The 45,206-nt window shown below is 38.4% G+C and carries 30 protein-coding genes and 1 rRNA gene; 19 read left to right on the forward strand and 12 right to left on the reverse strand.

The genetic code is table 11. From position 1 onward, the window contains the following. Nucleotides 1–234: 234 nt before the first annotated feature. From IQ236_RS17930 to IQ236_RS17940, 3 genes are all read left to right on the forward strand, one after another. Nucleotides 235–783 (forward strand): hypothetical protein, encoded by a 549-nt coding sequence (locus IQ236_RS17930; protein ID WP_193870560.1) that lies wholly within the window; start codon nucleotides 235–237, stop codon nucleotides 781–783. A gap of 178 nt (nucleotides 784–961) precedes the next feature. Further along, complete coding sequence (locus IQ236_RS17935) at nucleotides 962–6,493, forward strand: PAS domain S-box protein (RefSeq protein WP_193870561.1); 5,532 nt, start codon at nucleotides 962–964, stop codon at nucleotides 6,491–6,493. Nucleotides 6,494–6,546: 53 nt separating this feature from the next. Next, nucleotides 6,547–6,918: a response regulator gene (locus tag IQ236_RS17940; protein WP_193870562.1), complete on the forward strand. Its 372-nt coding sequence runs from the start codon at nucleotides 6,547–6,549 to the stop codon at nucleotides 6,916–6,918. 286 nt (nucleotides 6,919–7,204) lie between these two features. Here the strand turns inward: IQ236_RS17940 and IQ236_RS17945 are convergent, their stop codons facing one another. Then, entirely contained in the window at nucleotides 7,205–10,378 is a 3,174-nt protein-coding gene (locus IQ236_RS17945; RefSeq protein WP_193870563.1) for a valine--tRNA ligase, read from the reverse strand. 240 nt (nucleotides 10,379–10,618) lie between these two features. Here IQ236_RS17945 and rrf point away from each other — a divergent pair. Beyond that, nucleotides 10,619–10,735: ribosomal RNA gene (rrf, locus tag IQ236_RS17950) — 5S ribosomal RNA — on the forward strand. Nucleotides 10,736–11,004: 269 nt separating this feature from the next. Here the strand turns inward: rrf and lepA are convergent. The 5 genes from lepA to IQ236_RS17975 form a co-directional block, all read right to left on the reverse strand. Continuing rightward, on the reverse strand, nucleotides 11,005–12,819 hold the full coding sequence (lepA, locus tag IQ236_RS17955; protein WP_193870564.1) for a translation elongation factor 4: 1,815 nt from the start codon (nucleotides 12,817–12,819) through the stop codon (nucleotides 11,005–11,007). A 118-nt stretch (nucleotides 12,820–12,937) separates the two neighbouring features. Further along, nucleotides 12,938–13,261 (reverse strand): DUF1825 family protein, encoded by a 324-nt coding sequence (locus tag IQ236_RS17960; RefSeq protein WP_072719847.1) that lies wholly within the window; start codon nucleotides 13,259–13,261, stop codon nucleotides 12,938–12,940. A 223-nt stretch (nucleotides 13,262–13,484) separates the two neighbouring features. After that, a complete protein-coding gene (locus IQ236_RS17965) occupies nucleotides 13,485–16,442 on the reverse strand; it encodes a PAS domain S-box protein (RefSeq protein WP_193870565.1) in 2,958 nt (985 codons plus the stop codon). A gap of 645 nt (nucleotides 16,443–17,087) precedes the next feature. Continuing rightward, nucleotides 17,088–17,645 carry a BON domain-containing protein gene (locus IQ236_RS17970; RefSeq protein WP_193870566.1) on the reverse strand — a complete coding sequence of 186 codons (558 nt, stop codon included), beginning with the start codon at nucleotides 17,643–17,645 and terminating at the stop codon, nucleotides 17,088–17,090. 119 nt (nucleotides 17,646–17,764) lie between these two features. Next, nucleotides 17,765–19,609, reverse strand: coding sequence for a DUF963 domain-containing protein (locus IQ236_RS17975; protein WP_193870567.1), 1,845 nt, complete (start codon nucleotides 19,607–19,609; stop codon nucleotides 17,765–17,767). 417 nt (nucleotides 19,610–20,026) lie between these two features. Between IQ236_RS17975 and IQ236_RS17980 the strand changes: the two genes are divergently transcribed. The 4 genes from IQ236_RS17980 to treS all read left to right on the forward strand — a co-directional run bounded on the left by IQ236_RS17980 (nucleotide 20,027) and on the right by treS (nucleotide 26,497). Then, nucleotides 20,027–20,488, forward strand: coding sequence for a DoxX family protein (locus IQ236_RS17980; RefSeq protein WP_193870568.1), 462 nt, complete (start codon nucleotides 20,027–20,029; stop codon nucleotides 20,486–20,488). A gap of 147 nt (nucleotides 20,489–20,635) precedes the next feature. After that, nucleotides 20,636–21,562 carry a UV DNA damage repair endonuclease UvsE gene (uvsE, locus tag IQ236_RS17985; protein ID WP_193870569.1) on the forward strand — a complete coding sequence of 309 codons (927 nt, stop codon included), beginning with the start codon at nucleotides 20,636–20,638 and terminating at the stop codon, nucleotides 21,560–21,562. A 215-nt stretch (nucleotides 21,563–21,777) separates the two neighbouring features. Then, nucleotides 21,778–22,623 carry a polyphosphate kinase 2 gene (gene ppk2 / locus IQ236_RS17990; RefSeq protein WP_193870570.1) on the forward strand — a complete coding sequence of 282 codons (846 nt, stop codon included), beginning with the start codon at nucleotides 21,778–21,780 and terminating at the stop codon, nucleotides 22,621–22,623. 553 nt (nucleotides 22,624–23,176) lie between these two features. Further along, nucleotides 23,177–26,497 (forward strand): maltose alpha-D-glucosyltransferase, encoded by a 3,321-nt coding sequence (treS, locus tag IQ236_RS17995; protein ID WP_193870571.1) that lies wholly within the window; start codon nucleotides 23,177–23,179, stop codon nucleotides 26,495–26,497. A gap of 61 nt (nucleotides 26,498–26,558) precedes the next feature. Here treS and IQ236_RS18000 read toward each other — a convergent pair whose 3' ends face one another. Genes IQ236_RS18000 through IQ236_RS18010 form a run of 3 tightly spaced genes read right to left on the reverse strand, consistent with a single transcriptional unit; the run spans nucleotide 26,559 to nucleotide 28,496 of the window. Further along, nucleotides 26,559–27,176: a VWA domain-containing protein gene (locus tag IQ236_RS18000; protein WP_322744242.1), complete on the reverse strand. Its 618-nt coding sequence runs from the start codon at nucleotides 27,174–27,176 to the stop codon at nucleotides 26,559–26,561. A gap of 21 nt (nucleotides 27,177–27,197) precedes the next feature. Next, nucleotides 27,198–27,434, reverse strand: coding sequence for a hypothetical protein (locus IQ236_RS18005; RefSeq protein ID WP_228041722.1), 237 nt, complete (start codon nucleotides 27,432–27,434; stop codon nucleotides 27,198–27,200). 30 nt (nucleotides 27,435–27,464) lie between these two features. Further along, a complete protein-coding gene (locus tag IQ236_RS18010; protein ID WP_193870573.1) occupies nucleotides 27,465–28,496 on the reverse strand; it encodes a GTPase family protein in 1,032 nt (343 codons plus the stop codon). Between the two features lie 233 nt (nucleotides 28,497–28,729). Between IQ236_RS18010 and IQ236_RS18015 the strand changes: the two genes are divergently transcribed. Then, the gene (locus tag IQ236_RS18015) at nucleotides 28,730–29,566 is read left to right on the forward strand and encodes a DUF4351 domain-containing protein (protein WP_193870574.1); all 837 of its coding nucleotides are present in this window, start codon (nucleotides 28,730–28,732) and stop codon (nucleotides 29,564–29,566) included. A 61-nt stretch (nucleotides 29,567–29,627) separates the two neighbouring features. Beyond that, on the forward strand, nucleotides 29,628–30,446 hold the full coding sequence (locus tag IQ236_RS18020; protein ID WP_193870575.1) for a hypothetical protein: 819 nt from the start codon (nucleotides 29,628–29,630) through the stop codon (nucleotides 30,444–30,446). 71 nt (nucleotides 30,447–30,517) lie between these two features. Here the strand turns inward: IQ236_RS18020 and treY are convergent, their stop codons facing one another. Then, complete coding sequence (gene treY / locus IQ236_RS18025) at nucleotides 30,518–33,310, reverse strand: malto-oligosyltrehalose synthase (protein WP_193870576.1); 2,793 nt, start codon at nucleotides 33,308–33,310, stop codon at nucleotides 30,518–30,520. Between the two features lie 294 nt (nucleotides 33,311–33,604). Between treY and IQ236_RS18030 the strand changes: the two genes are divergently transcribed. The 8 genes from IQ236_RS18030 to IQ236_RS18065 all read left to right on the forward strand — a co-directional run bounded on the left by IQ236_RS18030 (nucleotide 33,605) and on the right by IQ236_RS18065 (nucleotide 41,253). Beyond that, complete coding sequence (locus tag IQ236_RS18030; protein WP_193870577.1) at nucleotides 33,605–34,837, forward strand: nucleotidyltransferase domain-containing protein; 1,233 nt, start codon at nucleotides 33,605–33,607, stop codon at nucleotides 34,835–34,837. Between the two features lie 255 nt (nucleotides 34,838–35,092). Beyond that, nucleotides 35,093–35,554: a PqqD family protein gene (locus IQ236_RS18035; RefSeq protein WP_193870578.1), complete on the forward strand. Its 462-nt coding sequence runs from the start codon at nucleotides 35,093–35,095 to the stop codon at nucleotides 35,552–35,554. Between the two features lie 69 nt (nucleotides 35,555–35,623). Continuing rightward, the gene (locus tag IQ236_RS18040; protein ID WP_193870579.1) at nucleotides 35,624–36,712 is read left to right on the forward strand and encodes a serine kinase; all 1,089 of its coding nucleotides are present in this window, start codon (nucleotides 35,624–35,626) and stop codon (nucleotides 36,710–36,712) included. Between the two features lie 3 nt (nucleotides 36,713–36,715). Continuing rightward, nucleotides 36,716–37,489, forward strand: coding sequence for a glycosyltransferase family 2 protein (locus IQ236_RS18045; protein WP_193870580.1), 774 nt, complete (start codon nucleotides 36,716–36,718; stop codon nucleotides 37,487–37,489). Between the two features lie 55 nt (nucleotides 37,490–37,544). After that, entirely contained in the window at nucleotides 37,545–38,234 is a 690-nt protein-coding gene (locus IQ236_RS18050; protein WP_193870581.1) for a glycosyltransferase family A protein, read from the forward strand. A 29-nt stretch (nucleotides 38,235–38,263) separates the two neighbouring features. After that, the gene (locus IQ236_RS18055; RefSeq protein WP_193870582.1) at nucleotides 38,264–39,163 is read left to right on the forward strand and encodes an SDR family NAD(P)-dependent oxidoreductase; all 900 of its coding nucleotides are present in this window, start codon (nucleotides 38,264–38,266) and stop codon (nucleotides 39,161–39,163) included. A gap of 33 nt (nucleotides 39,164–39,196) precedes the next feature. Further along, nucleotides 39,197–40,147 (forward strand): SMP-30/gluconolactonase/LRE family protein, encoded by a 951-nt coding sequence (locus IQ236_RS18060; protein ID WP_193870583.1) that lies wholly within the window; start codon nucleotides 39,197–39,199, stop codon nucleotides 40,145–40,147. Nucleotides 40,148–40,164: 17 nt separating this feature from the next. After that, nucleotides 40,165–41,253: a nucleotidyltransferase family protein gene (locus tag IQ236_RS18065; protein ID WP_193870584.1), complete on the forward strand. Its 1,089-nt coding sequence runs from the start codon at nucleotides 40,165–40,167 to the stop codon at nucleotides 41,251–41,253. 101 nt (nucleotides 41,254–41,354) lie between these two features. Here IQ236_RS18065 and treZ read toward each other — a convergent pair whose 3' ends face one another. After that, nucleotides 41,355–43,175: a malto-oligosyltrehalose trehalohydrolase gene (gene treZ / locus IQ236_RS18070; RefSeq protein WP_193870585.1), complete on the reverse strand. Its 1,821-nt coding sequence runs from the start codon at nucleotides 43,173–43,175 to the stop codon at nucleotides 41,355–41,357. Nucleotides 43,176–43,221: 46 nt separating this feature from the next. Next, nucleotides 43,222–44,286 (reverse strand): DMT family transporter, encoded by a 1,065-nt coding sequence (locus IQ236_RS18075; protein WP_193870586.1) that lies wholly within the window; start codon nucleotides 44,284–44,286, stop codon nucleotides 43,222–43,224. A gap of 90 nt (nucleotides 44,287–44,376) precedes the next feature. Between IQ236_RS18075 and sppA the strand changes: the two genes are divergently transcribed. Continuing rightward, the gene (gene sppA, locus IQ236_RS18080; protein ID WP_193870587.1) at nucleotides 44,377–45,195 is read left to right on the forward strand and encodes a signal peptide peptidase SppA; all 819 of its coding nucleotides are present in this window, start codon (nucleotides 44,377–44,379) and stop codon (nucleotides 45,193–45,195) included. The last annotated feature ends 11 nt before the right edge of the window (nucleotides 45,196–45,206 follow it).

The following is a 45,206-nucleotide window of genomic DNA, read 5'->3' on the forward strand; positions in this document are numbered from 1 at the left end:
ATTAGTTATTTAACCTCACATCAGAAGTTATTTGGCTTGGTCAAATCCACCCGAAAACGACATCGAGTTCTCGATGCTCTTACACAGCAGGTTTGGGGCGATCGCTCCTTAAGTTGACACCAATGGGTTATCCCGCCCATCATCGGGTTATTCTACCCATCACCAGGTTATCCCGCCCATCATCAGTTATCAGTAGACAATAGAAAAAGATCAACCCTCAACTTTAATTAATCTATGACTAACAAAACAGCACCTAAAAAAACTCGGAAATCAGCCTTAATTGATGAGTTTATTAGTTTAGCAATTGTTAATTTGTATTTAGCGTTATCCTTTAGTGTTTTAATCACTTTGAATTCTCTGGCGTTATTAAAACATGGGATTGACGCTTTTAACTATGGGGTTGCGATTATTGGAGCTTTAATTATCGGAAAAGTGATTGTTTTATCTGAAAAACTGCCCCTGGTAGAACGCTATGGAGATAAACCTCTGATTATTTCAGTGGGTTATAAGTCAATTTTATTTACAATTATTGTTTTACTTTTTAATATTGCAGAACATTTTATTGTCGGTTTGTTTCAAAAAGAATCTATCGCTGAAAATTTAATAGGATTGAAAAATCATTTTTTTCAAATCGATATCATTTATCAAATTTTCTGCTTGTTTCTGGTTTTTATTCCTTTTTTTATAACACGAGAATTAGATGAAATTTTAGGGAAAGGTAAATTATTTAATTTATTTTTTAAAAGCCGAACTTTAAACCTAAATCAAAAAATAACTCCGTAAAAATACGGAGTTATACTGTATCTAAATTCAGTAAAAATACAATGGAAATCAAAAAAAAATCACGCCATTATAGAAGAGTCTTGTTTCTTTTGATCCTTCGATGTTAAGCGACATTTTTACAACGTCCCTTCCTAAAAGATACAATGAATTTATACCTCTAACTACATCTCAATGGTCTATGGCCCTAACACTTGCTTGGTTAGATAATTTAGAAGCTGCCATTATTCCAAATCCCCTACAAGCCGCACCCGATACTCCCTTAGACGAGGTAATCGGATTAATTATCAACTCCAGAGGAAGTTGTTATCTGCATTCATCAGAATCTAACCCCTTGGAAACGGCAAAACAAGAAGGCCGAGGGAGTTGTGTTATTATTGTAGAGAATAATCAACCCATTGGCATTGTAACAGAACGAAATATTATTCAATGGGTTGCCAAGGAAAAACATACAGAAAAGATTAAAGTCAAGCAGGTGATGAGTCAACCTGTTGTCACCCTTCAATATGAAGAAAAACAGGATATTTTTGCAGCTATCAATCTATTTAAAGAGCATTCGATTCGTCATTTACCCATCGTTAATCAAGGAAATCTGATTGGATTAATTACCTATGATACGATTCGGGGATGTTTACAACCAGAGGATTTATTGCGGTTCAGAACTATTTCTGAAGTGATGAATCATCAGGTAATTTTTGCAACGGCTCAAACGTCTTTATTAAAAATAGCACAACTGATGGCAAATCATCACATTAGTTGTGTGGTAATTGTGACTCAAGATGATCCAAAATATCCCATAGGAATTATTACAGAACGAGATTTAGTTCAATTTCAAAGGTTGGGGTTAGATTTAAATCATACCCTAGCCGTAGCGGCTATGAGTTCCCCTATTTTAACACTAAATCCTGATAATAATTTATCGGTTGCTCATCAAATGATGGAATTCTATCGGGTAGGTCGTTTAATCATTACGGGAAACCAGGGAGAATTATTAGGACTAATAACACGCACTAATATTTTACAGATATTAGAGCCTTTAGAAGTTTATAATGTTATTGAATTATTAGAAACACAGGTTAAACAGTTACAACATGAAAAAATACAACTGTTAGAAACTCAGAATTTAAACCTCCAACAAACAGTACAAGAACAGACGAAAAAACTCTATTATCGAGAACAGGAATTTCAACTCATAGTTGAAACGGCTCCCGATATTATTTTTAGAATTGATTTAGATTTAAAATATCTCTATTTTAATCATGCTGTTGAAAAATTGGTAGGAGTTACGGCTCAAGATTTAATCGGTAAATATCCAGAAGAAATTGGGATTGATCAAGACGTAATCAATATTTGGAAAAACTGTCTTCAAAAGGCAATTGAAACGAAACAAGAACAAACAGTTGACTATCCCTATCCGACTATCAACAGTTCTATTTGGTATCAAACTCGACTGGTTCCAGAATATTCCCCCGATGGTACTTTAATTTCTTTTTTAGGAATTGCTAGGGATATTACGCTGCAAAAACAGGCAGAAAAAAAACTGTATCAACAACTCGAACTCGAAAAAATATTATACAAAGTAACGATTAATATTCGTCAGTCTTTATCTTTAAAGGAAATTCTAAACACAACGGTGACGGAAATTAGACAACTCTTAGACTGTGATCGAGTTTTAGTGTATAAATTCGATGCTGAATTTAATGGTCAAATTGTTGCAGAATCTGTTACTGTTCAAGGAAATAGTATTCTGGGAATTTATTTAGAAGATACTTGTTTTAAAATGGGCGGTGCTGAACATTATTTGCAAGGAAAAAAAACTGCTATTAATAATGTTGAAACCGCAGATATTTTACCTTGTTATTACAAGTTACTATCTGATTTTAATGTAAAAGCTAATTTAGTCGTTCCCATTGTCATTAACGATCCTGCCTCTGCTCATCAGTTATGGGGATTATTAATTGCTCATCACTGTACTGCACCCCGTCAGTGGAGTTCGGATGAGTTACACTTATTAGATCAACTGGCTGTTTCTATTTCTATTGCCATTCAACAGTCTCAACTTTATCAACAAATTCAACATGAGTTAAAAGAACGCTGTAAAGCAGAAGATGCTTTAATCAAATTGAATAGCGAATTAGAGCGAAGAGTGCGAGAACGAACCATCGTCTTAAGCCAAACGAATCAACAACTTTTAACTGAAATTCAAGAACATCGTCGCACCGAAAAAAAATTACATCGTCAAAATATTAAGGTTGAATTATTTACGGATATTACTCTGAATATTCGTAAATCTTTACAACTCGAAAAAATATTGCAAACCACTGTAACCGAAATTCGTCATATTTTAGATTGTGATCGCGTTTTAATCTATCGAATTTTCCCGAAAGGAAAACAACAAATTATTACAGAATCAGTTATTAATCCAGAATTATCGCTTCTGAATCACATTTTCAATGAAAACATTTTTTCTAATTCTTGTATACAGTTTTATGAACCCAAAAAAGTTAAAGCGATTGATAATATCGAAGATGCTTATCCTTTAGATAAGCTAGAAACTTTATGTATGAGAGAGTTAATGCAGCAATTACAGGTTAAATCTAAATTAATTGTTCCGATTTTCCAAAACGGTATACTTTGGGGCTTAATGGTGGCGCATCAATGTTATCAACTCCATCAGTGGACAGAATTTGAAATTGAGATTATGCAGCAAATTTCCGAGCAAGTAGGAATTGCGATCGCCCAAGCTCAATTATTAATGGATTTAAGAGAAAGTCAAGAACAGTTAAAGGATTTATTTGAAAATGCCAATGATTTAATTCAACTCATTTCTCCTGAAGATGGACGTTTGATTTATGTAAACCGAGCTTGGAAAGAAACCTTAAAATATAGCGATGAAGAGATTAAAAAGTTATCCATTTTTGATGTACTTGATCACGATCATAGTGTTATCTGTGATCAAGTGTTTGAACAGTTGAGAACCGGACAGCTAATTAAATATGATTGTATTGAAACAAAATATATTAGCAAAACCGGAGAAACTGTAATTTTAGAAGGCAGTGCGAACTGTCGTTTTGAAGAGGGGAAACCAATAGTTATTCGAGCTTTCTTGCGGGATGTTACGGCTAAGAAACAAGCCGAGAACAAACTCAAAACTGTCCTGCAAGAATTAACCTATCATAAAATCGCCCTTGATGAAATGGCTATTGTAGCTATAGCAGATCGCAATGGGGTGATTAACTATTTTAATTATAAATTTTCTCAGACTTATCAATATTCATACGAAGAAGCAGTGGGGCAAACCTTTAGTTTAATTAATTCAGATTATCATCCTCGGAGCTTCTTTAAACAGCTTTGGTCTATCATTAGTCAAGGAAAAGTATGGCGAGGAGAAATTAGAAATCAAGCCAAAAATGGAGATTACTATTGGGTTGATACCACCATTGTTCCGTTTGTAGATGATCAAGGTAAACCCTTCCAATATTTATCGATTATGTTAGATATAACCGAACGGAAATTGGCAGAAAAAGCTTTACAAATCAGTGAGGAACGTTGGCAATTAGCTGTTCATGGAAGTAAAGATGGAATTTGGGATTGGAATGTCCCAACGAATGAAGTTTTCTTTTCCCCTCGGTGGAAAGAAATGCGCGGGTTTGATGAAGATGAAATTAGTCATGACTTAGAAGAATGGATATCTCGAATTCATCCCCATGATGCTGAGAGGGTTTGGCAAGGAATTCAGGATCACTTTCAAAGAAAAACGCCATTTTTTATGGCTGAATATCGGGTAAAATGTAAAGATAATTCCTATAAATGGATTTTAGATCGGGGTCAAGCACTCTGGGATGAAAACGGTCAAGTGATTCGCATGGCAGGTTCTGAAAGTGATATTAGCGATCGCAAATTAGCAGAAGCCAAACTCTTAGAATTAAATCAACTCCAACAAGCCATTTTAGATGGGACAAATTACGCGATTATTTCTACAGATAGGAATGGAATCATTCAAGTTTGGAACCAAGGATCAGAGAATTTATTGGGTTATCAAGCTGAAGAAATGATTGGTAAAACAACTCCTGCGATGATTCATGATCCTCAAGAAATATTAGAACGTTCCTATAGTTTATCTTTAGAATTAGGAACTCAACTTGAACCGGGTTTTGAAGTTCTTGTTGCGAAAGCCCGTCTGGGACAGATTGAAGAACGAGAATGGCTCATGGTTCATAAAAATGGCTCAAAATTTCCGGTTTTACTCTCGGTTTGTTCCTTGCGAGATCCGATGGGAAATATTACTGGATTCTTAGGAATTGCTCAAGATTTAACGGAACGAAAACGCAGTGCTGCCGAAATAAAAGTGGCGGAAGAACGGTTTCACTTAGCGATTCAAGCCGCACAAGATGGCTTTTGGGATTGGGATTTTATCACGAATGAGGTTTATTTTTCTCCCCGTTGGAAAGAGATGATTGGCTATAATAATGATGAATTCCCGAATACTCTGTCCTCCTGGGACAAAGTTATTTTTGAAGAGGATAGAATTGCTGCCATTAAATTAATTGAAGACTATAACAAAGGTCGAGTAGATCGATTTCAGATCATTCAACGTTTTTATCATAAAAATGGTTCCATCGTCTATATTTTATCGAGAGCCATTCATCTAAAAGATGACCAAGGAAATGTGATCCGCATGGTGGGTGCTCATACAGATATTACAGAACTTCAAAAAGCTCAAGAAGTTTTAAAACAACAGTTAGCCGCCATTGAAGCCGCCATTGATGGCATTGCCATTTTAAAAGATGGGCATTACATTTATGTGAATAAAGCTCATGTTGAAATGTTTGGGTATAGCCATCCAGAAGAATTACTAGGGAACAGTTGGGAAGGTTTGTATAAACCGGAACAAATTCGTTATTTTGAACAGCATACTTTCCCGGCTTTATTTCAACAACGTCATTGGCAAGGACAAACGACAGCTAAACGGAAAGATGGAAGTACCTTTGCTGAAGAAGTCTCACTGACTGTAACCGATGATGATTTATTAATTTGTGTCTGTCGAGATGTAACTGAACGCTTAAAAGTGGAAGAAAAAATTAAAGCTTCACTGTTAGAAAAAGAAGTGTTATTACGAGAAATTCATCATCGCGTTAAAAATAATCTCTATGTGATTTCTAATTTATTAGATTTACAAGCGGATACCTTAGAAGAGGAAGAACAACGAAATTTATTTGCAGATAGTCAAAATCGGATTCAAACCATGGCATTAATTCACGAACAACTTTATCAATCTGATAATTTATCCCAGGTGAATTTTGCGAATTATATTCAAAATTTAGTAGAAAAATTAAGTTCTTCTTATCAACCGAAAGACTGTAAAATCAATATTAGTCTGGATTTTGAACCCCTAACTCTAAATTTAGAAACGGCGATTCCCTGTGGATTATTAATTAATGAGTTAGTGACAAATGCCTTTAAATATGCTTTTCCTGACTCAACAACTGGAGAAATTGAAATTAAACTCAAGGTGGATTCTGAACAACAAATTTATCTAAAAATAAGTGATAATGGCATCGGTATTCCAGAAGATGTAGATTGGCAAGATAGCCCTTCTTTGGGATTAAGATTAGTTAATATTTTAGCCGATCAATTAGAGGCAACCCTTGAATTAGATTGTACCCAAGGTACAAGTTTTACGTTGATTTTTCAAGAACAAAGCTATAATTAAAAAATAATATTAGCTTAATGTTCAATTAACATTCAGAGGATTTTGATCAACAGATGACAGCCACGATTTTAATTGTTGAAGACGAGTTAATTGCCGCTGAAAGTATTGCCCGGAGTTTAAGAAAACAAGGGTATACAGTTATTGCCCGAATTAATTCAGGAGAAAAAGCGTTAGAACAGGTATCAAAAAATTGCCCGGATTTAATTTTAATGGATATCCACCTACGAGGAGAATTAGATGGGGTAGAAACTGCAAAACGCATTCGAGAACAACACCAAATTCCCATCGTTTATATTACTGCTTATTCTGATACCTCCACCATTGAACGCACAAAAGAAACCAATCCTTCGGGCTATTTAATTAAACCCTTTAAACCTCAAGATGTGATTAATGTTGTTGAACAAGTATTACAATCTAGTTGTTAGACTAGGAAAATAGTTTTACTTTTTCCAGGGAAGTTTGGTGCCCATTTCCGTTAAGGCTGAAAAAATTAAGTAGAGGGTTAGTACCGCAATTCCTAACAAAAACAATCCTAAATCTTGATTCATCATAATCCGTTTTTGTGATGGTGTAGAGACGTTGCATGCAACGTCTCTACACCGTATTATGTAACGTTTCTACACGGGGTTTAGGAAACATCTGTAGCAGAGATTTTAAAAGCTAAATCGCTGATTGTCTGTTCCCGGTTCCCGGTTCCCGGTTCCCTGTTCCCTACTCTTCAGAAAATTGACTTAACCGTTCTCGCAGAATTTCCGCTTGTTTTTCGGCTTCTGCTAAATTATTGCGAGTATTTTCAACTACTTCCGGTTCCGCACGGTTAACGAAATTCGGGTTATTCAAATTGCGTTGAAACCCTTGAATTTCCTTTTCAACTTTAGCCAATTTTTTCTGTAATTTGGTTTGAAAAGCGGCTACATCAACCACGCCAGCTAAAGGCATTAACACCTGCACGGTTCCCACAACTCCCGCAATAGTTTGACCTTCATTTCCGGTTAACTGTTCTGTAATGGTTAAGGTTTCAACTTTGCCTAATTCTTGAATATAGGTTTGCCCTTGTTTCAAGATATCCTGTTCTTTGTGGCTTTCCGTTTGTAGAATAGCATTAACTTTCACTTTCGGTTTAATATCCGCTTCCGCTCGTAAATTTCTAACAGTACGAATTGCCCCAATAATTAACTCAAAATCTGCTTCCAATTTCGGGTCAAGAATGGTAGTAATTTCCGAAGCAGAATCTTGAGAAACAGAGGAAAAACTGTTAGGAACTTGTAAGTTTAAATCAACAGGTTTGACAGGTTCTCCACTGCCGATAAATTCCGTTTTTAACTCTTGTAGAATTTTCCCCAGTTCTTCTCGTTGAGATGCCTTCAACAAATAACGATACACAAACCAACCAGAATATCCCATCCCAATCAATTCAAAAATATTGGGTAGTAACGGGATTTCATTAATAGCATTCAACGCCGCCACAAAACATTTAACTGTTAAAAAGGCAACGAAAAATAACCCTGTCAAAATTAACGGTTTTTGATATTGTTTAACGAAATCTCCTATTAGGTCAGGTAATTCTAATAGGGTACTCAAAACTTGACCGACAATTGAATCAGGATCTTTAACAAATTTGCCTAAGCGTTGCACTTCTAAAATATTTTCTTCTACAACAACCGGATAAGCTTGCAATGCTAAACAATCTTCTTCCCCAGTTTGCGTTAAACTATGCCAAATTTCCTCAGTAATATGGGGCATAAAGGGATGGAGAAGTTTTAAAATCCCTTCTAAGACATACGCTAAGGTTTGTTGAGCAACGTGACGAGATTCGGTATTTTCTCCTTGTAAACGAAGTTTGACTAATTCAATATACCAATCACAAAAATCTCCCCAAATAAACTCATAAATGCCTTTTGCTGCTTCACCAATGCCGTAATTTTCCATCTGGTTACGGGTTTGTTTAACGGTTTGGTTAAAACGAGACAAAATCCATTGATCACTCAGTTCTAACTGATTAATATTGGGTTCTCCTAACTGTTTCGGAGATTTCCCATCTAAGTTCATCATTACAAACCGAGACGCATTCCACAGTTTATTGGCAAAATTTCGAGACGCTTCAACGGAGGCTGATTCATCGGTTTCTCGATTATATTCTAAACGAATATCTTGCCCTGCACCAATCACTTCTTTCATTAACGTAAACCGCACAGCATCGGTTCCGTATTTATCAATCAATAATAACGGATCAATCCCGTTTCCGGCAGATTTTGACATTTTTTTGCCGTTTTCATCCCGAATTAACCCGTGAATATAAACGGTTTTAAAGGGCATTTTTCCGGTAAAATATCCCCCCATCATCGTCATCCGAGCAACCCAGAAAAAGATAATATCAAATCCCGTTGATAAGGTCGCGGTGGGATAATATTTGCTTAAATCTAAGGTTTGTTCCGGCCATCCTAACGTTGAAAACGGCCATAAACCGGACGAAAACCAAGTATCCAAAACATCAGGATCTTGTTCTAAAATTACGGTTTCTCCAAATTTTGCAATTGCTTTTTCTTGGGCTTCCGCTTCAGTTCTCGCTACAATAAACGGTGTTTCATCGGTAATTTTGCCATCGGTTTCACTAATGGCATACCAAGCTGGAATTTGATGACCCCACCACAATTGTCGAGAAATACACCAATCGTCTAATTTAACTAACCAATCTCGATAAACCTTCGTCCAGCGTTCAGGAACAAAAGCCGGAGAATCATGATCATCTAAACAATTTAAAGCTTTATCCGCCAAAGGTCTAATTTTAACAAACCATTGAGTTGATAATAGCGGTTCAACCGGAACTTTACCGCGATCGCTATAGGGAACCGTATGTTTATAATCTTCAACTTTAACTAAAAATCCCAAATCTTTGAGACGTTGAACCACATTTTTTCGCGCCACAAATCGATCCTGTCCCTGGAATGGCCCTGCATTTTCATTCAGAGATCCATCCTGATTCATAATATTAATCATCGGGAGTTTATGGCGATGACCCATTTGAAAATCATTCGGATCATGGGCGGGAGTCACTTTCACACAACCCGTACCAAAACTCGGATCAACAAATTCATCCGCAATAATCGGAATTTCCCGTTTCATAATCGGTAAAGTTAGGGTTTTTCCGATTAAAGCTTGATAACGAATATCATTGGGATTAACTGCAACCGCCGTATCCCCTAACATGGTTTCCGGTCGTGTTGTTGCTACTTCCACATAACCACTGCCATCGCTTAAAGGATAGCGAAAATGCCACAAATTGCCATTAATTTCTTTATTTTCTACTTCTAAATCCGATACGGCTGATTGACTCGCCGGACACCAATTGACTAAATATTTCCCTCGATAAATTAAGCCATCTTCATATAACTGAATAAACGCTTCTAAGACCGCTTTGGATAATCCTTCATCCAGGGTAAATCGTTCCCTTGTCCAATCACAAGAAACCCCCAACCGTCGCAACTGATTAACAATGGTTCCCCCCGATTTTTCCTTCCATTCCCAAGCTTGTTCTAAAAATTTTTCTCGTCCTAAATCATAGCGGGTTTTGCCTTCAGCTTTGAGTTGTCGTTCTAAAATTGTTTGGACTGCAATACTGGCATGATCCATCCCCGGCAAATACAAAGCGTTGTCACCCTTCATGCGATGATAGCGAATCAAGGCATCAATCAGGGAGTTATTAAAGGCATGACCCATGTGCAGACTTCCCGTCACGTTAGGCGGGGGAATCATAATGCAATAGGGTTCTCCCGGTTGGTTGGGGTCAGCTTTAAACACCTGATGAGCTTCCCAATACTGTTGCCATTTGGCTTCGGTACTGAAGGGTTCGTATTTTGTGGCTTGGCTTGGGGTCGTTGCAGTCATGGGTTTCGACAAGATGGACAATTTTAGACAATCCCTTTTATTTTGCCACATTTCGGCTAGAGGACTGCTCCCTGATGCTAGAAACGCTGCACCGCTTGGGTTTGAGGAATTTCAAGTTTTTTTTGAAAAAGGGGTTGACATTCCGAGAAAAAGCGAGTAGATTAGTAAATTGTGAGGAGCAAGCAAACAATACAAAAACGGCTGCAACTCCTCAAAATCAGTGAAAGTTTACAAAGCTTTCCTGGTGCCTATGGCTCAGTGGAACCACTCCGATCCATCTCGAACTCGGCTGTGAAACGCTGACACGGCGAAGATACTTGGCGGGTAGCCGCCTGGAAAAATAGCTCGGTGCCAGGTTAATACTCAAAAATCCCCTTCCAGTGGTAAATCGGAGGGGGGTTTTTGTATTCACAGATTTTTATTATTTTTTTATACTCGGTTAATAACAGGTAAGCTACAAAGGTAAATATGGATGTGTTCATCCATGTAAATTGCTAGACTCATAGTTTCTACTTTACAGAGAGTTCTAATTAATTTGTATGAATAGATTTTGATACCCTGAACTTTTGTAGAGCAGCACCTGGGAAACCCGATTATAGGTTCCACAAGCGCATCTCTACAACAATTTAGGATTCTTGATTCAACCGTAATACCGCCATAAATGCCTCTTGAGGAACATCCACAGACCCCAAAGATTTCATCCGTTTTTTACCTTTGGCTTGCTTTTGTAAAAGTTTTTTCTTCCGGCTAATATCCCCCCCATAACATTTAGCTAACACATCTTTTCTTAACGCCGGAATATGTTCACTAGCGATAACTTTAGATCCAATTGTGGCTTGAATGGGAACTTTAAATTGATGACGGGGAATCAATTCTTTGAGTTTTTCCACCATAGCCCGCCCAACATGATAAGCTTTATCTCGGTGAACAATCATGGCTAAAGAATCAATCGCATCTTTATTAATCATAATATCGAGTTTAACTAAAGCATTTTCTCGATATCCAATCAGATGATATTCCATACTCGCATAGCCACGAGAACGAGATTTCATCTGATCAAAAAAGTCCGTTACCACTTCCGCTAAGGGCACTTCATAAACTAACGTGGTGCGTCCCTGAGCTAAATAACGCATATCTTTAAATTCACCCCGACGACCCTGGGCTAATTCCATTAAACTCCCCACATAAGCTTCTGGGGTAATCATCTCCACCCGCACATAAGGTTCTTCTATTTTTTCTCGGTGGTTGGGTTCAGGTAAATGACTAGGGTTATCCACCATAATCACTTCCCCTTTTTGGGTGGTAACTTGATAAACCACCGAAGGAGACGTTACAATTAAGTCTAAATCATATTCTCGTTCTAACCGTTCCTGCACAATTTCCATGTGCAATAATCCTAAAAATCCACACCGGAAACCAAACCCCATCGCACTTGAAGTTTCCGGTTCATAGGATAACGCCGCATCGTTTAATTTCAGCTTTTCTAAGGCTTCTTTTAAGTTCGGATATTCATCGGAATCTGTAGGGAATAATCCACAAAACACCATTGGTTTTGCTTCGGTATAACCGGGAAGGGCTTCTTCAGCTTGGCTATTGGCTAAAGTAATGGTATCCCCAACCCGTGCATCTTCAACAGCTTTAATGGCGGCGGAAAAATAGCCCACTTCTCCAGCGTGGAGTTCATCAACGGGAATTTGGGTCGGAGATAATACGCCAATTTCATCGATTTCATATTCTTTCCCTGATGCCATTAAGCGAACACGATCGCCTTTTTTCACCCGTCCATCCATCACCCGGAAATAAACAATCACGCCTCTATAACTATCATAATAACTATCAAAAATTAACGCTCTTAATTTCTGATTAACAGTATCTTGCGGAGGTGGAACTAAATGAACAATTGATTCTAAAATTTCATGAATTCCCACTCCTTCTTTAGCCGAAGCTAACACCGCCCCCGAACAATCTAAGCCAATAATTTCTTCAATTTCACTTTTAATTCGATCGGGTTCGGCTCCGGGTAAATCAATTTTATTTAAAACCGGGATAATTTCTAAGTTATTTTCTAACGCCAGATAAACATTCGCTAAGGTTTGGGCTTCTACCCCTTGGGACGCATCAACGACTAATAACGCCCCTTCACAAGCGGCTAAAGACCGAGACACTTCATAAGAAAAGTCAACGTGTCCGGGAGTGTCGATTAAATTTAACACATACTCTTCGCCGTCATCAGCTTTGTAGTTCATCCGGGCGGCTTGCAATTTTATCGTAATTCCCCGTTCTCGCTCTAAGTCCATGGAGTCGAGAAATTGTTCCTTCATTTCCCGCTTTTGAACCGCACCCGTCGCCTCCAACAGTCGATCTGCTAGGGTAGACTTGCCATGATCAATATGAGCAATAATAGAAAAGTTACGAATTCGAGAAACTGGAACGTTTGTCATAAAGTGATATTCAAAAGCATAATAGGGAGACTCCCGTTAAAGTAACGAGGGTCTGCTTCAAGTATTTTAACAAAAGAAACCCAGGGACACACCGATTTTTTTAAGGAAACAGAGGGGATTAGGGCTGTTTTTCTAATTCCGACTTCATCCGTTCTAGGGTAAGGTGCATTTGTTCAAACATTTGGTCGGGGGTAATCCCAAACTGGCCAAGTTGGGTGCGTAACTGTTCAACGGTCATCTGGGCCATAAAATCTTCGGACAGTTCAAACCGCTTCATAAAAATGCGGTAACGATCCATAATCCCTTCCATCTGCTCAATATAGAGTTTTTTGCCTTCGCGATCAAACTTGCCATAGTCACTTCCAAGCTTGATCATGGATTGATAATCTTCAAATAGCTGTTTAGCTTCTTGTTGAACGATGTCTGAATCAAAGAATCCCATAGTTTCTCGAATTTTTTTAGGTATAGGGTTTGAGTTTAAGAGAATTAGATAGATTTTTTCATATTTTAACCCCTGGGGAGTGGGTTACTCACACTGTTACAAGTCGCAATTTCCGTACTTCGGATTAAATAGGGAACAGGGAACGGGGAACAGGGAACAGTGGGAGCGGGGGAAGAAAATAATGGGTTTGTTACTGGGTACTGTATGATGGACTGATAGCTCCTTATTTTTCCAGTTGATTGTGGATATGTTCTAAATATAATTTAGCGACTCGATCAATGGGATTTAGGGTTAAACAGGTTTCAAATGCCTTAATGGCTTCCTGATGCTTTTGGAGAGTATGCAGAGAAACCGCTTCTTCAAATATAACTTTAGTGGCTAATTTACCCTCCTTAATTATAGGTGAATCAGCATCAAACACTTCAAAAACAGACACCTTTTCCGATTTGCCTTTAACATTAATCCGACCCATTAACCGAATCGCATAAAGGCTGGGATTTTGTAAGGCTTTTAAGGTATGTTCAGAAATTAATAAAGGAACACCAAAATATTTAGTTACCCCTTCAATCCGAGAGGCTAAATTCACAGCATCACTAATCACCGTACTGTCCATCCGATTTTCTCCCCCCACCGTTCCTAACATCAGAATTCCAGTATTAATTCCAATCCCAATCGAAACTTTAGGGCGGTGAGGTTGTCCTCTTTTAGAATTATATTCATCTAGTGCCTTTAACATAGTAATTCCCGCTTGAATAGCATCATCTGCACCGCCATTAAATAAAGCCATAATCGCATCGCCAATATATTTATCAATAAACCCTTGATGTTGAGTAATCGCAGGTTCCATCCGCGAAAGATAGGAATTAATGAATTGAAAATTATCTTCCGGGGTCATCTTTTCACTGATGCTGGTAAAGTCCCGAATATCAGAAAACAAAATCGACATTTCATGTTGTACACCTTCCCCTAACTTCACTTCTGCAATACTGTTATAACCCAGGAGCGATAAAAATTCTTGAGGCACAAAACGAGTGGCTGCTTCTGTTAATTCTAATTGCGTTTGCATGGCAATTTCTAAATTACTATTAACTTCAAATAGTTCTTCAATAAACTGTTGACGTTCAACCTCAGCTTTTTTTCGTTGGGTAATATCAGCAATAAATCCTTGATAATAAAGTAAATTACCTTCACCATCAAAAACAGGTTTAGCACTGGCAGAAATCCAAATTTTATGCTGATCAGCCCGATAAATTTGGAATTCAAAATTAGAAATTGTTTCCTGTTGCTGCATTAAATGAATAAATTCTATATGACGTTCTGGTTGCACATATAACGGATAATTAGAATCCTTTAAAATTTCCATCAAAGATTGAGGAGAGTCATACCCATAAATCCGAGCCATTGAGGGATTAACATTAATATAGGAATGTTGAGGACTATATTGAAAAATCCCTTCTAACGCATTTTCATAAATACTTCGATAGTTTTCCTCTGCAATTCGCAAAGCTTCTTCGGCTTGACGACGTTCTGTAATATCAATTCCTACCGTAACAATAGCACCTCCCTGTTGATATTTTTGTACTACAATTAAATAATAATGTCGTTGCTCATTATAGATAATCGGTAAAATTTGAGACGCTGACTGTTCTGGACTAGCGAGAAACTGACGCAGGAATTTAACATAGTCTGAACTATTTTGAAAAAATCCAATTTCTCGACCAATAATTTCTTCAGGTTGCAAGCTTAAACGATCCGCTAAATCTCGATTGACCCCCAAATAAATTCCTTCAGAACTCATCCAAGAAATTGAACCCGGTACAGCATTTAATACCGCTTCTAACTGTTCCTTAGCCGCCGATAAAGCTTCTTTTGCTTGTTGCAAATCGGCATTTTTAGCTTCTAATTTAGCAAAGGATTCTTGCAGTTGATAGGTCATCGTATTAAACGAACTCGCTAAAATTTCCAGTTCCGTGATTCCTTTGGCTTTAATATGTTGATCTAATTCCCCTTGAGCAATAGCTTTCGAGGCGCTACTTAATTTTAAAATCGGTTCTGAAATCCAACGAGAGGTGATCATTCCAGCTAAAATAGCGATCGCTAATGCCACGAAACATAACAAAATCGTCAAGCGATTATTGGCATTAATTTCATCCATAAAATCCCTTTCTGGAATCACAACCACAATTAACCAATCTAATCCCCGACCATCTTTAAAGGGTAAAACTTGAACAAATTGACGTTCCCCTTGAAGGGTAAATTCGGTTTGTAAAGATTGTTCTAGGGTGGCAAAACTCCCATATTGATGTAGCAGTTGTCGGGTTGCGCCTCGAATTAAAGGATTTTGACTGTCTATGGCGGGAAGGAGTTTCGCCTGTTTTCCTTCCCCGACGCTCAGGGGTTCATTGGTAGAACTCGATAATAACTGACCCGTACGATCGCTGACAAATGCAATTCCCGATTTTCCTATCGGTAAACTGGATAGGAATTTACGGAAATCATCAGGAAGTAGCACATCCGTCGCACAAACCCCTAGAAGATCTCCAGTCGTCGGATCATAAATCGGTTGACTGGCGGTAACCGTGGGTAATCCTGTTGAGAAGGCTAAATAGATATCAGTCCAGACGGGACTTCCTGTTTGTTGAGCTTTTTGATACCAAGGGCGTTGGCGGGGGTCATAAATCGTGCCACTATCGCGCTTTAAGGTCGTTGGTCGTCCTTCAGTATCAATATTGTAGAGGTATAAATGCTGTCCTGTCCAGGGGTTTGCTGTCCACAAACCAATAGAATTATCATCCAAAATTCGCACCGCCCCTAAAAATTCTCCTTGAGAAGTACCACAATAAATCCCATAGAGGAAGGGAGATATTTTTAATTGATCTAATAGGGGGAAGACAGTTTCGACGTTAGCAACATTCAATTCCCCTCGCAGAAACGCCCGACTATTCAGTTGATTTAATCGATAGGGGTTCTCAAAATAGCTTTTGAGTTCCTGTTGAATTCGGGCACTGAGTTCGCTCCGCAGTTGAGACGCTAGGGTATTGACTGCTTTTTGAGCATTTCTAAAAGAAAGATACCCAACTAATCCAACCGCCGCAACAATTTGAACGACAAAGGTAACGACTAGAGTTGTTCGCAAACGCACTTTAGGTAATTTTTGGGGAACAGTACGGGGTGCTGACACAGTAAATCTCATGATTCTGATCGGTTAGAGCAGTGGATGGAAGATGATGACTTTATTCTGAATCCTGGGTCTTTCCACAGGCATTTTTGGTATAGCACCCCCAAGCTGAAGGCATCATAACTCATAATAAACCGTCTGCAAGAGAGCAAGTGTTTATAAAATCACGCTTCCTCTCCCCATCTGTCCCAGAGGGAATTTTTCTATGGAGTTGTAGCAGTTCCTTCGGGACAATTCTGCGGTTGTTGGAGTAGTTCAGAAATAGTGGTGATCAACTATCAAGACGATTAATGGCGCCATCAGCTTGACGAAAATAATCAAAAATATAAGGAATTATGAATTACGAATTACGAATTACGAATTATGAATTATGAATTACGAATTATGAATTACGAATTACGAATTATGAATTATGAATTATGAATTATGAATTATGAATTATGAATGGGGAACAGAAGGGAAAAGAAAATAGGGAATCTTAGGGTAAGAAAAAGTGATTAGCAATCCGACAATTATTTGTAGCAAACATTAAAGGATGGAATATTAGAAGGTTTGTTTTTATAGCGAGTCAGGGGGGTGAGTAGAGGAGGATTCTTCCAGCTTTTCTTTTTCTTTCCCCTACACCCCCCAGCCTTGTCCTCGTAGTTATTACTGTTGAGTGTTAGGCTGCGTTTCAGGTTGTTCTGAATTGTTATTATTGATCACCGGTTGAGCATTGTTATCTTCAGTTTGAGATTGAGCTTCTTGTCCCTCTTGAGCGGGAACAACCGCCACATTAACCACCACTTGTCGCACCCCTTTAATTTCCTTGGCTAAGGGATCAATACGCTCATATTGGGGTTGGGTTGGCACTGTTCCTGCAACCGTGACCACTCCATCTTTAGCCGCAACCGTGAGTTGACTGGCGGGTAAATTCGCTTCCAATTTCGAGCGAACTTCACTTTCTAAATCACCATCGGCTCGAATAGCATCACCCCCGGTGACATTATTGCGTTGTTCACGAGCGCGAATATCTGCATTAAGCTGACGTCTTCGCAGTTCACTTTGGGCATCTTCCTTAATTTCTTGGGCTTTTTCTACAGTTGGGGCTTCTGCTGTTTGGTTCGGCCCATCGGGGGCGCCTGTGCTGGTTTTGGCAACATCATTACAGGCGACCGCACCGAGTAATAAGAAACTACCTATGAGTAAAGAAGTTAATTTTTTCATGATTGAAACTCCGAAGTAAATCTATAAAAATTGTGTTGAACTGAGAAACAAATGGGAGTTGAGGAATTAGGAACGAAGCCTTAAATTGTTGTCGTTCCTAATTCTTGAATTAAGGATTGTTACCAGGTGGAATTCGTGCGATCGCGTTCAACGGATTTAGAAGTCGGACGAGGAGTATACGGGTTAGGGTTGGTATAAGCACTAACATCGACATCAGCAGCATTATAAATTTCCCATTCATGAATGCCATGACGTTTGAAAATGGGTTCGGCTCGGCGCACTTCTTCTTCAAAGCCATCGACCATAATCACATAATCTCCTCGGTTGAGGCGATCGTTATAAACGTGAGCGCGATTTTCAGGGACACCCAAACCGACTAATCCTCCGGTCGCGCCTCCCGCAACTGCACCGATGGCTCCACCGGATAAGGCGGTTGCGAGGGCTGTGGCTGCGGCTCCGCCAGCAATCACAGGGCCAACACCAGGGATGGCTAAGGTTCCCAGACCGACGAGTAAACCACCTAAACCGCCGAGGGCGGCTCCCGTTGCTGCTCCGGCTTTTGCCCCTTCGTCGGCTTTATTCCCGTGAGTTCGAGGATCGAGATCAACGCCTAAATTTTGTTGACCTGCACTGGTGAGGGGATGATGACCGTCAATATCTTTAACAATGAGGGAAACACGTCCCATCGGAAAACCCGAATCTCTTAAATCAGTCAGAGCCATTTCGGCATCATGACGATGATGGAAGACGCCAATTGCTCGTTTATAGGGATGGTGGCTTTTCTTGGTGCTCGGTGTTGTTGTGGATGTTGTTACAGGTGTCGCCGGATAAGCCGATGGGCCAGAAACAGGTGCAACGTTAGCAATATCGTGGCCACTGTGTTCTAAAGGTTTTGAGCTTTCCAAGGGTGCGGACATTTCCACAGGTCGGCTGTGTTCAACGGGAGTTGTTGAGGAAATCACCGTTGGATCATAAATCTGCCACTGTTCAATTTTGTGACGGCGTAAAATTGGCTCCGCCTGATGCACTTCCTCTTCTGTGCCACTGACAATCACAATATAGTCACCCCGATCCAAGCGATCATTATAGACTCTGGCCCGCTCAACGGGGATACCATATCTCACCGCATCAAAGCGATCGCGAATGTCAACATCTGTAAAAGTGTTTCGTCTGGGGTGATTCAACACTAGAGTAATATGGCTTAAGGGAAAACCCCCATTTCTTAAGTCCGTAATGGCGTGTTCGGTATCACGAGGGTTAGAGAAAACACCGATGGCGTGTTTATTCCGGCTTACAGCAACGGAATGTTCATGATGATGATGATGGGGAGTAATATCTGGGTTGAGGTGAGCCGGGGTAGCGGAAGCCACACCGGGAGCATCATAAACCTTATATTCTTCAATGTGATGGCGATTTAAGATTTGATGAGCATGAGCAATATCAGCCTCATTACCATCGATAATTACCAGATATTCACCGCGACCGATGCGCTCGTTATAGATTTTGGCATCTTCTTCAGGAATTCCTAAGCCAATCAGTGCGCCTAATAAGCCCCCGGTCGCCACCCCAATCGCTGTTCCCGCTAAGGTTGTAGCGATCGCTGTTGCAGTGGCTCCCGCTAACATAACGGGGCCAATTCCAGGGATGGCGAGAGTACCTAAACCCACTAATAACCCGGTTAGTCCGCCTAAAACGCCCCCGGTGGTAATTCCAACCGCCGCGCCTTCTTCGGCTTTGTTATCGACGTGTTGGGCTGCGCGACTTTCAGAAACAGAATCCTGAACATCGGCGCCTGCAATTTCTGACTCCCGAATGTTATCTCTGGTAATCACAGAAACCCGATCCATGGGAAAACCGGAATCTCTGAGGGCATAAAGGGCTTGTTCGGCGGCGCGACGGTTAGGAAACACACCTACAGCACGTCGGTTGTGAGTTGTAACAGGATTAGAATGACTAATTGCCATAATGTTCTTCCTTGAAAATATTTTAATTATTTATGTTGGTTTGTTTTCCCAGATCGGTTTAAGTTTTTGAGTTTTATTGCTCAAATCAAACGACAAATTCTGTCGCACCGTTCCAGACTACCAACTGGCTTTTAAGTGTTCTCATCTCCTCAGAAAAGCATCTGAGTTTTACCGATTTTCACTCATGAGTTTTTAACTCCAATATCCTCTAGCTTAACGACATTAGGAATCTTCGTCCTCTGCCTTTTGAAGCAACTTTTGAGTGAGTCGGGAATGGGATTTTACACTTAGGGGAATTTAGGGATGAGTATAGGGAATAGAATTTTATCTCTCTGATCAATCTAATCTTTAGACTCTGGATAGAAGTCGATTCGGAGAAAGGGTTATAAACTTAGCTGAAGTTTAATCTTGTGGATTATGCCTGCTAAAACCGATTCGTTTTCTTCATCCCATCGACGCAAGGAAATTCTTCGAGTTGTTCTAGCAATTTCGCTAATTATTGTTGGGATCACTCATTTTATTCGTCCTGAACAATATGCTCGAATTGTTCCCCCTGAATTACCCTATCCGGTCGGGTTAGTTTATATCAGTGGTATCTTTGAAATTCTCGGCGGAATTGGATTATTAATTCCGGTCATTAGTGTAGCTGCGGCTTGGGGAATCATTGCCTTATTTATTGCTGTTTTTCCGGCTAATATTTATCAAGCCCTTCATAGTATTCCCATAGACGGAATCCCCCATCATCCTCTATTATATTGGGTGAGATTGCCGTTCCAAGCGGTTTTGATAGCTTGGGCTTGGTGGTATACCCGTCATCCCGAAGAACAACCGGGAACCCCTGATGTTATGGCTACTATTGAATCTCAATTGAATCATTAGAGGGAAGAGGGAATTACGAATTACGAATTACGAATAGAATGGGGAATAAGTAGAGACGCGCCTGGGCGGAGCCATGCCGTAAGGCTATTGGCGCGTCTCTACAGGGTACGTCTGTACACCTTTAATGCGTAGTGCTATAATGGCTGAATGAAGACTCAAAACTCAACTCAAGTTCCTGAATTAGGATTAGTTTGTATTACGGCTTCTCAAGAAGTAAGATTTCGAGCTTTAACCCGAAAACGATTATTACAATTAACTCTTCCAGAACAAGAGCAGACGTTGAGAACGCTTTATACCGAAAATCTGAAGCGTTTAAATCAAGCTGTTGAGTTTTGTACCCGTGAAAATATCCATTTATATCGATTAAGTTCCGCTTTATTTCCCTTTGCGGATGAACCCATTGGAATGGCTATTTTAAGGGAATTAGCCGAGGAAATGGAGTTAATTGGAAAACAAGCACACTTGTTAGGAATTCGTTTGGTTTTACATCCCGATCAGTTTGTGGTTTTAAGTTCAGATCGTCCAGAAGTGATTGAAAATAGTATTAAAATATTGAAAACCCATGCTCTGATTTTAGATTTATTAGGATTGCCGCGATCGCCTTGGTCACTGATGAATATTCATGGGGGAAAAGGCGATCGCAGTGAACGATTAATTCAAGTTATTCAAGATTTACCCGATGAAATTCGACTGCGTTTAACCTTAGAAAATGATGAATATGCTTATAGTTCTCAAGACATTTTAGAAGTGTGCCATGCTGCTCAAATTCCAATGGTGTTTGATGCTCATCATCATGTGATTCATGAACATTTGGAAAGTTATGATCATCCCAGTGTTGCCTTCATGTTAGCAGAAGCTCAAAAAACGTGGACAATTCCTGAATGGCAACTGGTTCATATTTCTAATGGAGATAAATCTTTTGCTGATCCCAAACATAGCGATTATATTAGTTTAATGCCCGATTGTTATCAAACCGTTCCTTGGATTGAAGTAGAAGCCAAACAAAAAGAATTAGCGATCGCGCAACTCCGCACAAATTGGCTGGATTCCAGAAGTAATAAGATGCTAAAATAGGTAACGGTCAGAGAGTTACTACTACCGCCTATAAAAGGGCTGTATTGCCCTTTGAATTTGGCATGGGCTGATGGGGTGGGGTAAAAAATAATAGGAAAGAAATTAATATCTTGAGTAAAATTAGAATGAATTGATCGTGGAACTTAGACAAAAATAACTTTAAACCCTTACAGGAAGAATATTTCAGCTAAATTTTAAAAAACCAGGAGAATCTAATGGGCAAGCACAAAGAGAAAAAACAGACCGAAATTTCTCAGGTTGAACCTCTTAATACCAATAAACCGAAGCTCTCTGGAAAAGAATATACTCAGGAATTACGCAAACTCCAAACCGAGCTTTGTTTGCTTCAGAATTGGATCAAATATACAGGGGAAAAAATCATTGTCGTTTTTGAAGGTCGCGATGCGGCGGGTAAAGGTGGAACAATTCGCGCCCTTACTGAACGGGTGAGTCCACGAGTCTTCCGTACTGTAGCTTTACCGGCTCCCACTGAACGAGAAAAAACTCAGATGTATATCCAACGCTACCTCACCCATTTTCCGGCTGCGGGGGAAGTCATTATTTTTGACCGGAGTTGGTATAACCGAACGGGTGTGGAATATGTCATGGGTTTTTGTACCAAAGAGCAACATCGGGATTTTCTCAAAGTTTGTCCAACATTTGAGCAATACATTGTCGATAGTGGGATTAAGCTGGTTAAATATTGGCTGGAAGTCAGCAACGAAGAACAAAAACGGCGATTTGAAGCTCGGATTAATGACCCCCTGCGTCAATGGAAGTTATCCGCGATGGATTTACCCTCCCGTGAACGCTGGTATGAATATTCCAAAGCCAGGGACATGATGCTAGATGCCACCGATACCCCCTGGGCTCCCTGGTATATTATTCATTCTGATGATAAGAAACGAGCGCGTCTTAACTGTCTGTCTCATTTTCTCAACTTGTTTCCCTACGAACCCGTTCCCCATGAAAAGGTTAAGCTTCCTGAGCGCTCTATGAAACACAGCTACGATGATGAGGCTTCGATGAGCAATCGACGCTGGATTACAGAGCAGTATTAAAGGTTTTGCTCTGTTTTTTAACTGATCTCCGAATTGGGATCAATGTTATCAGTTAGACAATACCAGATAATGACACAGTGGAAACACAACAAAAAAATTAGTGATCGCTCAATGGCAAAAAATTAGTTTTATTGAAATTAGTTGTCATACAAAAAACGTCTTTTTACGATTGGTGTCAGTTTAGAATAGATGAATTTGTTAATCATAATCCTAACTTTAGGAAGATGAAGCTTGAAATTGAAACCTTTAAAGTAATCAAAAATAAGACATTTAATGTTGTCAAAGTTGAATCCGATAGAATTTCAAGTTTTTTCAACCTAAAAATGGATCAAAAATATGAGTCTATTATCAGTTGATGAACTTAAAAGTTTAGTTGATCAATCAATATGATACTCATGAAGAGGAGGGGATAAATTTAAGCTGTGTAAATTTTGACAGGTTTGTTAAGTTCTCCCTAAAGGCTGATGACTTCCCTTATGATTAATTTTAAACTAAAATTATCCATATTGTCATTGTAGTCAAATCATCACTTAAAACATTCCTGAGTTGAAAAATGCCACACAATAAACTGTCTAACGATCCCTTATGGTTTAAAGATGCCATTATTTATGAAGTTCCAGTTCGGGCATTTGCCGATAGTAACGAAGATGGAATTGGAGACTTTATTGGATTAACCGAAAAATTAGATTATTTACAGGATTTAGGGGTGACAGCATTATGGATTCTTCCCTTTTTTCCCTCGCCCTTACGAGATGATGGTTATGATATTGCCGACTATATGAATATTAATTCAATATATGGGAATTTAGAAGATTTTAAAACGTTTTTAGATGCGGCTCATGAGCGGGGAATTCGAGTCATTGTTGAATTAGTGATTAATCATACTTCTGATCAACATCCTTGGTTTCAACGAGCCAGACGAGCCCCCAAAGGCAGTAAAGAACGGGATTTTTATGTCTGGAGTGATAGCCCGGATCAATATTCTGAAGTCAGAATTATTTTTAAAGATTTTGAAACTTCAAATTGGGCTTGGGATAGTGTAGCAAAATCTTATTATTGGCATCGGTTTTATTCCCATCAACCGGATTTGAATTATGATAATCCTGAAGTGATTAAAGCGGTTTTAGAAGTCTTAGATTTCTGGATGGGAATGGGAGTTGATGGAATGCGACTGGATGCCATTCCTTATATTTTTGAACGGGAAGGAACAAACTGTGAAAACTTACCCGAAACCCATCAATTATTAAAACAATTACGAACTTATTTAGACGCTAATTATAGTAACCGAATTTTCTTAGCTGAAGCTAATCAATGGCCAGAAGATGCTGCGGCTTATTATGGGGAAGGCAATGAATGTCACTTAAATTTTCATTTTCCTTTAATGCCTCGATTATTTATGGCATTACGGATGGAAGATAGTTTCCCAATTATTGATATTTTAAATCAAACTCCTGCCATTCCTGATAACTGTCAATGGGCATTATTTCTCAGAAATCACGATGAATTAACCTTAGAAATGGTGACAGATGAAGATCGAGATTATATGTATAAAGTTTATGCCCAAGATCCGCAAGCAAGAATTAATTTAGGAATTCGACGTCGCCTTGCACCTTTACTCGGAAATGATCGTCGCCAAATTGAATTAATGAATAGTTTATTACTGTCATTACCCGGAACTCCGGTGTTATATTATGGGGATGAAATTGGTATGGGAGATAATATTTATATCGGCGATCGCAACGGAGTTAGAACACCGATGCAATGGAGTCCTGATCGCAATGCTGGATTTAGTCGGGCGAATCCTCAAAAACTATATTTACCCTTAATTTTTGAGTCTGAATATAATTATGAAGCCCTTAATGTTGAAGCCCAAAGTCAGAATCCTAATTCCTTATTATCTTGGATGAAACGCATTATTACGATGCGAAAACGGTTTCAAGCTTTTGGACGAGGAACCTTTGAATTATTACATTTTGAAAACCGCAAAGTCTTAGCTTTTACCCGCACTTATCAAGGAGAACATCTGTTAATTGTTGCCAATTTATCTCGATTTGTGCAATCCGTTAATTTAGATTTATCTCCCTTTAAAGGCATGGTTCCCGTTGAAATTTTTGGTCGGACAGAATTTCCTAAAATTGGGGAAAATTCCTATTTTATGAGTTTATCTCCCTATGGATTTTACTGGTTTATGCTTCAGTTTGATCCAAAAGTCGCTTTACTTCCTCGACCTCAAACTCAACTCCCCATTTTTGTTGTTCAAAATAACTGGCAAGAAATCTTAACCCAACCGACTTTAAGAACCCGATTAGAATCAATTTTACCCGAATATCTCTATCGTTGTCGCTGGTTTATGGGAAAATCCCGAATTCTCCAATCTGTCAAGATTACAGAAGCAATTCCAATTCCGTATAAAGATAGCCAAGGGATTATGATTTTATTGCAAACGGAATATACAGAAGGATTTCCTGAAACCTATTTATTACCTTTAGTTTTTCTGAAGGAAGAACTTGCAGAAAAGGTTAAAAAAGAAACGCCACAATTCATTTTAGCAACCGTAGAAGTTTCAGGAGAAACCGGAATTTTATTAGAGGTCGGACAAGATATTGAATTCTTAAGTTTACCTTTAGAAATGATTATTAATTCTGATCGTTATTCCGGTCAATTTGGTAATTTAGTTGCTACCACAACCGCAGCGTTAAAACACCAGGATTTAAAACAACGATTAGACCCCCATTTATTAAAAGGAGAGTTTGATAATTCCTTTGTTGTGTATGGCGATCGCTTTTTATTTAAACTCTTCCGTCGAGTCGAAGATGGGATTAATCCAGAGTTAGAAGTTCGTTCCTTTTTAGAACAAAAACAACATTTAGAATATACAACTCCTTTAATCGGGGGATTGGAATATTATCGTCATCGAGGAGAATCGATCACATTTGGAGTGTTACAAGAGTATATTCCCGATGCAATTAATGCTTGGAATTATACCTTAGATAGTTTACGAGATTACTTTGATCGAGTGATCTTACAACCGAGTCAAGACTTAGAGATTTTATCTTCAAACCGTTCTTTATTTGATCTTTATCAAGACCCTCTTCCTGAAGACATTTTATTACTCATTGGTTCCTACTTCAGAAATGCAGAACTTTTAGGACAACGTACCGCAGAATTTCATATTATTTTATCCAGTGATCCTGATAATCCTGATTTTGCACCTGAACCTTTTTCTACCTTTTATCAACGTTCAATTTATCAATATTCTCGGAATTTAACGGGACAAGTGTTGATAAAATTAAAGAAACAAATGGAAACATTACCTCCAGAACTTAAACCCATAATTCAACATATTTTAGGGGATCAAAATTACATTTTAGGAAGATTCCAAAGCTTATTAAATCTGAAAATTACTGCTTTGAGAACTCGATGTCATGGAAACTATTCCTTAACGGATGTATTGTATACGGGGAAAGATTTTATTATTATTGATTTTGAAGGAGAATCCTATCGGTCATTAAGTGAACGACGCATGAAACGTTCTCCTTTGCGAGATGTCGCTGGAATGTTACAATCTTTTGATTTAGCGACCCGTTTTGCCCTTCGAGAAGAAATCAAAAATGGCATGATTCGCCCGGAAAATTTACCGTTAATGGAACAGTGGGGACAATTATGGTCAAATTGGGTCAGTGCCGCCTTCCTCAACCATTATTTAGAAACAGCATCTTCTGATCATTTTTTACCCCAAGGACGACAAGAACTTAACGTTTTATTGGATTGTTATTTATTAGAAAAAGCGATTCAGGAATTAGGCTATCATTTAGATTATCATCCTGAATTATTAGAACTTTCTCTTAAACGATTAGTGTCCGTCGTTCGTTAATTTCTGTATTCTTCCAACCCCGTAGAGACGTGCCAAGGCGCGTCTCTCTATAGGGCTGATATTAATCAGTAATCGCTCGAATTAAAACCTCTTTCAGAGAGATTCCTTCTTGTTCTATTTCATCAATTGTGATTGTATGTACAATATCAAAACGAGCTCCTGCACTTTGAAGATCATCATCTAAAGTTTTGAGAAATTGGGTGGCTTCAGTATCATGACCAATTTGGATAAATGAAATTGCTAATTCCTCATTTCTATCAATTTTTTGGGTAGCTTCAATAATGGTTTGGATAACCGCTTGAGGGTGGTCTGGCTGACCGTCTGTTACTACAATAATTGTTTCACCTCCTAATTTAGCTTGTCCCTGTTCCTTGAGTCTAAAATAGTTTTGTAGAGCATCTTGCAAAACTTTTGCCATTTCTGTTCTTCCGACAGGTTCATTCTCATTGAAAATTTGCTCAACTTTACTGGCTGTTACATGATCATACCGTTTAAATTGAGTAGAAAAAGTATAAACTGTAATACCATCTTGGTCAAATTGTTCACACTTACTAGCTAAAGCGAAAGTCGTTTCTTGCATCATATCCCAACGACTTCTACCGCCTTCACAATCTTTCCTTGCCATAGTGCCACTCTTATCAATGATTAGAGTATAGTCACGGTTTTCTAAATCACTCACAATAGATTCCACCTTTTTAATTTACAATGCAAACCAAGCCTTAGCTAAATGACCTATAATACTCACGCCAGACTTTATCAACTTAGCTGTCGGTCTGTCCATTTTACTTTTGTCCACCAGCCAGTTAATTGCCGCTATAACTAAAGAGATGGCTGCCGATTCAGTTAATATTGCTCTTGCTAGATTAAGACTTCTGTTATTATCATCCTGTAGGGCAAGCTGGCTGGAAATGTAATCAGGATCACAGTTGTTACTCATTATAATTACCATTTTTGAGTGTTCAATCAACTACCAAATCCCAAATTTTTGGGTATTTAACCACCGACGAAATTCAAACAGAGTCTTTTTAGTTTTTGGCTCATAGACTAATAAGTTACAAAGGTTTTCTGTTTGGTCAAAAGGAATTTGGTCTAGAGCATCACCAGCAATAAGCTTGTAGAACTGAATGGTAGCTTCCTGCCCAAGTTTATTGAGAATGACCAACATTAATTTATTTAAGTTATACCGAAAGACAGCCGAACAGGGGATAACCTGATAGTTATCATAAAGTCGAGCAAAAACTTTTTGGTATTCAGGATATTTCTGCTGATACTCTTTCAATTTTTCAGCATTCATATATCCTTTGTAATAAATTAACTTTAAATCTTGATCACATTTGAAGCCATCTTCAATCAGGGAAAAATTGCAATCATCGTAAGTTTTGGAAACAATTAAACCACCATAAGGCTCAATAAAAGTCTGTTGATAGTAGACAGCTTTTTGTTCCAAAGTGCTGCTTGTTTCTGGTGCTGGTAAAAACTTAACGATGTTTCCAATTTTTGCTGCTATCCAAGCCGGAGGATGTAGAACATCTGCTTTAGTTAGAATAAAAGTCAGTTTGCTCATTAAAACTGCTTTCTGTTCTTGTGTATATCCCTCCATAATTTTTTTAAGGGACTGCAAATCAAAAACAACTGAGCGATTATCAGCATGAATCGCCCATAAAATTACATCGGAAGATTGAAGATGTTCTCTGTATTTTTGCAAATACTTTTCGTCTGCTTCGTCTGATTCTCCGATCCCAGGAAGGTCATAAAAGTACAGATTTTCTTTAATAGGAATAGCAGGAATTTCTTCTCCTTCTAATTCTAATTTAGTACAAGGTTTGACCGGATCAGTTTTCAGATTAGTACCAAATAAAGCATTGATCAGAGAAGACTTACCAACACCCGTTTGACCGACAATAGAAACCCGAAATTGACGTTCATTGATTCTTTTTTTGAGAAGATCTTGAACGAGATTAAGCTGATCTGGGGTCAAATCAGCTTCTTTCATTTCCATATCGCACTCCTCACTAAGCAGCGTTTATCTTTGTCTTAATGATTCAACTTGAGTTGTCTCATCATCCCTAATTTACCAACTCAACTTCAAATTGACAGTGATAAAAAGTGATAAAAAGTGATAAAAAGTAGTAACTTTTGTCAGATTTTGCTAAAATATCCAGTTAGACAGATGCGTCTAAAGGTTACACTGCTCTCACAGACTATTCACACCTATTTTCTAACTGAACTTCCTTGGTTTACGATAACACTTGTAAATATCTGGCTGAAAAATTCCCAGATGCTTTTGTTCAATGGTTGCTCCCCTTGGAACAACCTACCACCATTCAGGTTCTCAAAACTGAACTCATTCAAGAACCAATTCGGGCTGATTCTCTCACTTTTTTGCAAGCCGATAACCAAATTCTGCATCTGGAATTTCAAACCCTGTCTTATTCTAACCCTCCCCTTCCATTCAGAATGCTTGACTACTACGTCAGGCTCAAGCGACAATACTCCTGTTCCATCAATCAAGTTGTACTCTTTTTACAGCAAACTACCTCAGAACAAGCTTTTGTATCTGAGTATACAGACACCAACACCCAACACTGCTATAGAGTGATTCGCCTGTGGGAGCAAGACCCCAATTTACTGCTATCTGTCCCCGCTTTACTCCCCTTTGCGACATTATCTCAAACCAACTCACCCCGAACTTTGTTAGAGCAAATAGCAAATCGGATTGCTACAATTGAAGAACCCAATCAACAAGCCGATCTCCTCGCTTGTACTCAAGTTCTCGCGGGTTTAAGGTTTGAAAAAAACTTAATCAGACAATTATTTAGGAGCGAAACAATGCGCGAGTCTGTCATTTACCAAGAAATTCGGGAAGACGGTCTCCTGGAAGGACGACAACGGGAGGCGATGTTATTTGTTACTCGCTTAATTACTCGACGACTTGGTGCGATCGCTCCTGAAATACAAGAACAAATTCAGACTTTATCTGTCGAAGAATTAGAGAATTTAGGGGAAGCGCTTCTGGATTTTTCAGAAGTAACAGATTTAGAAAATTGGTTGAATCAACGTCAGCCTTAAGGGGTACAATATAGTGTTATCTGTTTAAAACTTTAAGTGATACTTTAAGGAAATTGAACCCATGACCGTTGATGAAGCACTTGCGATCGCAGAAGTTGTCCTCGATGGCGAGTGCTTAAACGACGTACAAGAGCTAATATTTAGACAATGTTGGGAAGGTAGATGTTCATATCAAGACATTGCTCAACTTTCTAATTATGATGATGAATATATAAAATCTATTGCGGCTAAACTTTGGAAACAACTTTCAGACGCTTTTGATGAAAAGGTAAAAAAGAATAATTTACAGTCTGTTTTTAAGCGATATTTGCGACGAAATCAAGTTAATTTGCATCGCCATCAAGTAATTGAAGTCAATCTGACTGGAAAAACTTTGAGTAAAGCCAATTTAACAGGAGCAAGACTATTTACAAATTTAGGTGTTGATTCCTGTCAAAGAGATTCACATAACTTAATGGGATTTGATAATAATACTAACTTCCCAGAAGAAATCATAAAATCTGAAGACTCCGAAACCAACTCTAACTCAGAAGAAAAAATCTATCTATGGAATAATTTTAATTTCCACTGCGAAGAACAAATTAAAATAGCTGAAGCATTGGAGCGCGCTAATATCCTTTTTTTTCCTAATGCTAAAGTCCGTCTGACTACGCCAGAAGGTAGATCAAATCAAGAAGCTAATTTCTTAATTTTCTATCAAGGTAAATGGGGTATTCTGGAATTATTGCATCCTAATACAGCAAAACCTGAAGATCGCGATCGCCTTTTTGAAACTCAGGGTATCTGTATTATCCACTATTATGACTATAATAGGTGCAATCAAGAACCCGATGACGTTGTGCAGGAATTTATAGAGATTTTAAGTCAGGAATTAAGTTAGAGATTACCGAATTTTGAGAGGGTCTGACAACCGAGAGCGGATAAAATCAAGACCCTAAGTAAAAAGCAGATCTAACAACTCGTTAATAAAGCTACAGGAAACACCGTTAAAATATCACCAATTTTTAAGGAATGGCTACCTTTAATCGATTGATTTGTTAGGGTATTTTTCCAATCTGTTTCCCAATCTTCCGGTATTTCAATGGCTGTTTCTTTCCAAATATTCTCACCCAATGGAAATTGTTGAGGTTCAACTAAATTTGTTAAAAATCGAGGAACAACGGTAATGATAATTTGTTGACCATAGATTCGAGCAAAGGCTAAAATATATTCAGCATAGTCTCCAGTTGTTTCTAAGGGAATGTAAGCGCCCTGTTGATAAACTTCCAGATATTGTTTGCGAACTATTAACCCTTGATAGATTAAAAATAACTTCATCCGTCCATCTTCAGGAGTCGCTTTTAACTCGTCAATCAAAGACAAAATATCGTCCTGAGAACGGCGTTTAATCTCCTCCAAAAACTGCATCCGTTTTTCATAATCAACGGGACGACGATTATCAGGATCAACTAAACTTAAATCCCAAAGCTCTGTTCCTTGATAAAAATCGGGTAAACCGGGGCTAGTGATTTTAATTAAAGTTTGAGAAAGGGAATTAAATATCCCATAAAATGCTATTTTTTGTTGAAAATTTCTGAACTCTTGTAAAAACTGATTGTCCTCCGAAGGGTTGAGAATTTTATCAACAAAAGTGAAAAAGCCTTCTTCATAAACGGAGTCGGGACGTAACCAAGCGGTATGAACTTTGGCTTCTCGAACTGCTTTAATTGCAAACTGTTTAACTCGTTCTACAAATTCAGGATATTCTGCTTCATAAAAGGGATAGGAACCGATTAAATTTTGATACAAGAAATATTCATCATTCCCATCAGGAATAATTCGTCCATCGGTTTCTATTTTTTTGTCCCGATTTAACGCTATCCAAGTTCTGACTTGTGCTTCCCATTCATCAGGAATCTCGGAAATTACGTTTAATCGGGCGCGTAAATCTTCACTGCGTTTTGTATCGTGGGTTGAGGTTGTATTCATTTTGTGGGGCCAACTTTTAGCTTGTTTTTTATTAAACTGATGGAACGTATCAGAACTAATTCCAAATTGATAAGGTGCGCCCCCTACTTCATTTAAAGACACAAAACGGTTATACACATAAAACAGTGTATCTTCCACACCTTTTGCTGTTAATGGCCCTGAAAACTGTTGTAACTTCATCACAAAATGCAGCCACAATTCTTTATTTTCATCGCTTAAATAGTCATCATATTCTAGTAATAAAAACTTTTCAATTAAATTGAGTTCGTTAATCAGTTCAGGATGTTGTCCTTTTGCTTCTTGAATTGCAAACTGAACATAATAGCGATCTTCTTCACTGACTTGACCTTCATTAATATAAGTTCGATAAACGGGAAAGCGTACTAAGACTTCTAGAATGGCAGTTTGTAACCCATGTAACGTAAAGTCTCGTCCATAACGATATTGACCCGCAATCCGTTTCAGTAATCCTGCTAAATTATCTGCATCTCCCGCTAAGTTCCGATCAGCAATTAAGCGTTTTTTATCAATTAATAATTGTTTAAAGGAAACACTTAAACCTGTTACATCTCGATAAATTTGACTGAAGCGATCTTCATTTTTGCGTTGACAAAATAAATTATTCAAATAAATTAAAAATTCATATCCTGACGTTCCTTCCATGGGCCAACTACTGGGTAAATTTTCTTCAATATCTAAAATTTTCTCAACGGTTAGATAAACATTTCCGACTTTTTCGCGGATTCCTTGTAAATATTGCAGGGGATTATACAATCCATCAATATGATCAATTCTTAATCCTGTAAATTTACCCGATCTGACGAATTTAAAAATTAAATCATGGGTTTTATTAAAAACTTTTTCGTCCTCAACTTTGACGCTAATTAATTCATTAACTGTGAAAAACCGTCGATAGTTCAATTCTTCTGCACCGACTTTCCAATAGGATAATCGGAAAAATTGTTCAGATAGGAGTTTATCTAAGAAATTAAAACTTTCGGGATCGCCTGTTTTTCCATTCAAATATTCAATATTTTCATCAATAAATTTCTGAATATCGCTATTTTCTTGATACAGTTCCCACAGTAATCCTTTTGCAAATACGGCTTGCGATCGCCGATCTTGGCTGGATTCTTCATTGGGGATATTTTTCAACACATAAAGCACCCCTAACAGTTTAATCACGTTCGGATGTCTTCGTCCTAAGCGGTCTTCTAATTCTTTTAAACGAGGCGTGATTAAATAAGTATAGGATTCAATTTTTAAGGGAAACTTTAAACTATAATAATTAACGGATAACCCTGCTTCTCCATAAGAAATTTTTAATTGTCCATTCTCTAAACAATTGCCATAAAAATCTCCTAATAAGGGAGCTAAAACACGACCTTGAAAATCACTATAAGGATGTTTCCAATCAATATCGAAAAATTCTAAATAATCCGAATCAGAACCAAATTCAAAGATATCTGTTAAATATTGATTTTGACTATCATAAGCCATGTGATTGGGAACAATATCCTGTAACCATCCCATGCCATTATTTTTAACTTCTTCCATTAATTGATCAAAATCTTCCTGCGTTCCTAGTTCAGGATTTAATTGATTCGGATCAACAACATCATAGCCATGAGTGCTTCCGCTTCGAGCTTTAAAAATTGGAGACGCATACAAATCAGAAATCCCTAACTCCTGTAAGTAAGCAATAATCTCTTTAGTCTGATTAAAATTAAAATCGGGATTAAACTGAATCCGGTAGGTAGCTAGAGGAATTCGCATAATAATTATTGAAATGAAATTGGAAAAATCAAGCTTATTTTAACCTTTATTGGTGATATTAGCTATCTATCTCTAGGTTGAAAATAGTGTTTAGCGGATTAATCTCAAATCTTCTTTGATTTTTTCAGGTCAGCTATGTTGGAGATGATTTGTGTTTTTTTAATTTCTGCGCGAATGAAGGAAATGAGGTTATATTCTGAATCCAAGGGAACATCTCGACAGGTCTCACGGGTAACTTGCGTTAAGCCAAAACTTAAGTTACTAATGGAGTGATAGCCAGACAATTGGAGCCAAATGTTACTAAAATCACCACGTTGGTTTTCATCGGTGGGAATTCAGCATGAACTAGAAGTATTGCTAATTTGTGCTAACACTCAGGTAAACCCAGAAAACAGGCAGAGGTTGAAAACTCTACTGCAAGAGAATATAGATTGGGTCAAGTTGATAGAGATGGCAAATTACCATAAGGTGATGCCGCTTTTGTACTCAAACCTGAATGGGATTTGTCCAGAAGCCGTTCCCAAACCGATTTTGACAAAGTTACGACTAGAGTTTCAGTTTAATACTCGCAAAAGCCTGTTATTGAGTGGTGAACTGGTCAGATTGTTGAATTTGTTTGAAACGCAAGGAATCCCCCTTCTTCCGTTTAAAGGGCCTGTATTAGCCGCTGCTGCTTATGGTAATTTGCTACTCCGACAGTTCAGCGATTTAGATATTCTAATTCATACTCAAGATATTGAACGGTCAAAAGCACTGTTTTTATCTGAGGGATATCAAATGAAAATTGAGCGCGTCGAACTAACCCTCGAACAGGAAAAAGTGTTTTTGCGATCGCCTCAAATCTATCAATTTGTTCGCGAAGCTGCCTACCCCTTTCTTCACCCTAAAAAAGAAATATTGATAGAACTTCACTGGGGAATTATGCCACAATATTTTTCTTTTCCTATTGATGATTCGGGGTTATGGGAAAACTTAGATTCTGTTGTTATTGCGGGCAAAACAATACCCAATCTGTCGCCAGAAAATGCAGTTTTGGCAATTACAGGACACGGAACAAAAGAGTGTTGGACACAACTGGCTCGCATCTGCGATTTAGCTGAATATATTCGCTCTCATCCCCAATTAGAGTGGGAAAAATTAATCGAGAAAGCGACGGAAAAAGGCGGTCAACGAATGTTGTTTTTAGGTTTAACCCTTGCTGATCATCTTTTAGGAACAATTCTACCCCAGGATATCTTACAAAAAATAAAAGCCGATCCAGAAGTAGCATCCCTAGCTGATCAAGTATACAAACAGCTTGTTTATCAAGTTGATAGTTCGTTTAAAGATGGTTCAACGACTCGCTTTCATCTCAAGGTCAGAGAACGACTTCAAGATCGGGTGCGATACTTTTTTAAGGTTGCAATTACACCAACAACAACTGATTGGTTGGTACTCCCCTTAGCAAAATTTCCCGCTTTTATTTACTATCTACTACGACCCCTGCGGTTAATAATAGAGCAGATTGTCAAAAGAGTTAAGAAATAACTGAACATCGTTTCAATTTTCTAAAATTTTGGGGGTGTCATCTACTCAATCCTTAAAATAGAGATTTTGATCCTTTAAAGAGTTAAAGGATCGTAATATTATGGCTTTTTTATTGAGTCAAAATAAATAACATTTTTTTGCAGATCGAATCTCAAATTTACGGGAAATAAACTTGACATCTATCTAAGGTTATAGTAAAGTTAAGGATAGTTAAATACGACTAAGTTTATCCACCCCAAAAAACGATCATAAATCATGAATCCAGACGAAAAATTTAATGCAAATACGCCCAAAGTTGTTCATGAAAGCATTGATGGTGAAGTCGTTATTGTCAACTTGGAGCAGGGAGATTATTTTAGTTTAGTTAAAGTCGGTGCAGATATTTGGGACGGCTTAATTAGAGGTCTTTCCAGAGGCGATATTGTATCAGAAATCATTCAGCGCTATGAGGGTGAGAACACCATTATTGAAAATGCCGTCAATCATTTGATTGAACAATTACAGAAAGAAGAACTGATTGTTCTCCATACAGGAGATGAGGTAGACAGCCACAACAATCCTAACGATCCAACTCCAACCCTTCCCAACTTAGAAAAATTACAATTTGAACCTCCCAGCTTACAAAAATACACGGATATGGAAGAATTGCTGGCTTTAGATCCTATCCATGAAGTTGACGAGCAAATCGGTTGGCCGAGTGCTAAAGTTGAAGTTTAATTTCTTCAAAAAAGGGAGGGGTTTTTCCTCCCCATTTTTTAATAATTGTCGCTGAGTCCCAAAAATCAGATGGTTACAAATACATTTGAAAATCCTGATCATTCTGCTCAAACTGCTCAGAAAGACTCTTTAGATTTTTTCAATACTGTTTATGAATTATATGAAAAAGCTGAGGTTTCTGCTGGGGGTTGTATTGACCGTTTTTACTGCATAGGAGGGTTTAAAATTCGGTTGCGGTTTGCAGGGGAAGCATTAATTCCATACATGACCCCCGCTTTAGGACACTTAGAAACAGAACCCTTTTGCGATCAGGCACTTACAGTTTGTTTGTGGGATAGTACCTCGACAAATACGATAATGCCGCCTCCACCTTGGCAGAGAAATCAACATCATCCCAAGCGTGGAGAGATTTACGGTTTCAATAGCGATCGCATTCATACCAGTTTCCAATGGGGTGCTTATGCCTTAAGTTTGTTGGATAGCGATCGCAATCTAGGAATTTATTGGGTTGAAACAACCGAACAAATTCCCTATTGGGAAAAAGGTTCGCCGCTACGGACAATTTTAAACGTCTGGATGAGTAAGCGGGGCATTCAGCTAGTTCATGGTGGCGCTGTCGGACTTCCATCGGGTGGCGTGTTGCTAGTCGGAAAGGGGGGCTCTGGTAAATCAACTACTGCTTTAACTTGCTTAAATTCAGAGCTTTTTTATGCCAGCGACGATTACAGTCTCATCTCCCCCGAACCAACCCCGACGGTATTTAGCATCTACAACACGGGCAAAAAAAATGCCGACGATGTGGATAGATTACCATTTCTGGCGACGGCTATCAGTAATTGCGATCGCCTTTCCGACGAAAAAGCACTTTATTTCATCAACGAACATTTTCCCGAAAAAATATTGACAAAATCCCCCATTCGTGCAGTTTTAATACCGCGCATTACGGGAAAAACAGATACCTCCTTAACAGCTACCTCTGCTGCTGCTGCTTTAACTTCACTCGTGCCGAGTACCATGATTCAATTACCAGGTTCTGGTAAAGAAGCTTGCCAAATTATGATGCAAGTTTTGCAAAAAGTTCCTGCTTATTATCTCGAACTCGGCACTGATTTAGAACAAATTCCTCAAGTCATTTTCAACCTCATTACCAAGCAATAAGCAATGGAAAATCAGCCATTATTTGTTAGCGTTATCATTCCAGTTTATAACGGAGAGAAATATATAGCGGAAGCCATTCAAAATATCAAAAATCAGGATTATCAACCCTTAGAAATAATTGTGATTGATGATGGTTCGACAGATAAAACGGCGGAAATAGCTGCCCAATTCAAAGACTGTATCCGCTATATTTATCAGCAAAATAGTGGGCCAGCAGCGGCTCGCAATCACGGGATAAAAGTAGCCAATGGAGATGTAATTGCCTTCTTAGATGTTGACGATCTCTGGTCGGATGATAAACTGAAACTGCAAGCAAGTTACTTAACAAATAATCCTTCGGTAGAAATTGTACAAGGATTAATCCAAAACCTGAAAAATACTCACTTGACAAATGACAATATAGCGATATTTGAAAAAGAGCATTATCCTTATAATTACATTAACTTAGGGAGCGGATTGTATCGTAAATTAGTTTTTGATAAAATTGGCTTATTTGATGAATCTCTACGCTACGCAGAAGATGTTGATTGGTATATCAGAGCCTGGGAAAATAGTATATCTAAGGTTGTCTTGGAGCAGGTAACGCTGTTTTATCGAAAGCATCGGGAAAATATGACGGCGGGGAAAACTTTAACTGAGTTGGGGTTCGTTAGGATATTTAAAAAACATCTTGATAGGTGCAGAAAAAAAGGAACATCTCCCAGTAGTGTATTGCCAGGAATGCCAACTATTAATGAATACTTGGGTGCGCCTCCTAACACTCCAAAAATATCTTAAAAAAGGCTAAATTTCTCCGAAAAATTTTAACAATTAAGTGAAAGGATATCTGCGAATGGAAAATAATTTTTTAGTCAGTGTCATTATTCCAGTTTATAACTGTGAAAAGTATCTAGCAGAAGCGATTGAAAGCGTACTCGCTCAAACTTATCAGCCACTAGAAATTATTGTAATAGATGATGGTTCAACTGATGGCAGTGCAGAAATAGCAAAGCGCTTTGGTACTACAGTACAATACTGTTTTCAAGTCAACAGTGGTACGGCGGCGGCTCGTAATTTAGGAATAGAATTAGCCAAAGGCGATTTTTTTGCCTTTCTGGATGCAGATGACCTTTGGGTAGAGGATAAATTAACTAACCAAATGGCAGCATTTACTAATAACCCCAATCTTGATATCATATACGGACAGGTTCAACAGTTTATTAGTCCAGACTTGGCCGAGAATCTGAAAGCCAAACTACAAGTTTCTCCTAAATTAGTACCAGGACATATTCCTTCAGCATTGCTCATCAAACGTAAGTCTTTTTTTCAAGTTGGCTTATTTGAAACTCAGTGGAAATTAGCTGAATTTGCGAGTTGGCAGGTGCGTGCTACAGAGCTAGAACTCCAGACGATGATGTTACCTGAATTAGTAGCCAAGCGCCGACTGCACGAAACCAATAAGGGAATTAAACAACGCGAATACCAAACTGAATATCTTCAGATTTTGAAAGCATCACTAGACCGCCGCCGTGCTAAAGGTTAGGCTATTGAAATGAGCTATGATTGACGGATATGAATTTCAAAACTCGGCTAAACAATATTAAAACTCGTTTCAAAGCTGCATCCAAAGCCTTCCTTAATCCGATGCCTAATCTTATTCCAAAAGTTTTTGTCAAAACAGTAGATCCTTCTGTAGTTTTAGATAATCAGCTTTTAGCCGGAAAAAATGTCCTGATTACCGGAGCCGCAAAAAATATTGGCAGAAGTATTGCTATTGAAATGGCAAAACAAGGCGCAAATATTTTCTTCACCGATATTGTTGAGGAAGAATGTTTAAACTTAGAAAAAGAATTAAATACTTATCCAGTTAAGGTGAAAAGCTTTGTTTCAGACATATCAAAACCTGAAGATATTGATTATTTATATAGGATTTTAGAGGAAAATAAAATCATAATTGATATTCTTATCAATAATGTCGGCATTCAATTTGAAACAATGGGGATAAATAACTTGGATTTAGAAGAATGGCAAAAAACTTTTCAAACCAACATATTTGGGCCTATGTATCTTACCAAATTGATTTCCAAAATGATGGTGAGTAATTCTATTCAAGGTGCTATTATTTTTCTAACTTCTATACATGGAGAAATACTGATCCGGTGGCCTAGTTATAGTTCTTCAAAAGCAGCATTAGGCATGATTATCAAAGAATTAGCGGTAGAATTTGCTCCCTACGGAATAAGAGTAAATGGAATTGCTCCCGGTTGGGTTGCAGAAGACGATCAGGGGAACCTTTTACATCATAAATATAACCTATTACATCAGTGTTCGATCGCTCCTTGTTATATTGGTAGAGCGGCTGTTTATCTAGCCTCAGATTATTTTTCCAAATTCACGACGGGAACTGTTTTGAAAATTGATGGAGGAGCAACATTATATAGTTATCGTGTTGCCCAAAATCCGCCTGAATAGAAAAGTAGTATAAAATTAACGGAAGAAAGCCAAATGTTGCGTATTGCCAAATGGATAAAGAGACAGATTGAAACCAAATTAGCCACCCATCAAAAAGGGCAATTAGGTGTCAGTCGTCTGGAATCAAAATCTAAGAAGTTTCAAAGTCTCTTTCCTAAAAAAGTAAAGATCGATCGCGTAGCTACCGGATTTCAGTTTACTGAAGGGCCGATTTGGATAGCTGAAGAAAAGCATCTACTCTTTAGCGATATTCCTGCTAATCAAATTTTGCAGTTGACTCCTAATGGAGAGGTAAAAATATTTAGAAAACCTAGTAATAATTCTAATGGTTTAACCAGGGACAAACAAGGACGATTAATTGCGTGCGAACACGGGATGCGCCGAGTTACCCGCACGGAAAAAGACAGTTCAATTACGATTTTAGCCGATCAATTTCAAGGCAAAAAACTCAATAGTCCCAATGATGTTGTGGTTAAAAGTAACGGTGCAATTTATTTTACCGATCCTCCCTATGGAATTCAACCGGAAGAACAAGAACAACCCATCCAAGGGGTTTATTTAATTCCGCCAGATCATCAAGAGATCATTCTCCTCGCCGATGATTTTTATAAACCCAATGGTTTAGCATTTTCACCGGATGAAAAACAGCTTTATATTGACGATTCCCAATGTCGTCATATCCGAGTTTTCGATGTCAAAATTGATGGTACACTGGCTAATAGTCGTGTTTTTCATGATATGAACATCAAGGAACCCGGTTCACCGGATGGCATGAAAATCGATGCTCAGGCAAACATCTATTGTACTGGAGCAGGGGGGGTGTGGGTGTTTGATTGTCAAGGCAATCATTTAGGAACAATTGTCACTCCAGAACGCCCTGCTAATTGTGCTTGGGGAGATGAAGATTGGCAAACTCTTTATATCACCGCTCAAACTTCAGTATACAGCATTAGAGTTAATATTCCAGGGATTCAATTACCGTAATTAATTAATAAGATACCATGAATTTTAATCTAAATCAAGAGCTACAATTACTGTTACAAGCCACACTTTTACAAGGTGAAGCAGCCATTAATTCCTGGCAAAAATGGAGAACATTGGTCAATATTGATGATGTAGATCAAGACTCTTATCGGTTATTACCGTTACTCTATCGCAATTTATCGGCTCATAATGTCACAGATTCATACATTGGCAGACTGAAGGGGGTTTACCGACGGTTCTGGGTTGAAAACCAAGTTTGGTTTCAAAAAATTCGATCTATTTTAGGGTCTTTTCAAGAGGCAGATATTAAAATAATGCTGCTTAAAGATCCGGCTTTAAATTTGTATTATTATCAAGATTATGGTCTACGTTATATCGATCATTTCGATTTTTTAATTAACTCAAAAGATGTTTTAAATGCCGTAAATTTATTACAAGAATTGGGTTGGACAGCAAAACAAAAAAATCCTAATCCCACTGTTCCTTTTAGTCATTATATTGGGTTTGAAAATGAATCTAAGCAATATTTAAGTCTGCGTTGGCATCTTTTCGCCGATGGTTTTAATGAAAATGCGGAAACGGAGTTTTGGCAGAGGGCAATATTAACTCAAGTCAACGATTTTCCCGTTTATCTTTTATCGGCAACTGACCAGTTATTTTATACCTGTGTATTTGCAGCATTAACAAATCTAATTTCACCGATTAGTCGGTTAACAGATGCTGCGATTATTATTCAATCCTACCCTTCTGAAATTGATCAAGACCGACTGCTAACATTAGCTGAAAAATACCGTTTTATTGTACAATTAAAATCGAGAATCATGCAGTTACAAGAAATTCTCAATTTACCGCTCTCATACTTAATTTTACCCGAACTCGAAAAATTATCAATTTCTAAATTAGAACATCAGGAATATCAAATGATAACGGGTAAAACAAATACCGCCTTAAATCGTTTAAAAATGAGATATTTCCAATATTCCAGAATAGTCAATACGGATAATTTTAACCTCTTAAATTTTTTCAGTTATCTGCAATATATTTGGGGTTTAGAGAATTTATGGCAAGTCCCAATACAAGGTATGATCCGAGTAATTAACAGGTAGATAGCCGTTGCTCTAATGCTAATATTCCATCTTTTAATGTTGGCTGTAGAGACGTTGCATGCAACGTCTCTACAGGGGTTTAGGGTAATATAATCTAACGATTAAGTTTCATACAAGACAAAACTTTCGGGAACTAAGGTTAATTCTGAAGTACCCGTTAACGTTTCGGGTAAATTTGATCCTGAACCCATCCATTTTTTATCGGTAGAATCTAAAAGCTTATGCCAAGTTTTACCGATTAAATTAGGGCTGTAGGAAACTGGATTTTTACTAAAATTAATCAGACAAAAAACCTGATTATCCTCAAACCAACGTCGGAAGTATAATAATTTATTCTCTTCTATACAGTGGACTTCTTGATGATTGCGATCGCGTAATTTTAACGCTGGAATACTTTGGCGTAATCGAATCAAAGTTTGATATAACTCCCATAATATTTTATGCTTTCCTTCCTGTTTCAACTGCCAATTTAACTTACATTGATCAAAGATTTCTTGACTTTGAACATCAAGGGGATCACCGGCTAGATGAAAGGCCTCAAAATCAGCTTTTCGTCCTTTTCGTACCGCTTCAATTAAATCTTGATCCGAATGACTAATAAAATATTGAAAGGGTGCAGGTTCTCCATATTCTTCTCCCATAAATAATAAGGGAATATAAGGTGACAGTAATACCGTAGCCGCCGCTAATTTTAAGGCTTCATAAGAGACTAAAGTTGTTAATCTATCCCCCAGTAAACGGTTGCCAATTTGGTCATGATTTTGACTAAATACTAAGAATTGATAAGGAGGACAATCTGCCGCCGATGCTCCATGTAACCGTTGACGGTTTGGGGAATAATCCCAAGTGTAAATAAAGCTTTCTCGGTAAGATTTGGCTAACTGTTCACAACGACCATAATCTTTATAATACCCGATATCTTCACCCGTTAATACGGTATGAATTGCATGATGGAAATCATCACACCAATGCACATCTAAACCATACCCTCCGACCGCTTTAGGACGAATTAATCTGGCATCGTTTAAATCGGTTTCAGCCATTAAATAAAACTTTCGTCCTTGCTGTTCTGATAGGATGGCTACATGATCAGCTAATTCTTGTAAAATATGTTTAGCACCGAGATCAAAAATATTATCAGCCGCATCTAATCTCAACGCATCAATGTGAAAATCTCGTAACCAATACAGAGCATTTTCAATCACAAAATCTCTGACACCCTGACAATAAGCTTGATCATAATTAACCGCAAAACCCCAAGCCGTTCGATAACGTTCGGTAAAATAGGGGCCGAATTCTGCCATGTAATTTCCTTCAGGGCCAAAGTGATTATAAACTGCATCTAAAATCACCGCAATGCCTTGTTGATGGCAAGCATTTACTAAACGTTTTAACCCTTCCACTCCTCCATAGGAATTTTGCGCCGCATACAGATAAACACCATCATAACCCCAATTTCGAGTACCCGGAAACTGACCAATGGGCATGATTTCAATGGCATTAATTCCTAAGTCTAATAATTCAGGAAGACGGGGAATAATGGCTTCAAAGGTTCCCTCTGGGGTAAACGTACCGACGTGCAGTTCATAAACAATTAATTCATCTAAAGGAATTGTTTCCCAGTTCTGATCTTGCCAAACAAAGGTATTTTGATCAATCACTTCAGATGCTCCATGAACCCCTTCCGGTTGAGAATAGGAAGCAGGGTCAGGATGGGTGAATTGGTGATCTAATTGATAAAAATAACGGGTTCCTGGGGGAATATTTTCAACCGTTGCACTCCAATATCCCTGTTCATCTCGTTCTAAGGGAATTAATCGCTCTTCGGGAGACACAATTTTGAGAGAAACGGTTTCTCGTAAGGGCGACCAGACACGAAATTCACAGCGATTTTCGCCTAAATAATTAGCACCGATTTTCATGATAAAATTTGGGGATTAACTACATCTTGAGGTATAGAGATGCGCTTTAGCTTGTCTCTATTTCTTTAATTTCTATCGGTAACTCAACGGAATTTCCCTCTGCGGGTTGTAATAAATTGGTTTCTGGTTGAGATGGGGCTAAATCCTTGGAACGTTTGATTTTAAGCTTTTCTGCTAAGGTATCCCGTTGATTTACCAAATAGATACTGACTAACGTTAAGCCAACTCCCATTGATTGTAACGGACTGAGGACTTCTTGTAAAAAGAAATTGCCAAATAATAAAGCAAAAACGGGTGTCAGGAACGTTAGCGAACTCAAGCTCGTTAAGCTACCACTGGATGCAAAATAGAAAAATAAACCATAAGAGATCGCGCTTCCAAATATTGTAGAATAGCTCATTGCCACCCAACCCGACAGATCAATATTTTGCCATTGTTGAGTTTCTAAAAGTGCCGATAACCCAAATAAAGGCAACCCCCCAATAATCATGTGCCATCCGGTTCCCATCACCGGGTCAGCATATCGACAAACCCACCGCACTAATACCGTTCCCACAGCCATTGATAATGCTGCTAATAACATCAACCATTCCCCACTATTAAACAGTTGAGTGAAATCGGCAGAAGTCGTCAATAATTCAGGATTAAATAAGCCTAAAATCCAATCATCGGGTAAACCAATTAAACTAATTCCAATAATGCCAATAGTTAATCCTAACCATCCCCAAAATCCAATGGTTTCTTGAAATAACCACAGAGATAAAATTGCAACGGCTAAGGGTTGGGAGTCAATCATCACCGATCCTAACCCAGCGCTGGTTCTCACTAACCCTTGGGCTAAAAATCCTTGAAATAAGGTCGCATCCACAGCCCCAAAAATTGAGATCCATAACCAAGCTCGCCAGCCTTTCGGTTGTGGACGCCCAGCTAACAGCCCCGCTAACAGTACCAAAACCCCGGCGGGGACTAACCGCACTCCGGCCATAAAAAACGGCGTTGTATGGGGAATAACGCCTTTCATCGCTACCATCGCCGTCCCCCAAAAGAAGAATGGGGCAATTAACAATAAGGGCTGAAAGGGTAATTTGGCTTGGGTTTGCGGTTGCTGCATTCGCTTCTCCAGGTAGGGGGGACGAAAATTATGTACTTTTATTAAGAAGTTTATACAATATTATGGATTTAATACAGTTTTGTCATTCCCATGATTTGGCCATTTAAACCTCGATACCGCAAACAAATCGCCCGCATAGAAATTAATGGTGCGATCGGCGGAGATACGCGCAAACGGGTGTTAGAAGCCCTAAAAACCATTGAAGAAAAGAAATTTCCCGCCCTATTGTTGAGAATTGATAGTCCTGGGGGAACCGTTGGCGACTCCCAAGAAATTTATAGTGCCCTGAAACGGTTGCAGAAAAAAGTCAAAATTGTTGCCAGTTTTGGAAATATTTCGGCATCCGGTGGCGTTTATATTGGCATGGGAGCCGAACATATTATGGCGAACCCAGGAACAATTACCGGAAGTATTGGTGTAATTTTACGCGGTAATAACTTAGAACGGTTATTAGAAAAAGTGGGGGTTTCTTTCAAAGTCATTAAGTCCGGCCCTTATAAAGATATTTTGTCTTTTGATCGAGAACTCACTGAACCCGAACAACAAATTTTGCAAGAATTAATTGATACCAGTTATCAACAATTTGTCCAAACCGTTGCCGAATCTCGTAGCTTACCCGTAGAAACCGTTAGAACCTTTGCTGATGGTCGAATTTTTACCGGGCAACAAGCCGTTGAACTGGGAATTGTAGACCGTTTAGGAACAGAAGAAGAAGCACGACGTTGGGCAGCAGAATTAGTTAAACTTGATCCCGACAAAACCGAATGTTTTACCTTAGAAAAACCTAAATCTTTTGCTAATAAAGTATTAGGTAATAATTTAACGCCTAATAGTTTAATTGCTGCTAACCAATGGTTGGAATTCGAGCTATCTACAAACGGTTTACCCTTGTGGATGTATCGACCGTAGAAGGGGAGATG

Source organism: Planktothrix mougeotii LEGE 06226 (assembly GCF_015207485.1).
Lineage (GTDB): Bacteria > Cyanobacteriota > Cyanobacteriia > Cyanobacteriales > Microcoleaceae > Planktothrix.

What these genes read in the sequence shown, in the direction of transcription:
- IQ236_RS17930 (WP_193870560.1), top strand. Translation starts at nt 235, where the DNA reads ATGACTAACAAAACAGCACCTAAAAAAACTCGGAAATCAGCCTTAATT.
- IQ236_RS17935 (WP_193870561.1), top strand. Translation starts at nt 962, where the DNA reads ATGGCCCTAACACTTGCTTGGTTAGATAATTTAGAAGCTGCCATTATT.
- IQ236_RS17940 (WP_193870562.1), top strand. Translation starts at nt 6,547, where the DNA reads ATGACAGCCACGATTTTAATTGTTGAAGACGAGTTAATTGCCGCTGAA.
- IQ236_RS17945 (WP_193870563.1), bottom strand. Translation starts at nt 10,378, where the DNA reads ATGACTGCAACGACCCCAAGCCAAGCCACAAAATACGAACCCTTCAGT.
- lepA (WP_193870564.1), bottom strand. Translation starts at nt 12,819, where the DNA reads ATGACAAACGTTCCAGTTTCTCGAATTCGTAACTTTTCTATTATTGCT.
- IQ236_RS17960 (WP_072719847.1), bottom strand. Translation starts at nt 13,261, where the DNA reads ATGGGATTCTTTGATTCAGACATCGTTCAACAAGAAGCTAAACAGCTA.
- IQ236_RS17970 (WP_193870566.1), bottom strand. Translation starts at nt 17,645, where the DNA reads ATGAAAAAATTAACTTCTTTACTCATAGGTAGTTTCTTATTACTCGGT.
- IQ236_RS17975 (WP_193870567.1), bottom strand. Translation starts at nt 19,609, where the DNA reads ATGGCAATTAGTCATTCTAATCCTGTTACAACTCACAACCGACGTGCT.
- IQ236_RS17980 (WP_193870568.1), top strand. Translation starts at nt 20,027, where the DNA reads ATGCCTGCTAAAACCGATTCGTTTTCTTCATCCCATCGACGCAAGGAA.
- uvsE (WP_193870569.1), top strand. Translation starts at nt 20,636, where the DNA reads ATGAAGACTCAAAACTCAACTCAAGTTCCTGAATTAGGATTAGTTTGT.
- ppk2 (WP_193870570.1), top strand. Translation starts at nt 21,778, where the DNA reads ATGGGCAAGCACAAAGAGAAAAAACAGACCGAAATTTCTCAGGTTGAA.
- treS (WP_193870571.1), top strand. Translation starts at nt 23,177, where the DNA reads ATGCCACACAATAAACTGTCTAACGATCCCTTATGGTTTAAAGATGCC.
- IQ236_RS18005 (WP_228041722.1), bottom strand. Translation starts at nt 27,434, where the DNA reads ATGAGTAACAACTGTGATCCTGATTACATTTCCAGCCAGCTTGCCCTA.
- IQ236_RS18010 (WP_193870573.1), bottom strand. Translation starts at nt 28,496, where the DNA reads ATGGAAATGAAAGAAGCTGATTTGACCCCAGATCAGCTTAATCTCGTT.
- IQ236_RS18020 (WP_193870575.1), top strand. Translation starts at nt 29,628, where the DNA reads ATGACCGTTGATGAAGCACTTGCGATCGCAGAAGTTGTCCTCGATGGC.
- treY (WP_193870576.1), bottom strand. Translation starts at nt 33,310, where the DNA reads ATGCGAATTCCTCTAGCTACCTACCGGATTCAGTTTAATCCCGATTTT.
- IQ236_RS18030 (WP_193870577.1), top strand. Translation starts at nt 33,605, where the DNA reads ATGTTACTAAAATCACCACGTTGGTTTTCATCGGTGGGAATTCAGCAT.
- IQ236_RS18035 (WP_193870578.1), top strand. Translation starts at nt 35,093, where the DNA reads ATGAATCCAGACGAAAAATTTAATGCAAATACGCCCAAAGTTGTTCAT.
- IQ236_RS18040 (WP_193870579.1), top strand. Translation starts at nt 35,624, where the DNA reads ATGGTTACAAATACATTTGAAAATCCTGATCATTCTGCTCAAACTGCT.
- IQ236_RS18045 (WP_193870580.1), top strand. Translation starts at nt 36,716, where the DNA reads ATGGAAAATCAGCCATTATTTGTTAGCGTTATCATTCCAGTTTATAAC.
- IQ236_RS18050 (WP_193870581.1), top strand. Translation starts at nt 37,545, where the DNA reads ATGGAAAATAATTTTTTAGTCAGTGTCATTATTCCAGTTTATAACTGT.
- IQ236_RS18055 (WP_193870582.1), top strand. Translation starts at nt 38,264, where the DNA reads ATGAATTTCAAAACTCGGCTAAACAATATTAAAACTCGTTTCAAAGCT.
- IQ236_RS18060 (WP_193870583.1), top strand. Translation starts at nt 39,197, where the DNA reads ATGTTGCGTATTGCCAAATGGATAAAGAGACAGATTGAAACCAAATTA.
- IQ236_RS18065 (WP_193870584.1), top strand. Translation starts at nt 40,165, where the DNA reads ATGAATTTTAATCTAAATCAAGAGCTACAATTACTGTTACAAGCCACA.
- treZ (WP_193870585.1), bottom strand. Translation starts at nt 43,175, where the DNA reads ATGAAAATCGGTGCTAATTATTTAGGCGAAAATCGCTGTGAATTTCGT.
- IQ236_RS18075 (WP_193870586.1), bottom strand. Translation starts at nt 44,286, where the DNA reads ATGCAGCAACCGCAAACCCAAGCCAAATTACCCTTTCAGCCCTTATTG.
- sppA (WP_193870587.1), top strand. Translation starts at nt 44,377, where the DNA reads ATGATTTGGCCATTTAAACCTCGATACCGCAAACAAATCGCCCGCATA.